Genomic DNA, 56,053 nt, shown 5'->3' with positions numbered 1-56,053 from the left:
GCTTTTGCGGCAATGTCACGTACGGTGGCTTTCTTTTCGTTAGCCATTTTTTCTCCTCTACCTATCTTGATAGGTTAACATGTTAAGTTAATAATAGCAGAGAGATTTGATGTTGACAAGAGAATTGTAACGTGATAATACTAATTTAACAGTTAAGTTAACAAGGTTAACAAAATTAAACATAATTAGACTTAATGTTTGCGGGAGGGAAAGAAATGAAAAAGAACACATTTGTAACAAAAGCTATAGCATTAACAATGACAGCTATCACAATGATCGGAGGCTTAACAGCTTGCGGAGCAGCTAAGGCGCAAGAGGCTCCAAAGGAAGAGCTCACTATCACATTTATGAACCAGGATCAGACTCTTGGAACAGCCAAGGTTGGGGTAGACGAAGTTCTTGATAAGTCAGCTTATGAAGGATTTGAGAAGGTAGAAGACGGTGAGTTTAACGGCTGGTTCGAGACACCAAGCTTTATCGAGGCCAGCAAGAAGGACCTTTCAAAGGATACATTTGAAAAAGACACAACTCTTTACGGCGACTTTAGAGTAAACACTGTTGCAGAAGATACAAGACACTGGTACATTGCAGGCACATCAACAAAGGGTTCCCTTGAGCTCAATAACTGGGCAGCAGATCTTTCAGATGAAGAGAAGGCAACTTTCGAGCTTGTGCCAACTGGTAACGCTACTAACGAGTTTGCCCTTACTATCGACCTTTACGAAGGCGACCAGTTCCAGATCATTCACGACTGGGCATGGGATGGTCAGAAGGGCTTTGGCAGATTCACAGGCCTTGACGATACTCAGATGGAGAACGCAGGCGGCCTTAGCGGTGAGGACAACACATCAAACGTTCAGGTAAAGGTTGACGGTAACTACACAATCACCCTTACAACAAACCCTGACAACCAGGCACAGGACACACTTACGATCGTTAGAAATTCAGATCCAATCGGGGAATAAAAAGGAGCAGCATACATGAATCGATTTGCATTACTTCACATAACTGATTCTGCATACTGTTTTCCAGTATCTGAACACGAGATGGTCATTAGACTACGAACTGCCAAGGGCGATATACAAAGCGTCCAGATCATCTATGAGAGCAAGTACGCAATCGCAGACAGGCAACAGAAGCTCCCTATGGTAAAAGAGCTGACGGGAGACCTTTACGATTACTACTCAGTTAAGCTCAATCTTGAAGATACGAGACTTGCCTATGTCTTTTATCTTTACGATGGCAAAGACTACTTCTACTTTTCAGAAGACGGCGTAACTGAAACTTACGATTTCACCAAGGGCTACTACAATTTCTTCCAGTACCCTTACATCAACGGTGCAGATATCCTGAAAAAAGAAGAGTGGCTCTCACAGGCTAGCTTCTACCAGATTTTCATCGACAGGTTCTGTATCGGAGATGACACAAAGGACAAGAGCTACATTAACCTTAAGTGGGGCGAAGTTCCTGACATTAGGTGCTTTGCAGGCGGAGACTTAAAGGGAATTATCTCCAAGCTTGACTACATAAATGGTCTTGGGTGCGATGCCCTGTACCTTACACCAATCTTCCAGTCTCCATCCAATCACAAGTACGACATCGTTGATTATTACGAGATCGATAGACACTTTGGTGACAAGGCAGATTTAGCTCTTTTGGTAAAAGAGCTCCATAAACGCGGTATGAAGATCGTGCTGGATGCAGTGTTTAATCACGCTAGCGAGCACAATGACAAGTTTCAGGATGTGGTCAAAAAGGGAAAAGACTCTAAGTACTACGACTGGTTCATAATAAAAGGCGACTTCCCAGAAAAAGATCCGCTAAACTACGAGGTCTTTGCTGGATGTAAGTACATGCCAAAGTGGAACACATCTAACCCAGAGGTTCAAGACTACCTCATGGATATCGCCATCCACTATATCAAAGAGTTCGACATCGACGGCTGGAGACTTGATGTATCTGACGAGATCAGCCACGACTTCTGGAGAAGATTTAGAAAGGAAGTTAAGGCAGCCAAAGAGTCCGCTGTAATTATCGGAGAGAACTGGCACGATGCTAGCAACTACCTTAGAGGCGATCAGTACGACAGCATCATGAACTACGCCTTTACCAAGGCAGCTCTTGACTACTTCGCAACTGGCTCAATGGATGCTGAGGCCACAGCCTACAAGTTAAACGACATCCTTGCCAGAAACTCAGATACAGTTAACGACATGATGCTTAACCTCTTAGACAGTCACGACACCCACAGATTTTTTAGCGAGGTAAAAGAGGATAAGGATAAGCTAAAAGCTGCTCTAGCTCTTTTGTACCTGTTCCCTGGAGCTCCATCGATTTTCTATGGCACAGAGTGTTATACTGTTGGAGGCTATGATCCAGACTGCAGAAGATGCATGGACTGGGATCTTGAGAAAAAAGATAATCTCATAAGTTTTGTAAGAACTCTTTCAGATATCAGAAAGAAGTGCCACTTCGCCTTTGCCGGTACCAAGATCTATCCTTCTGAGGATAGGAAGCTATTGTGCATGACAAGGCACGGCGCAAATGGAAACGCAGAGCTGTACATAAATGAGACAGACAGCGTAGGTGTTCACAATAATATTAAGGTTGAACCTGGCTGTTTTAGATTGTTCGTAAACGGAGGAGAAGTACTATGAAGCATTTAAATAAGGCTATAAGCCTATTATTAGTATCATCAATGGTTCTTGGTATTACTGCTTGTGGAAATACTAATGGAAAAGAATCTGCGAAAGGCTCAGAGGATGGCGTTATCACACTGCGCATTCTTGAAAACGATACAGCCAAGCAGGAAGGCTATCTTGACGAGCTCATCGCAGCATTTAACGAAGAGTACAAGGATAAGGGCATTCAGGCTGTTGACGCCAATATGGAAGAATACAGTAACCTTGCAGAAAATGGTCCTTATGGTTATGGCCCAGACGTTCTTTACCAGGCAAATGACAAGCTCATGACTTACGCTGAGGACAAGCATATCTTAGCTCTTAACAGAGATGATTTTGAATGCGCTAAGTATATTCCAGATGAAGCTTGGGACGCCTTCACTATTGCTGTTGATGGCAAAAACTATACCTGCGCAATCCCAGTTAACGTTCAGGAGCCAATGCTCTTTTACCGCAAGGATATGATCCCAGAAAATTGGGAAACAGAGTGGGACCAGGATGGAAACAAGACTCCGGATTTCTTCCAGGATTGGAGCAGTCTCTATCAGTATTCTCAGCAGGTTGTTGAAACATCAGGCGGCAAGCAGTACGGACTTGTAGCTGGCTGTACAGACCTCTATATGATGGCTGAGTTTTTCTTTTCCTATGGCGGATATGTCTTTGGCAAAGATGGAAATGGTATCGATAATCCAGAAGATATCGGCTTTGGCAAAGGTAATGCTGCAAAGGGACTTATGGGACTAAGGCAATTTGCTGGTCTTATGAGCGAAGAGTGTATTGACGATTCTATCGGACAGAACAGATATGCCAAGGTTGCAGACGGAACATACTTCTGCTCAATCTCTACACCTGATACCTACGTCCTTTTCCATGACAGACTTGCTGATGTCTATAAGGCTGAAGGTAGCAGTGATGATGAAGCGGACCAGAAAGCTACTGAGAACCTCGGTATGATCGAGCTTCCAGGAAAGATGCCTGCAGACGGTGATCTTTCAAAGAATGCAGATACAGTAGACACAGTAGTTATGGGCGGCGTAAATGGCTACGGTATCAGTGCTTACACAGAGCACAGAGATGCCTGCATCGAATTTGTAAACTTTGCAACTAGCAAAGAGATGATCAAAAGAAGAGCAGAGATCCTTGGAATAGCTCCTGTTAGATCTGACGTTGCAGAGAAAATGGGGGGTATCACTAGCATGATCTTTGATAGCCTCAGTGCTGGACACATCAGTCTCATGCCTTCAGTTAAGGCAGTTGATCAGATCTGGGATCCAATCAAGACACTCCTTAGTGATGTAGCCAAAGATGCCTTTAGAGAGAGTAAGGGCGAAGCTGTTAAATATGGAGATGAAGCATCAGTTCAGGAAGCTTTGGACAAGGCCTCCAAGAGTATCTACGATGCGATCTATACTCTTTCAAAATAAGGGAGCAACAAAATGAGATCTAAAAGCGCTAAGACAAAATGCTCCTACGTGATAATGGGGCTAGGTCAGTTTCTATATGGACAGAGGGTAAAAGGACTTCTCTATATGGGAATCCTTGGGCTTTATCTGTGGTACCTCTTTACAGCAGGTATCACGGATATGGTAGGCTTTTTTACCCTTGGAACCGTAGAAGGCGACCCATGGCTTGGAGTAGCCGGCGATGATTCCATCATAATGATGCTAAGAGGAATCCTTTCCTTTCTGATACTCATTGCCGTTGTAGTTTTCTATTTTTCAAATATAAAAGATGTAAAAAATACAGAAAAGCTTGTTGAGCAAGGTAAGCCTGTTCCTGGCTTTATAGCGTCAGTTCTGGCATTTGTAGATAGGAAGTTTTATGTTGTAGCACTTTTCCTTCCAGTAGTGGGAGTTGCAGTCTTTAACGTACTTCCCATCATCTTCATGATACTGATAGCCTTCACCAATTATGGCGGAGACATCGTGCCACCTAGGCTTGTTGACTGGATAGGCTTTGGGAACTTCAAACAGATCTTTTCATTATCAGGAATAAAAGAGACCTTTGTAAGGATCCTTGGCTGGAACCTCATCTGGGCAGTATGTGCTACAGCCATCAACTACTTTGGCGGACTGTTTTTAGCTCTTTTGCTAAATAAAAAGTGCGTAAAGGGAAAGACCTTCTGGAGAGCGTTTCCAATTCTTGCCTACGCGGTGCCAGGATTTATCACTCTCCTTGGCTTTAAGTTCATGTTCTCCTATGGCGGACCAATTAACTATTACCTGAAGGCCTTTGGATTCCAGGCTGTGGGATTTCTTGATATTGATGCAGGGTGGAAAGCTAGGATCATAGGTCTTTTGGTAAATGCATGGATATCAATTCCTACGTCGATGCTTCTGGCTACAGGTATTTTGTCAAACATGAGTAACGAGCTCTATGAGGCCGCAAGCCTTGACGGAGCAGGCAGATGGAAACAGTTCATTCACCTGACACTTCCATTTGTTGTCTTTTCGACAACGCCAACCCTTATCACAAGCTTTGTTGGAAACTTCAACAATTTTGGCGTGTTCTATTTCCTTAGAGGTGGCCTGTATCTTGATGATTACTTTCTGGCTAGTGACACGGACCTTTTGATCAACTGGCTCTATAACCTTTCAATTGACAATAACTACTACGGAATAGGCGCAGCTGTCAGCCTTATAATCTTCGTCATCACCTCGGTGATCTCATTGACAGCATATGTTAATTCATCAGCATTTAGGAAGGAGGATACATTCAGATGAGAAAAGAACGACTCTCAGAAGCAGTTATTACCTATATTGTGCTCATTTTTGTATCCTTCATATTCTTCTTTCCAGTGCTGTGGCTTGTCATGGCGTCTTTTTCAGCGTCAGGATCAATCTATGATTACGACGGATTTTTTCCGAAGAGCTTTAGCTTTGGAACTTATGTTAAACTATTTTCAGATACACAAATGTACGATTATCCGAGCTGGCTCAGGAATACACTCTTTATTTCAGTGTTCTCATGCGCTCTTTCAACAGTGCAGGTGATCCTGACTGCCTACACCATGAGTAGGTTCAGGTTCAAAATGAGAAAACCACTTATGAAGACAACTCTGGTGCTGAGCATGTTCCCAAGCTTCATGGGAATGACAGCGGTGTACCTTATCATGATCAACTTTAACCTCATTAATAACCTTTGGAGTCTTGTGCTGGTGTATTCTGCGGGCGCTCCAATGGGATATCTGGTGCAAAAGGGCTACTTTGATACTATCAGCAATTCAATTTATGAGGCGGCAAGGATTGATGGAGCTTCTAACCCAACAATATTTAGGAAGGTTACACTTCCTTTGTCCAAGCCAATCCTTGTGTATACGGCTCTTACTTCTTTTGCCTGGCCTTGGAGCGATTTCATCTTACCTAACATGCTCCTCAAAAACCGCGACCTGTGGACTGTTGCGGTAGGTCTTACACATCTTGGCGAAACTGAGTTTTCAAGATTTGCAGCAGGAGCCATCTTCATTGCGGTTCCTATCGTAATACTTTATTTTTCACTTTCCAGATTTTTGGTATCTGGTGTATCAGACGGCGCAGTCAAACAGTAAATGTGATTTAGCACAAGGGGGATAATTGTGCGGAATAATTCATTTTTTAAAGAATCAATGAAGATTGCGGTGCCTGTGGCTTTGCAGGCAATGCTTCAGTCCTCTTTTTCGCTGATCGACCAGCTTATGGTAGGTCAGCTTGGCAAAACTGCCATTGCTTCTGTAGAAGTTGGTGGTAAGCTCGGATTTGTCTTTACCTTTGTATGCGGCGCCATTGCTACGGTTACCGGCATCATGGTGTCTCAATACTTGGGAAAAGAAAATGAGGACAAAGTAAACACAAGTATATCCGTAAATATGCTTGTGATGCTTATAATAGCTCTTTTGACAACGTTCTTCGGAGTGTTTGCTCCTACGAAAGTTGCGGGTATTTTCACTAAAGACCAGGCTGTAATAGAAATGGGAGCAAGGTATGTAAGGCTCATTGCCCTAACATATCCCCTTTCTGGTATAGCCACCATCCTGGCGGTTCCAATCCGCTGCAAGGACCACTCGGAATATCCGCTGTATGTCAGCATGGCTTCAGCGGTGGTCAACACAGGCCTTAACTATCTCCTTATCTTTGGCTCTTTTGGAATGCCAAAGCTTGGAGTTGTGGGAGCAGCAATTGCCAGCGTAATCTCACAGGTTGTGAGCCTAATTCTCATGATCTATTTTTACAAAAAGACCTGTGAATTTAGGTTCAAACTGGATATGGACAGGCCAGAATTTGTGCAGTATGCAGGAATGCTCGTTCCAATAGTGTTAAATGAGTTCTTGTGGACTGTAGGTCAGAACGTCAACACCTTTATCTATGGACACATGGGAACCAGCGAACTAGCCGGAATGGCACTTACTGGACCTGTGCAGGGCCTCTTTATCGGTGCTTTGTCTGGTCTTGCTCAGGCAGCAGGAATCCTGATCGGTAAAAGACTTGGTAAGACTGAGTACGACGAAGCCTATGAGGAATCCAAGAAACTTTGCATCTATGGATTTATTGGTTCTGCGGTTTTGTCAGTTCTTTTGATACTTCTAGGAACCCTGTATACGGGGCTCTTCAATGTAGAAGCCGATGTTAAGAAAATGGGCTATCAGCTACTTGTAGCCTTTGCAATCTTAGCACCTATCAAGGTTCAGAACATGATCCTTGGCGGAGGCATCATCAGAAGTGGCGGAAGGACCAAGTACATCATGATCATAGATATACTTGGAACCTGGCTTGTGGGCGTGCCACTGGGGCTTTTTGCAGGATTATATTTGGGGCTCCCTATCGTGTGGACCTATTTTATCCTGTCCCAGGAAGAAGCGGTAAGGTTTATCATCACCATATTTATGTTTAGAAGCAGGAAATGGATGAACACCATCGACTAGAAATAGTCATGGTGTTTTTTCATTAATTTGTTCAAAAAATTACTTGAAGGGTTGACTTTAGCGTGGTAAAGTATATCCTGTTGCGCATTATAACTGACTTGTAGGCATATTCAATGCCGCATCAGACATTTCTAGGCGCAGAAGGAGAACACTATGAAAAAAGATTCAGAAAAGACCTTGGGATCAGGTCAGGAGAGACAGCTGAAATTCGTTGAATCAATCACATTTCAGAACCTCTTCGTGTATTCACTTATTTTAGTAGCATTTATCGTCTATGCATTGGTGATCAATTCATCTATGTCAGCCATCGTTTCACAGGCTGTACTTGCAAGCACCAATGTGTCAGAAGTTCAGTCACAGGAGGCAACTCTTAGACAGGACATCATCCACATCTCAGCAGAGATCAACAAAAACCTTGGACAGTTCAGCGCTGGAACAACGCTGAGTCAGAAAGATTTTGAAGATTACGACAAATATGTAGCAGATATCGAGACACGCATCAGTTACCTTGAGGGCAGTCTTGTCGTAAGTAATTCAAAAGATGGAGCAGAGAAGGTTGCAGCTCTCCGTACAGCTCTTAATGGCTATGTTGCTGGTGCACAGGAACTTGAAGGATATATTTTGTCCAAGGATCTATCAGGTGCCATGGGATATGTTTCTAAAGGCTATGGCGAAAGCCTTGATAATGTAAATGCAGCCCTGAATGATGTGGAGGCATCGATCAAGGGACTTGTTGACGGCCTTGACGCTTACCTTACAGGAGAGCAGAGAAGCGCTTCAGTTAAGGGAACTATCATTCTTTTACTTGTGATCGTTGTTATCGTTGCTTCTTACCTTCTTAGCTATTTCAGGATCAACAAGGTCATTGCTGGAATTGCCAAAGAAGTAAGAACTATCATTTCAAACATTGATGAAGGACGAGGCGACTTAACAGCTCGTATTCAGACCAAGACAAATACAGAACTTGCAACTATCACAGATTCTTTTAACCAGTTCATGGAAACACTTCAGGGCGTTATCCGTGATGTAAAGAACGGAGCAGATGTGCTCTCAACATCAAGCGGAAGCGTACTTACAAGAATCCAGAACGCTGGTGATAACGTAACAAATACAACAGCAGCAATGGAAGAGCTTTCTGCTAGCATGGAAAGCGTAGCAACATCAACAAACGAGCTTCAGGAACGCGTTCAGGTAGTTCGTGAGGCATCTGTTGATATCGACGAGCAGGCAAGAGTTGGCGAAGAAAAAGCTAACCTTATCAAGGAAGAGGCTGATGCTATCAGACAGGAAGCCGCAGCCAAGAAGGAAAACACTGGTGCTAAGATGAAGGAACTTTCTACAGTCCTTGAGGCATCTGTTGCAGAATCAGGTCAGGTAGATCACATCGGTGAACTTACAAACGAGATCCTTGAGATTGCCAACAAGACTAACCTCCTTGCCCTCAACGCTTCAATCGAAGCAGCTAGAGCTGGCGATGCAGGTAAGGGCTTTGCAGTCGTTGCCGATGAGATCAGTAAGCTTGCAGCTAATTCAAAAGAGACAGCTGGAAATATTCAGCAGATCTCAGATGTTGTAACAAGTGCAGTTAGAACTCTTGCAGACAATGCGGTTCAGGTTATAGAATTTATTAATGAGAATGTACTTGCTGACTACGATGCTTACGTAGACACAGGTGCTAAGTACGAGAACACAGCAATCATGATTGATGAAATGCTTGCAAACTTCTCAGCTAAGGCTAACAAGTTAAGCGAAGTTGTAGGCGACATGACAGAGCGTATCAACAGCATCTCTTCATCAGTTCAGGAGAGCTCCAACGCTATCAACATGTCAGCAGCTTCTTCTACAGAGATCGTTGGCGAGATCCAGGGCATCAACGAAGCCATGGAGCAGAACACAGAAGTTACCAAGCAGCTCAACATCCAGACACAGAAGTTCGAAGTAGTGTGACTTCCATTTTTGAGCCCTAGGGACGGAGGTTAGAGCTCATTTTCACACTTTTGATCCCTAGGGACGGAGGTTAGGGCTCATTTTTGGAAATTGAATAGGGGACGGGGACGCAAAATGACTAGAATAAAGGTTGACTCAAGTAACAGGATTTCTTTTAACAACAACGTTGATTACTGCGTGGGCACAGGCAGACTTGGCCTTGCGCTTACTGAGGAGTATTTAAAAGAGCTGGAGTATGTCCAGAAGCTTATCGGTTTTTCTTTTATCAGAGGCCACGGACTTTTTTCTGATGACGTGTCTATCTATCACGAGTACGAAGAGGACGGCGTCACCAAGGTAGAATACAACTACACTTACATCGACAGGATATTTGACAGCTTCCTGAAACTTGGGATCCGCCCTTATTTGGAGCTCGGCTTCATGCCAGAGCAGCTTGCAAGCGGCACCCAGACTATCTTTTACTGGAAAGGAAATACCACACCTCCAAAGGATTACAAGAAGTGGACAGACATGGTGATCGCACTCCTTGAGCATCTAAAGGGCCGCTACGGCGATGAAGTTTCCAGCTGGCCAATCGAAGTGTGGAACGAGCCAAATCTCCCAGGATTCTGGTACAAGGCAGACATGGAGGAGTATTTTAAGCTATTTAAAGAGACCTTCCTTGCCATCAAGAATTACGACAGCCGCTTTAAGGTTGGCGGCCCAGCTATCTGCGGGGTAAAAGACAAAGAGTGGATCGAAGCTTTTCTTGAATTTTGCAAAAAAGAAGGGCTTCATCCTGACATTATTACAAGACATCATTATACAGTTGAAATGCCAGAGAGGATTGGGCATTACGACTATTCCAAGCTCGAGGACTCAGAGATGCGTTTTGCTAATCTCCAGTCTACAAGGGATATCGTGGACTCTTTTGACGAGTTCAAGGGAATGCCTATTCATCTGACAGAGTTTAGCACTTCCTACACTCCTCGCGGCGTCATTCACGATACCAATCTCAACGCAGCATACCTTGCAAGGCAGCTTTCAAGACTTGGTGATGTGAACGAAGCATATTCCTACTGGACCTTTGGCGATGTCTTCGAGGAACAGGGCGTGCCAAATTCTCTCTTCCACGGAGGATTCGGCATGGTGGCAGCAGGCAATATCCCTAAGCCAACCTTCTGGACCTTCTATTTCTACAAGCAGCTGAAACTCTTTGGCGATACTTGTGTCTACAGAGACGACAATTCAGTAATTGTGAAAAGAGCTGACGAATACGCGGGAATCATCTGGAACATGGATGAAGAAGATATTTCTCGTGAATACGAGTTTGAGGTTTCTGATGGCCAGTACAAGCTTGTGACCAAGACTGTTGACGAAGACTGTTGTAACCCACTTAAGCTCTGGCACGATATCGGCGAGCCAGCATATCCTACAGCAGAGGAGACGCAGCTTATAAAGAGCGCCGCAAATCCACTTGTTGGAAGTGATGTGCTTGAGGCTACAAGCAGCAAAGCTACTGCAAAATTCGATGTTAAGAAACACGGAGTCATGTACTTTACACTGAGCAAAAGAACCTCAACACCAGATAGAGGCTACGACTACGCGAAAGTAGTTTCGTTTCATTGATTGGCTCCCGAAATGGACCTAGGGGACGGGGTTAGTGGACCATTTTTTCTTCCGAAATGAGCCCTAGGGACGGAGGTTAGGGCTCATTTTTGGATAAATTGACAGCAATTTAATTGCAACGAGACATGAATATGTTATAATCCTTTCAAACAAAAGTTATGAATTCAGAGATGATGAGGATTATATATGAGCACAAAAGAAAAACCAAACGAGATGCTTCTTGATAAATATGAAAAACTTAAAGGCTACCTGCGCTCTTTAGAGAGCGTAGCGGTAGCTTTTTCTAGTGGAGTTGATTCAACATTCTTGCTGTATGCGGCAAAAGAGGCTCTTGGCGATAAGGTTATGGCAGTTACGGCATCATCTTGTTCTTTTCCTAAGAGAGAACTTAATGAGGCGCTTGAATACTGCAAGTCACAGGGAATCAAGCACGAAGTTGTGGAGTCAGAGGAACTCAAGATTGAGGGATTCTCTCATAATCCTAAGAATAGATGCTATCTCTGCAAGCACGAGCTATTTGAAAAGATACGTAAGATTGCTGATGACAACGGAATGAAGGAAGTTGTGGAAGGCTCAAACCTTGATGACAATGGCGATTACAGACCAGGACTTCAGGCAGTTGCAGAGCTTGGGGTAAAGAGTCCACTCCGCGAGATAGGTTTTTCAAAGGAACAGATAAGGATATTATCAAACTATCTTGGTCTTCCTACCTGGGATAAACAGTCATTTGCCTGCCTTTCAAGCCGCTTCCCTTATGGTGAAGAGATCACTGAAGAAAAGCTCGCTATGGTGGATAAGTCAGAGCAGCTCTTACTAGACCTCGGTTTCCACCAGCTAAGAGTCCGCATTCACGGCAACATGGCCCGCATAGAGCTTGACCCAGCTGAGTTCGACAAATTCATGCAGGAAGATGTCAGAACTAAAGTCTATGACAAACTCAAGGAGTTCGGATTTACCTATGTTACTCTTGACCTCAAGGGCTATCGTACAGGAAGCATGAATGAGACTCTTTCTGCAGATGAGCTAAAGAGCGCAACAAGAAATTGAGCTTAATTTTGTGATAACCATTGCTTATTGCAGACAATAAATCTTAAGTATTAGCCAACTAGCGGCACTGGCGCTATCATTTATTTCAACAAAACGACTTGAACAAAAAAATGTGTGAAAAGAGTAGGAGGAAGTTGAAATGAGTGATTACAGATTTGAGACATTACAGTTACATGTAGGACAGGAACAGCCTGATCCAGCAACAGACGCTAGAGCAGTACCTATTTACCAGACAACTTCATACGTATTTAGAAATTCACAGCATGCAGCCGACAGATTCGGACTTGCTGATGCAGGAAATATTTACGGAAGACTTACAAATTCAACTCAGGACGTATTCGAAAAGAGAATCGCAGCTCTTGAAGGCGGATCAGCAGCACTTGCAGTTGCATCCGGAGCAGCAGCCATCACATATACGATCGAAGCTCTTGCAGCAAACGGTGGCCACATCGTAGCTCAGAAGACAATCTACGGTGGAAGCTACAATCTCTTGGCACATACACTTCCACAGTATGGCGTAACAACTACATTCGTAGATGCTCACAACTTACAGGAAGTTGAGGAAGCCATCCAGGACAACACAAGAGCAATCTATCTTGAAACACTTGGAAATCCTAATAGTGATATCCCAGATATCGACGCAATCGCAGAGATAGCTCACAAGCACGGACTTCCACTTGTGATCGACAACACATTCGGAACACCATATCTCATCAGACCAATCGAGCACGGCGCAGATATCGTAGTTCATTCAGCAACTAAGTTCATCGGCGGCCACGGCACAACACTTGGTGGTGTAATTGTAGAAGCAGGTAAGTTTAACTGGAAGGAAAGTGGCAACTACCCACAGATCGCAGCTCCAAACCCAAGCTATCACGGAGTTTCTTTCTACGACGTGGTTGGACCAGCAGCTTTCGTGACATGTATCAGAGCAATCCTTCTTAGAGACACCGGAGCTACAATCTCTCCATTCAATGCTTTCCTCCTACTGCAGGGAGTGGAGACATTGTCACTCCGTCTCGATAGACACGCTGAGAATACCAAGAAGGTAGTAGAATTCCTTAAGAACCATCCAAAGGTTCAGAAGGTAAACCATCCTTCACTTCCTGATCACCCAGATCACGCCCTTTATGAGAAGTACTTCCCTAACGGCGGTGCTTCAATATTTACTTTCGAGATCAAGGGAGGAAAAGAGGCTGCTTGGAAGTTTATCGATAACCTCGAGATCTTTTCACTGCTTGCTAACGTAGCAGATGTAAAGAGCCTTGTGATCCATCCAGCAACAACAACTCACTCACAGCTTAGTGATGAGGAGCTTCTTGATCAGGGCATCACACAGAGCACCATCAGACTTTCAATCGGTACAGAGCATATCGATGACATCATTGCTGACCTTGAAAAAGGATTTGCAGCAATATGATATAATAACTGAATAAGTCAAAGCGGCAGGCCAAGGCTTGCCGCTTTTTTATTTATAAAAGGGAAAAGAGTTATGGAAACAAGAAAAAGAATTACTATTGCAATCGACGTTATTTTGTGGATGATCACAGCGATTCCAGTCATCAATGTGCTTAAGGAATGCATTTATTCCGCAGTTCACGGAACCATTCCTTTTAGAGAGTCCTTTGGAAATGCTCCAGTCGAAATTGTATATGGCTTCCCAGCATTTGTGGACACCTTGCAGTTATACTGCGTTTTCTTTTTTGCATTTGTAGTTGCTTGGGGAGGACTGCTTGTCTTTACCCTTGGATTTACAGCGTATACATACATATTCTGCAAAGATGCAAAAAAACTTGAAGCACATGAATGAGCCCTAGGGACGGAGGTTGGAGCTCATTTTGGGAGAAATGAGCTCCAACCTCCGTCCCTGGGGCTCATTTTTTCAGAAAGGAAAGGTGGAGAATTATGACTTTACAAGAAAGAGCTGAAAAAGCTGTAGAAATGAAACTTTCAGGCAAATACAACTGCGCTCAGGCAGTCACTACTGCGTTGGCAGATCAGACTAGCTTATCAGAAGAGCAGTTAAAACAGATATCTGCTGGCTTCTGCGCAGGTATGGGAAATCTTGAGGCAACCTGCGGAGCACTGATTGGCGCAGGTATGATCACTGGTCTTAAGACAGAAGGACAGGGAACACTTGGACTTACAAGACAGATCCAGGAAGAGTTTGCAAGAAGATGCGGAGCCTTAAAGTGCAAGGATCTGAAGGCAATGACAGACGGTAAACCATTATGTCCATGTGAAGACTGTGTGCGAAATGCAGTACTCATATTTGGCGAAACTTTCGGATTAGAATAATTGTTTCTTTGCGAAAAAAGTTTATAATTTCTCCTTGGTGGGTATTCACAAAGGAGGAGAGAGAATGGCAAAGTTTGAAAAAGTATTCGACTTTACAAAAGAAAAAAACGTTGAAAATGTAATGAAAGCATTACAGGGTGGTCGCGGACAGGAGTATCTCAACGCTATGTGCACAGAGGCACAGGCAGCAGGTGCAATGAACCTTTCCAAAGCCCAGATCATGATCACAGCAAATTATGTTTGCTACTATGGAGATTTCAAGAGATCCATCGTGATCCTTCCTATTCAGGATATCGTTAACGTTTACAGATCTAACTGCTTCTATGGATCATACGATTACAATTTCATGGCAATCGCAGTTGAGACCAAGAACAACGAATTGTTCTACTTCTCAAAATGTTCCAAGAACCAGAATGTAGCTGATTTCACAACAGCGCTCGGAACACTTATGCAGCGCGCACAGGCCAATGCAGCAAATCTTGTAGGTTAATAGGAGGAAGGTCAGATGATAATCGTATACGGAACAAAAAAGAAAATGAAAATAGATAGAAACTACGGCACAGAGGTTTGTCCAAACTGTCATCACCAGGTACAGCGTAGTCTTGCTAGACAGAAGACTTACTTCACACTGTTCTACATCCCAGTACTTGGATGGACATCAAAGCGTCTTTTGCTTTGCCCATGCTGCGGTGATTCAGAAGTTCTATCAAGTGCTCAGTACAAAGAGCTCAAGAACGCATAACTGGTTTTTTTGAGCCCTAGGGACGGAGGTTGGAGCTCATTTTGGAAAAAATGAGCTCTAACCTCCGTCCCTAGGGCTCATTTTTTCATTCGATTCCAGCACTCGATAACTTTCCCCAAATGCTTGTGGTTTATCTTGTTGGAGCCATCGATCTTCTGGGAGAAAAGAGCTTCAATTCCCGAAACAGCAGTAGCATCCAGAGAATCGTAAACGGACGATTTGTGCTTACATAGGTAAAAACGGATACTTGTAGAAAGTTCAGAAGACTTGTGAGGAGTCTTGTCATATGTAACCGCAAGGTTGTAGGAATCCCGGACGGACTCTTCCATAGCGTCATATTCCTTGAGACAAGCAAACCACCAAGCCCTTATGATAAGAGATATGGTCTTTAACTTGTGAGTATAGCCAATAGAATCAGGAACGGCGTAGGCATCTAATATGACGATCGATGCATCCAAAAGGTCAACAGCCATCCTAAGATCCTTGGCCTTACCAGAAGAAGCAACAGCAAGAGACATATTCGTCATAAGCTGGTACTGAACTCCAAAGTTGCGCAGTAGCGCCATGGAACTATACTCAAGACATTCCTCTCTATTGTGCATATCTAAAAGAAGCTGACCAATAATAGCGTCATTGCAGCCGTTGTAGTTGATATTCTTAAGCTCGGCAAGGGCTTTGTCAGGATCTTTTTTCATATAAAGCTCAGCAATGTAAAGGCGTATAGTGAACTCCTTGACCTCGGGATCAGTGTTCTGTGAAAAGTACTCAAGACAGCGATTCATAAGGTCAATAGCCGTGTCACAGTCCTTGTCGTTCATGTCTGCGTAAGACTTGTAGTAGTATAGCTTGGCGCAGGCCAAAAGAACCTTGAAGGTGTGAGAATAGCGAGTAAGGGCGCTATTAGCCTCTAGAACCGCCTCTTCAAATTTGTGTTCGTCGCAGAGATTTTCGATAGTCTCTACCATCTTGTCTATATTTTTGGAAGATTTGTCATAGCTAAGGAGCTCATCCATAGAGATGTTATAAAGATTTGCAAGCTCCATGAGTGTCGTGATATCCGGCACGTTGTTGCCGTTTTCCCACTTGGAGACCGCACCAATGGTAACGCCCAGGGCTTCTGCTAGTCCGTCCTGGGTAAGTCCCATTTCCTTTCTATATCTCTTGATGTTTTCCGCTAGCTTAAGTTGCATCTGGCAATTCTTCCTTCAATTCGAAATTCATATGACTAAATGCTACGAGAACAAAGAGTAGTATTGCAAGTATGGCGCTTCCGCCGATAAGAGTAGCTGCGCTAAGTTTTAATGCGGCAAAAGAGATGAGAAGTGAGCCAAGTGGAGTTGCAGCAGTAGATGAAGCATTGAATACCGCAGCAGCTCTAGCTAGGTATCTCTGATCTACGCTCTTAACAAACTGAATGCTAAGAGTTCCGCCGATTATAGATGCTGAGCACATCATGATCATGAAACTAAGCGCTGTTAAAAGATATCCTGGAATAGCCGCGCCATTTGTAAATCTGCCAAGTGTAATAAGGTACATTCCCGTTCCAAGAGCAATTCCGCAGATTACCAGGATCTGCTTGGCTGACATCTTTTCAGCAAACATAGGAACAAGAGCTGAACCAATGATAGCGCCGATCGCAGCAGCCATACCCATTACGCTCAAAAGCTCTGAGCCCATCTTGAACACATCCTCTACGATAGGAGCCTGAAGTGAATTAAGTGGCACCAAGAGGAAATTAAGAACTATAGCAATAAGGCAGTAGTTCAGGATCACACGGCTCTTTTTAACGTAATCAAATCCCCCCTTCAAAAGAGAAAGATATGATTCCTTGGCAGCAGGTGCCTGCACAGCTTCTGAGGCCTCAGTGGCAGGTACTTCCGGAGTAGTAGTCTTAAGTGACCAGGTTCCAATAGCAGCCATGAAGAAGGTAGCCGCATCGATGAGCATTGCAGTATATACGCCAAACTTTGCAATGATGATACCTGCAAGACCAGTACCGATAAGTGCTACAGTGTTAGAAAGAGTTGAGTTAAGGCTCATTGCGTGAGTTAAGTGCTCCTTCCTTATAACTGTAGGGATAAAAGCTGTAGATGCAGGCAGGTTAAATGACTCGATAGTTGTGATAGCAAGTGTGAACACAGCCATCATGATAGGGTTTACCACGCCCATAAGGTACATAGCCACAAAGCCAGAGATCACGAGACCTCTCAAAATATGTGTGCCAACGATGACCTTCTTTTTGTCCAGTTTTTCAACAAGTGCTCCGGAAAAAGGCTGCACGATGATGTTTGGAAGTACGTTAAGTCCAAATATCAGCGCAGACCATGAGGCGCTGTGAGTAATCTGATACACAAGCCAGGTGAAGGCAATTGCATCCACTGAATCACCAAATCTGTTGATCAGATTAGTAAAAAGAAGCTTTCTATATTCTCTGTTCTTGATAATATCCTTGTACTTTAGTTCCTTAGCCATAGTGTCTCCTCATTTCATCTATATTCTATGACTAAGTGTACAAGCTCTTTACTTGCATTTTAACATACCATTTATCCAGTTGCGAGAGAAAAAACTTTCCAATACGGAAAGACGATGAGCCCTAGGGACGGAGGTTGGAGCTCATTTTGGGAAAAATGAGCTCCAACCTCCGTCCCTAGGGCTCATTAAAAAGCCTTGTGCCAACGGAACTCTTCACGATATAATATACATAATATTACGTGTATTGGGGAATACATAAAAAGAATACGGAAGGAGAAGGTATATGAAAGGTTTTGCAATGCTCAAAATCGGCGAGGTGGGCTGGATCGAGAAAGAACGCCCAGCTTGCGGCCCAATGGACGCTATCTGCCGTCCTCTCGCAATCGCGATCTGTACATCTGACGTACACACCGTTTGGGAAGGCGCAGTAGGCGATCGTCACAACATGATCCTTGGCCATGAAGGATGTGCTGAGGTCGTAGAAGTTGGTAGTATGGTAAAAGACTTTAAGCCAGGCGACAAGGTATTGGTACCTGCTATCACCCCAGATTGGAATTCACTTGAAGCTCAGGCAGGATATTCAATGCACTCAGGCGGAATGCTTGCGGGCTGGAAGTTCTCAAACTTCAAAGATGGTCTCGATTCAGAATTTTTCCATGTAAATGATGCAGACGGTAACCTTGCACACATGCCAGAAGGTATGAGCCTTGAAGATGCATGTATGCTTTCAGATATGGTTCCTACAGGCTTCCACGGCGTAGAGCTGGCTGACATTCAGTTTGGTGATACTGTTCTCGTGATCGGTATCGGACCTGTTGGTCTCATGAGCGTTGCAGGTGCACGTTTGCGTGGTGCTTCACGTATCATCGCAGTAGGCACACGACCTACATGTGTAGAAGCAGCCAAGTTCTACGGAGCTGACGAGTTTATCAGCTACAAAAATGGAACTATCGAAGATCAGGTTCTTGCTATGACAGACGGCAAGGGCGTTGACAGAGTAGTTGTTGCTGGCGGCGGAGTGCAGACCTTTGAGTCAGCTGTAAAATCCCTTAAGCCAGGCGGCAAGATCGGTAACGTCAACTACCTTGGAAGCGGCGACTATATCACTATCCCTCGCGTAGAGTGGGGCGTAGGAATGGGACACAAGCAGCTTCAGGGCGGCCTCATGCCAGGTGGAAGACTCCGTATGGAGAAACTCGGCGCACTTGTTTCATCAGGTAAGCTTGATGTCAGCAAGCTTTCAACTCACGTATTCCACGGATGGGAGCACATCCCAGAGGCTCTGCAGCTCATGAAAGATAAGCCAGCAGACCTCATCAAGCCAGTTGTCATCTTAGACAATCAGCCATGATAACAAAACTTAAGGGGCGGTCCAAGGGCCGCCCTATCTAATTGATAGGACCGACTACTATGCAGATATTACTCGTATCAGGCTTTTTGGGGGCAGGTAAGACCACATTCATCAAAGAGCTTATTACAAGAACCAATAAGCGCCCCGTCATCATGGAAAATGAGTACGGAGCCAACAACCTCGATGCCCTAGAGCTCCAGAAGGCCTCCGCCGGGAATGACAATGAAATAAAGATCCTGGAATTCATGGAAGGCTGCGTGTGCTGTACCATGAAAGACAGCTTTGTAAATTCAGTTCTGGCAATCTTTTCATCCCTAAGTCCTGAGTACCTCATAATAGAGCCCACAGGCGTAGGAAGGCTCAGCAGTATCATAGAGAACCTAAAGCCTATACTTGGAAGGGCAGTCTTTCTCCTAGAGCCCATCGTAGTTCTTTGTCCTGAGACCTTTAGGAGCAACATGAAGGAATACCCTGAACTTTATAGGGACCAGATTGCAAACGCATCCTGCGTAGTTTTTTCTAAATGTGAACATACAGATCCAGACCAGTTAAAAGAAGTAACGAATGAGATCTTAAAAATAAATCCAAAGGCCAAGATCACTGATCGCCACTATTCTCAGATGGATGGCAAGTGGTGGGATAGCCTCATGGAAACAGAAGTAGATGAAACGTCTTTAGAAAAGAAAGAAAAGCTTAAGGACCTAAAGGATGTCTTTTCCCAGGTAACAGTCACTAAGGCAGGACTTCAAAATCCCGGTCAGCTGGTGCAGCTTCTAGAAGACTGTCTCCACGGCGAGTTTGGGCTCATCTCAAGGGCCAAAGGCACTATCTGGGTTGGAAGCGAACTCCTTCGCTTTGACCTTGCTGACAAAATGTACGCCATAACTGATTCGCCAGATGACGGGACTCAGTGCGTTTTTATTGGCAAAGGACTCAATGAAAAGAGGATAAGGGACAGACTCATATCTACTGACCGACATTCAATTTTTTGACAAAAAAGTTCACAAATTTTTCAAATACCAATTTAATTGGAAAAAATCATAATAGTGGTATAATCTTTTTCGGAAAACGTAATAAAAGGAAGAGAAAAGATTTATGTCAACATTTATTGATTTAGCAAGGAAAAGAAGAAGCGTAAGAACCTTCGATGGCCAGATGCCAGATCCAAGGCTCATAGATGAGTTAAAAGACTACGTTTCAGAGATTACCAACCCATACGGGATCAATGTAAGATTTGAGTTCCTTGATGCAGAGGCCAATAAGTTATCAAGTCCTGTCCTTGCAGGGGAGAAGATGTACATTGTAGCTTCTGTAAAGAAACAGGAAAATGCCGAAGAGGCATATGGATATAGTTTTGAAATGCTCCAGATGAAAGCATTAGAGCTTGGTTTTGGCACAGCATGGATCGGCGGCACAATGCCAAGAGAGAAGTTCGAGGCAGCAGCTAAACTCTCAGAAGACGAGATCATGCCTTGTGTATCACCACTTGGAAGACCAGCTCAGAAGATGTCCATCAAAGAAACACTCATGCGTAAAGGTGTTAAGGCAGAATCCAGAATGAAGATGGAAGAGCTCTTTTTCGTAAGAGACTTTGCAATGCCACTTGATAGAACCTACGCTGTAGGCCACGGCCTTATGGACGACCTTGAGGCAGTTAGGATCGCTCCATCAGCAGTTAACAAGCAGCCTTGGAGAATCCTTATCGAGGACAACAAAGCTCACTTCTATGAGAAAAAAGATAAAGGCTTCGATACACCTGACTACGACATTCAGAAGATCGATCTGGGAATTGCCATGTACCACTTCGAGACTCAGCTCATCTCTGAAGGCAGGAAGCCAGTTCTTTCTACAAGAAAGCCAAACCTGATCGTTCCAGATCAGATGGAATACATCGCAACATACACATTTTAAATAAATCTAGGGGGTAGGTATGCGCGCAGTAGTGACCAGAGTGCTGTCAGCATCAGTTACAATAGATGGCAAGACAGTTTCATCCATAGACAAAGGCTTCCTTGTACTTTTGGGCGTTCATAATGACGACAAGGAAGAGCAAGCAATCAAGATTGCTGACAAGATCTGCGGCCTTAGAGTGTTTGAGGATGAGAACGGCAAGATGAATATCAACCCTATGGATGCAGGGGCCAAGCTCCTCATCGTGAGCCAGTTCACTCTTTATGCTGATTGTAGCTCCAGAAGACCTGGCTTTACAGACGCGGCTAGACCTGAGATATCAGAGCCCCTCTACGAGCTTGTGGTTTCAGAATGTAGGAAAAGAGGTTTCGAAGTCGGAACAGGACAGTTTGGAGCCGATATGAAAGTAGAATCCGTCAATGACGGACCAGTGACCATTTTATTAGATACAAAAGACTTTATGCGCTGATGCATAGATGGTGCCCGAAGTGGACCTGGGGGACGGGGGTAGTGGATCATTTATATGAAGATGCGAGGTAAGACCAAATGGATTCAATACTTATAAAAGATACAACAAGAGAAGAAAGAGAACGAATCGTAGCCGAGTCCATCGGTAATATCAGCGGCTCCTGTGACGGCTGCATGAGCGGCCTTGCTGAAATGTACCAAGACTACATCGATGGCAAAAAAGAGATCCGCGACATCAACATGGAATTCCGCGCCCACTATGAATCTGGCGTCGACGGAACAGAGAAGTCTGATTGTGGATATAAGATGTAAAAAATAGAAGCGCAGTGGTTAGTCCACTACGCTTCGTTTGTCTTATGCATCAATGCAATGAGTATCGAGGCTGTCTCAAAATACGATAAATCTATCATAGAGATATTCAGTGCTCAAATTTATGATCATATTGATACCAGTCACAAGATATTCGTTCCAGTGAAGGCTTTCCACCAGGTAGTTACCTCCAATAGTAGTCACCGGCGTAAATACCGCATAGAACAACGCTACCTTCATCATAGCTATTGGTACGTTATTAGCACTTTGAAATGTAAACTTGCGATTAAGTGTAAAATTCCATAAAACTGATAACACCAGAGCTGTCAGATAGCATGGCCAATAAGGCAAGGCTGTAAGCTCCGTAAGCAGCGAAAAGCTTGCTATTTCTATTATTCCAGCAGAGATTGAAAAGAATACAAACTTGATCACTCTAATAATCTCTTTTTTCTTTTCCTCTTTCACGACCAATCCCCCTTAAATAAACTGCACTTGCTATTTTATCACAAAGGAGCCGATGATACCTTCTGATTTTTCATCATTATAGTATAATATTTCAAAAAGGAGCATGAATCATGTGGACTATAAAGCAAATATATGATGGCGACTATGGATGTGAAGAACTTCAGCCTGGGCAGCAGCCTAGAGTGTCTGTGACACTAGTGGATGAAAATGACGAGATAAGGTATGTGTCCGTGGAAGATGCATGGCTTGTAGAAAAAATTGGATGTAGGCTCGGTGTGGCCTCTGATAGCTCATTTTGATGAAGGGTAGTAAAAGTAAGTAGCTTTGCGGAAATGTAAGGCTGCTTTTTTGTTGGCACTATATATTGCATTTTCTCTTGTCAAAAGAGCTGCAACGCCGCAATATGTAGTTGGGAACTTTATAGGATATTTCATGATGTAAATTGATCATAGGTAAAAAGAAGAAAAAGAAGAGAGGAAATACCTATGATTTTTTTACGATAGCATTTGGGATAATTGTTGTAGCAACAATACTTTTTCTGCTATGGATGATATGTACTGCTGTCAGATTGGTGGTATCTATGATAGCCATAGAAATAGAAACAGCAAAACTCAAGAAAAAAGATCCTGAACTATACCACCGTGTTATGGAAGAAAGGTCTAAGGGATTTACAAAAATCCTGCCATATATATTGTGGTTTAGATGATAAAAGGAGGTCAGCTATGTTCTTTGGTAAAAGAGATAAAGACGTAAGACTCACAGATAAAGAGTACAAGGATCTAGTAAAAGACATGAGCGCAAAAGAGCGCCGCGACTTCGACTGCAGACAGGACCAGTTAAGAAGAGAGAGGGAAGAAGATAGGCTGCTTGGGTGGCTGGAGTTTGAAGATGAGTTGGATGAAGAGTAAACAAATTGAAGTAAAAAACTGGTATTATATTTCAAGTGCAGTACAATAGAATAGTATTATAATTGCTAGATTAGAACAGACTCAAGGGGGTAGGGAATTATATGAAAAAAAGTGCGCAAATTGCCAATTTCAATGTTGTTTTTGGTGAAGATGAATTGCCGATGTTAGACTGCTTTGATACGATTGTTATTCCGGCATTAAGGGCTGGAATAGTCAAAAAAAAGGATGAAAATGAATTTTTATTTAAGGATATAGATATATATAAGAACAAAAATAATTATGTCCTTACAGGGAAAATAGTAAAAAAGACTATTTTGGAAATAAAAACTGATTTAAATGAATCTGGAGAGTTAGTTGAAAAAGATGAGAAACATTCGGCTGCTCCATATTCTTCATTTGCCATTAATCTGTTGAATCACAGAATGATTTTTTTGCCAAATCAGAAAGGTAGCCCGTCTCTAGCCAATTTTAGAACAACTATTAAGTATGTTTTTGATAGATATATAAAAAGTGTGAATAGTGATGAAAACGAAAAAAAGCTAGAATATGCAGTGGTAAATATAGTGGGGATTCCTAATCTCAAAAGTATGAAAGAAGTCTTGACAGATGTTGAAAAAGTTAATTGTTTGACATTAAGGTTTTATCCATTGAATGGTGATAAAGATTATACAGAGGCATTCGGAATCTTGTCGAATAATGCAAGAAAAGATTTAGGGTGTAAAACAGGATCTATAACATTTAATAGTCCTACTTTTTTTGACGGGATAAAGACTATACTTGCGCAAGCTGCAGGAACGATTAAGCCGATATTGAATGTGGTTACAAAAGACAAGCGAAAGGCAAAATTAACCGATGATGAGCTTTCAGTAAAGTATGCTATGGATATAGATGATGGTGAAGATATCGGATCAGAAACTCAAGAATTAGTAACGGCTACGTCACAAATTGAAGAATTGATTGTGACTAATGAGGCGCATCAAGAGATATATAATAGAAATGAGGACAAGATAAGATCTATAAGTGAATCGAGGTGATTACTATTAATTTAGATAAAGCTGAGAAAAATGCAGAAAAATTAGCAGAGAAAAAAAGTTCTATCAAGGTGCTATTCAGTTCTCTTAAGATTTTTTTATTCAAAAAAAATAATGTGGTCAGGAAAATTTTGTTCATTTCGCTAGAAGGTTTTTTTGCAGTTCATATAGCAACTCAATATGAAACTGTTATATGCACGAGAGAAATTCTAGGAGTTATAATGACTATTGTAATTGCACTTTTAGCTGTTGTTTTTACAGGCTATGCGCTTTTTCAAGCACTAATGAATGATAAGCTATTGGTTGCTTTGTTGAGTGTTGAAAAAGAAGAAAATGGCTTGATAGGTACTAATGATTCTTTTGTTGAATTAATGATTTTTCAAATGACGTGTGTAGTAATAGATTTGTTTGTAATCATATTTACGCACGTGATTCCTAGTGATTGGTGTATGTTTGTTAGTAACAAATTAAATATAGGTATTTCTGGTTTTTTAGTGTTTTTACTTTTACATAGCAATATTGAGGGTATTTGGGAAGTTACAAGTTTTATATTTAATATTTTTCAAATATTTAATCTCCATGCTTATTCTCGAATAAAAGAGATAGTAGAGAATAATAAGACGACTGAAACCAAAGAATGAAAAGCAGCCTTTTGGCTGCTTTTTTGATTATATTATAGATCTTGAAAAGACTTGATTAGTATGATCTAATTAATTGTCAGGACAAATGATCTAGGGGGCAAAAATGCAAGACAATTGGGAAAAAATATCACCTAAAGTAAACGAATCAGCTGAATTTTTGGAAATTGCCAGTGATTTTGGAGATCCAATGGAATTATTTAGGGAGGCACTCCATAATGCTTATGATTGGGGGGCTACAGAATTTAAGATACTAATAAATGTAAAAGAAATATCCGGTCAGGACAAACTGGTAATTGAGCTAATTGATAATGGTATTGGAATGGATAAGGATACCATAATAAATAACTTTTGGAATCTAGGAGATTCAAAATCTAGAGAAAATAATAAATCTATAGGTGAAAAAGGACATGGAACAAAGATATATTTGCGTTCAGATAAAGTTGTAGTACATACTTCAGATGGAAAGAATTCATATGAGTCAGAGTGCGAGGGAGCTTTTACACAATTAAATGCAGGTAAAGTGCATTGTCCACTTGTTAGAGAAAGTGCAGAAAAGTTTCCTAGAGGAACCAGCATAACAATAGAAGGATACAATAATAACCAGAGAGCTAAGCTTAAACAAGACATAATAAAAGACTATCTATACTGGTTTACAGTACTTGGCACAATTGAAAGTCAGTTTGAGAAGAAGGATATCCGTGATTTTAAAGTTTATTTGAAAGCGTTGGATGTGGATGAGCCAGAGGAGTTGACTATGGGGCATAGATTTGCTCCTGAAAACAATGATATAAATGCGCTTTTTGAGGAGCATGGAGAAAATGCTGCTGACTATTATGTAAAAAAATTTGTTTATGCTAATCAAACATTAGAGTCAATGCCAGAAGTAAAATATGATGTTGTTATATATTTTGAGGGCGATGAGGCAAAAAGAAATTATAACAATATGATTAGAATGAAAAAAAATAAAATGACTGGCGCATATAAAGTATCTGATAGATATGGAATATGGCTTTGCAAGGATTATGTACCTATTCAAAGGGTAAATGAATGGATTACATCGTTTGGAACAGGTTCAAATTCATATGGCCTATTACATGGTTTTGTAAATTGCCAAAAATTAAGACTGACAGCTAACAGGGGAACGATCGCTAATACTAATCAGCAAATTATTGATGAATTAAAAAAGGCTGTACAAAACATAATTAATGAAATAGATATTGACCTATATAGTAATGATGTTGTTACACTAAAAAAGTGGAAGGAAGAGGCGAAAACCATAGAATTTGAGAAAGCAGCGTTCAAAAAAAGAAAGGAATTGGTTACTCAAAAAAAATATTTTACGTTAAATAATAGAGTATTTTTAACTCCCAGAAACGAAGCAGAATTATATGGCTTGTTCATTTCGTTATACACTTTGAATCCAGAGAATTTTGATTTTGAACCATTGGATTATGATGAGTCTGCAGGAATAGATTTATTAGCAAGGAATAAAACTGAAAACAAGATATCTGATTGTGAATTTTGGTATGTGGAATTGAAATATCAGTTAGGTGCGACAGAATTTAATCATTCATTCACAAATATTCGATATATTGTATGCTGGGAGCTTTCTTCTAAAATAAAAGATGGAAGTATACTAAAAACTTCGGTGGAGGATGCAACACGTATTTTGAGAATAATACCTAAAGAAGGCGATAAACCAAGAAGGTATTATTTAGATACTGATGATGCAGCTTTAAAAATCCGAGTAATATGCTTAAAAGAGTATATAGAAGAAGAGTTAAAAATAATGCTTTTGGATCAAGAGTGATAGGAATAAGACCTGCCTATTCATTTGATTATCTGACTCCAAAACAGTATAAGGGGTATTACGCCTAAAGGAATATAAAAAAGTAGTAACTAGTGCCTAATTTTAGTGATTAGACAAAAGGGAGCAATGTTGCTCCCTTTTTTTATTGCCCCTGAAACCTGATTCTAAAGTAACAATTGAAGATACAAAATATTAAAATTGACTAAAAAACAATTTAAATATCCACTTTTTATTTTAAGCTACATATTGTATTTTGATTTTCTTAAAAGAACTGTGATAACGGAAAGGGGAAAGGAAAGGGTAATTTTTTAACTGGTATTTTTATTGGACTTAAAAAAAGACAATAATAGAGTGTGAGGAGTTATGTTGACCATATCGGTTCAATGTTTAAATGAATCATGAATTATGTTAAAATCAAAAGTAGTTTTTGGTGGATATTAAGGGAAGAGAAGTGGTAAATATGTGCACGACTATTGAGTTATTTGCTGGTGCTGGCGGATTAGCGCTTGGTGTGGAAAAAGCTGGATTTGATACTTTGGGGCTGATTGAGTTTGATGCTGATGCATGTGAAACATTGAAATTGAATCGGCCTAAATGGAATGTTATTCATGATGATATTGCGAATATTTCATGCTTGGATTTGGAAGAGTATTTTGGCATAGCTAAGGGTGAATTAGATCTGTTATCTGGAGGAGCTCCTTGCCAAGCTTTTTCTTATGCAGGAAAGCGGTTGGGCTTTGAAGACACTCGTGGAACTTTATTCTATCACTACGCGGTGTTCCTTCAGAAGCTTCAGCCCAAAATGTTTTTATTTGAGAATGTAAGAGGCCTTCTTACTCATGATGGCGGCAAAACATACCAGACAATGCTAAATGTTTTCGAAGATGCTGGATATGAAATACAAAAGCAGGTTCTTAATGCGTGGGACTACGGTGTTGCACAGAAAAGAGAACGACTTATTACTATTGGAATAAGAAAAGATCTTGCTAATGTATTACATTTTGATTTTCCTAAACCACATGATTATAAGCCGGTTTTGAGAGATATCTTAAAAGATGTACCGGATTCGCCTTACACTCCATATGGAGAAAAGAAGAGAAAGATATTTGAAATGGTTCCTCCTGGTGGGTATTGGCGTGATATTGATCCAGATGTGGCAAAGGATTATATGAAGAGTTGCTGGTTTATGGAAGGAGGAAGGACTGGTATATTGCGAAGATTGAGCTTGGATGAGCCGGCTCTTACAGTTTTGACATCACCTTCTCAGAAGCAGACGGAAAGGTGCCACCCCTTGGAGGCTAGACCTTTTACCATAAGAGAGAATGCCAGATGCCAGAGTTTTCCAGATGATTGGGAGTTTTGTGGTAGCATAATGTCACAGTACAAGCAGGTTGGAAATGCTGTACCAGTGAATTTGGCATATGAAGTAGCTGCAGAGATAAAGAAGACATTGGAGGCTAATGTAATTGCGCTGGGAGCTTGATTTTATAAAAGAAGACGATTTTGTTAAGCATGTTGAAGCTACTATTGCTAAGTATGGAGATAAACTAGAGCCTTATAACATAAAGAAATTCAATTCAAATATCATTGATCCAGTAAAAATGATTTTTGATAAAACTGTTTACCATGCTTCATGGGATGAAATTGTCAGTAATGAAATATTTAGGCAAAGGGACAAGTCTAACAACAACGATATAGGATATTTTCATCAAAGGATTTTCCAGTATATGGATAAGTGCCATGTTCCGGACAATGGAACTGAAGGTGGCTGGGATGTGATATTTAAGGATGAAAATGGGATTGCCCTTCCTGATGGCGATGTGGTTCATACTGTGTATGTTGAAATGAAAAATAAACACAACACTATGAATTCAGCATCTGCAGGTAAAACCTATATTAAAATGCAAGCGCAGTTGTTAAAAGATGATGATTGTGCGTGTTTTCTGGTTGAGGCGATAGCGAAAAAGTCTCAGAACATCAAGTGGGAAACTACTGTAAATAATGAAAAGGTATCGCATAAGCGAATTCGTAGAGTGAGTATGGATCAATTCTATGCATTGGTTACCGGAGATGAGAGGGCTTTTTATAAAACGTGCATGGCACTTCCTGAAGTGATACAAAAAGTAGTTTCTGAAAGTAAAACAGTTAGAGCTCCTAAGGATAGAGTTGCAGATGAGCTAAGAGCAATAGCAGAATCAACTAAGATAGAACCCAACGAATTAGCTATGGCCATGGCAATTTATATGTTGGGATTTAGCACATATAATGGCTTTAATGAAACAATTGATGGAGAACATGAGGGCAGAATCTTAGATCGTCTATATGCGTATGCAGATAAACTGAATAAGCAATGAGATAACCATTGCTATATCTGAATAGATATTGGATGAAGGGAGACTGAACAAGGTGATGTTGAAGTCTCCCTTTTTATACTAATGGGGATTAGTTACGGAGGAATAAAATGAAAACGCTGGATCTAAAGCCAAATAATAGAAATTTGATGAAGACTTTTTTGAGGACTCAATTGGAAGAACTACAGATGTTTGTTCTTTTGTTAAGATGATTCAAAGCATAGAAGGATCATGCTCTATAGGAATAGATGGAAAATGGGGCACAGGAAAGACTTTTTTTGTTAAACAGAGCAAGCTTGTCATTGATTCTTTAAACCCTAATGTTCCCTTTTTTGAATCTGATGAGGCAGTTAGAGTAAGAAACATATGGGATGGCTTTCAAAAAAATAATGACGAACTTTTGCGGGTTCCTATGGTAACTGCATATTATGATACATGGCAACATGATGACGAGAAAGAACCGTTACTTTCTTTGCTGTATGAGATAATGAAGGATAATTATAATGGCTGTGCTGAAGAAAAGAGAAAATCCTGGGGCGGTATACTTGCGTCAGTAGCAGGAATAATATGTGATAGAGATATTCATACTTTCTTAGAAGAAATAAAGGGGCATGATATCTTTGCTGATCAAAAACAAAATGAAGATTTGGATTTGCTAGTAGAAAAATTTTTGCAATCATTTCTTCCGGAAAGAGGAGAAAAATTAGTCATTTTTGTGGATGAGCTTGATCGCTGTTCGCCAGCTTTTGCTGTAAAGCTCCTTGAAAGGATTAAACATTATTTTTTGTGCGAGAACATTGTATTTGTGTTTTCGATAAATTTTGGAGAACTACAAAACACGGTAAAAAATTATTATGGTGGAGATTTCGATTCTTGTAGATATATGGATCGATTCTTTGACATTAGAATGGAACTGCCTCCTATAGATATGGAAAAGTACGTTCAGAGCATTGAGAGATATGGTAGTAAGGATCTAAGGCAAACTGTTTGTTTAGAAATCATAAGACAGATGAACATGGGAATGCGAGAGGTGTCACGTTATTTACAAATGTCAAAGGTTTGTGCATATAAGTATACAAATGCAAGTGATAGCGGATTTGAAAGAAGAAGATTTCTTTCACATGATGGAGGTAATGCTGATCTTATCGCATATTTTGTAATAGTTCCCATTATTATGGGACTAAAGATTACTGATACAAAGCAATATGATGAGTTCATTTATGGAAAAAACCATATGTGGCTTGAAAGAATTTTGATGTCAGATGCTTTAGGTGATTGGGTTACAAGCCTTTTATTGGATACTAATGAATCTTATCAAGAGATAGAAGGAAAACTACAAGTTAGAGAGAATCAAAAAATAAAGGATGTATACGAAGCTATATTCATCAAGACATATGATCATGGCGAATATGAAACAAAGGTTGGAAAAGCAATATTTGAAAAGGGGCTCAAACATAAAATATTGAAAGCCGTTAGTTTTGTCTCGCCTTATGCAGATTATACGATTTAAAAATGTGATGTATTTATATGCTTAAAGGTGCTTGCGCAATTGCAGGTGCCTTTTTGAATATAATGCTAATTCTTGCGCTAGGAAACATAAAAGGGATATAATACACATGAAACTATATAGCGAGGCGTGATACTTTTAAATCTTTAGTTCTATTTGTATGTATTTATTACCGCATATGCAAGTGTGCCTTAGTAAATTCTCGGAAATAGAAAAGAATATTTAAACTTACATGTCTAACCGGAATGATTACCATGATATGTGAGTAGTCTATTTTGTGTTAGATGATTGCGCCTTTTGTCAGAAACGAAAGGAGCTTTTTTTATGGAAAAAAGAGAAGGGTTATTTGAAAGAATGGTGCCACACCAGATAGGAGGGTATAAGTTTAAGAATCCAAAACTTCTGCGACAGGCTTTTGTAAGGCGCTCTTATACTCAGGAAAATGGTGGCGAAAACAACGAAGTATTAGAGTTTATTGGGGATAAAGCTCTGGATATCGCGATGGTTCGGTATCTTTCAGAAAAATATGGGACAGATTTACATATTCAGGATAAGATTCCAGAGGCATTCCGTGTTCCGCAGGAGCCACAGGAGTTTTCGTGTTCGCTCTCAGAAGGAGAGTTGACCAAGCTGAAGCAGAAACTTGTCGAGAAAAAGACTTTGGCAGCACGTATTGATGAATTGGATCTGGCGCAGTTCCTGATTGTTGGAAAGGGCGATGAACAAAAAAATATTGCTGAAGTGGATTCTGTAAAAGAGGATCTTTTTGAGGCTATTCTTGGTGCGGTGGCATTAGATAGTAACTGGGACTTTGATAAGATTCAAAATGTTGCTGAGGTTATGCTTCGCCCAGATTCTATTTTGGACAATGGTGAAGAAGCTGATTATGTTGGCTTGATTTATGAATGGGAAGCCAAGAAAAATGGATGCCTTCCGTACTTTATGTATTTTGATGGAACACCATCACGAGCATGGTACAAACTTGAAGAACATGTGATTTATGATATGAACCAGAGTACCTACGCTCATAATAACTATAACCACGTTTGCAGGGTTAAGCTTCTAAATGATAAGGATGCTTTTGAGAGCTATGGAGCATCAAGAAATCAGGCAAGAAGAGCGGCATGTAAGCTTGCTTATAAATATCTGGAAAAAGAAGGAATGCTCTTCTCTATACGAGACGAGATTGATGATCCCAATATTGAAGACGGCATTAATCAGTTAGAGATTCTGGCCCGAAGAGGATATTTCGCCATTCCAGAATTCAAATATGAAGAAACGTATGATTCTGATGGGAATCCTATATGGAATGTGGAATGCCACATTGAAGAAAAGGAGAAATTCTTTGCGGCGACAGCATCTTCAAAGAAGGCAGCTAAGAAACAAGCGGCGTATAAGATGCTTGAGTACGTACTTGGTGAAGACGAGGAGGTGTGATCATGGCAAAGTGGGTATTTAACTACGATTCAGGTGACTATGAGTATATCGAGAACGACGGCTTTCAAATTGATCATGGCGATTATGCCTATAACTGGGATGACAGCGAGTACAGGCGAGCGGAAGAACGTCGTAGAGAAGAAGATAGGATGTGGCGTGGTAATAATGACCAGTACTGAAGCTTAATAATCATTAACAAAAATGAAGGGGCTTGACGAAAGGCGAGCCTCTTTTTGTGTGCGTAAATACTGCAACAGTAGGCTGCCAGTGCTGACAATTCGAATGATTTAGCGGGTTAGTTATATTTAGTTATATATAGTTATAATGGGGTATTTATTGTACACCTGATATTGTAATCTATATTTGCATTGGTCATAAGTTTGCTTTTTTTCATTTTTTCTCGCTGTGGGCAGGGCATCGAAAAGGTGCTCTGCTCCTTGGCTTGTGATTGGGTAAATGGGATAAAGCTGTAGTATAATATGCCAAAGAGGAGTATGGATTATGATCAAACAGATAGTTAGAGATCAGTTCTTTTTACAACAAAAGTCTGAACCTGCGACTGAGGCGGACAAACAGGTTGTTGAGGACCTGTTGGATACGCTTAGAGCAAATCAGGTTAGATGCGTTGGAATGGCTGCCAACATGATCGGAGTAAAGAAGAGAATAATCGTGGTGGCTATGGGACCATTTCTTTTCCCAATGATCAATCCAGTGATCACCAAGAAGAGTGGAGCCTATGAGACGCAGGAGAGCTGTTTGTCACTGGATGGTGTGAGGTCTTGCACTAGATACAAGGAAATTGAGGTGGATTATTTAGACCAGAATTTCAAGCCGCAGCATGGCAAGTACAAGGATTTTACAGCGCAGATAATCCAGCATGAGATAGATCATTTTGAGGGGATTTTGATTTGAAAAAAGATAATTCTGATGCGCCAAAAAAGGAAATAAAGATAAACAAAAATTCTAAGGCAGAGATACTTAAAAGAGCTCCGGAGGAAGTTATAGCAAAGGCTATACATGAAGCTCTTTTGAAAGAGCATGATAAAAAGTAAAGGTTTAATAAACAAATACATTAGTAAAGGGGAAGAAATTGAGTACAGAATGGAAGTAAAATCTGTTCGTAACATCATGCAGAATGCGGAACGACAGCTTGGGGATTACATGGTAGTAGAAGGATGGCTTTCTGTAGAAAATACAAAAGTAGAACCATAGCGGTAAATAAAGTAAAAAGGTTGATTAAAGGGCATAGCAATAAGCTACGCCCTTTTTGCTTTCGCGTAGAAAACATTTTCTATGTTGAAGGGAGGAATGACCTGCAATTAAATACAGGAAATCATTCTCGGCATACCGGAATAATAACGCCGAGATTGTGATACAATTTTATATGACGTATAAAATACGCGTGTGGAGGTTGATTATGAAGTGTAAGTCTTGTGGAGCAACAGTAAATAGTGGGGCAATGTTCTGTGCCAAGTGTGGGGCTAAGATTGATGAACCACAGAAAACAGGGTTAAAGATCAATTCAGAACAGATCAAGGAGTTTTCTTCCGTTCTAACCCAAAAGGGTGGAGAGGTTATCAAGAAGTCAGGTGCAGTGATTTCTGAGAAGGCTGTAGAAGTAAAAGATAAGGCTTTAGAGACCAAAGAGGATATTACTAATAAGCTAACGGAACTAGATAGGATGCTAGAAAGTTCTATTACAGAATATAACGATGCATACACACTTATGAATGATAAGGGAATGCAGTTATATGTCGAGCGTTGTCGCTCAGTAGATTCCATTAATAATATTGAGATTTTGATAAATAGTATAGCAAATCATCCAAAGAGCTTTGATACAGACTTTGAGGAGATTAACACTAATAGAAAAGAGTTTACTGATGCATGTGAGTTTGCAGAAAAGGAAATTAGCGCTGCTAGAAATGCAGCTGGTGGTGCTGGAGCTGGTTTGGCAGCAGGTGCTAGTGTTGCATTCATGGCTCCGACTGCCGCAATGTGGATTGCAACCACTTTTGGTACTGCGTCTACAGGAACAGCTATTTCAACGTTGTCTGGTGCAGCTGCAACTAATGCTGCTTTGGCATGGCTTGGTGGAGGCACTTTGGCAGAGGGAGCCGCGGGGATAGCTGGTGGTCAAGCGCTTTTAGCGTTAGCTGGCCCTGTGGGCTGGACAATTGCCGGAGCAACTTTACTCACTTCAATACTTCTTTTTACTAAGAACAAAGCAAAGCTTAATAAGGAGAAGAATGAGGAAATTGAGGCAGTTAAGCGAAATACAGAAGCAGTCAAAGAAATGGATGGAGAAATCTATGAGATTTTAACTCAGACAAACGAAATCAGAAAGAGTCTTAATACAAGTTTTCAGGAGTGCTTGAGTTTGTTTAATTGTGATTACACAACAGTTAGCGATGATGACAAGAACAGACTGGGAGCATTGGTAAATCTAACAAAGTCATTGTCAGCATTGTATGGAAAGCAGGTTACTACAGAAGGTAGCAAGACATGATTGAAGAAATAATAAAGGAAACTACTATTCGGTACTTCAAAGAATCTGAAATAGGTCAAAACTTAGAGAAAGCTTTAAATGGAATAGAGAAAGCACAAGAAACAGTGGCTGCCTATTGCAATGATGATAGTCCTGAAGGAATTAAGATACTAAAGATAGGAACTACAGCAATAATAGGGATTCTGTATAAGGTCTTTAATGGAAAGAACATAAAAGAATTTACCACAGAGGATTGGAAAGAAATTGCTAGTGTTGTTGTTGATAGAGCTATCATCGATGATGGCCAGCAGTATAGCGTTATCGTATTCGATGTATACGCTAAGTATGTGGATTTCTCAGTGAAGATTCTTAAAGGTAGTGGAGTATCTGATGAAAAATGTAAAGACATTAGTAGATTATCTGAAAAGGTTAAGAAGCTAGGTGATGATTTAGAAAAAGGTAAGATTAAAGAAGTTGATTATACGGAGCAGTGTTTATGGCTGCTCCTAGAATCTATGATCAAGTTACTTGCTTCTTCAAGTAAAATTGTCATTGGGGAGGAGCGAGCAAATTACGTGCAGAATGTTGCTATGCTCACTTTTGAATATGGTCGTTATTCACTGTACAAGCAAGAACAGGAAATACTCACTCAGTACCTCGAACATCAGGGTGAAGTAGATGCTGAGCTAGAAGAGAGGTTTTCAGTATTCCGAGATGAACTATTAAAACGCTGTGAAGAATTTGAAGAACTTATCGAAGGTGCTTTTGATCCAGATATGCCTAAACGATTGGAGGCATCAACTCAAATAGCTAGAAATGCTGGCGTTGCAGAGAACGAGATATTGGATAGTGTCGAGAAAGTTGATGAGTTTTTTATGTGAGGAGTAGAAATCCATGGGGGATTATAACCACATCAGCAAGATGGAAAAGATTTTTGACGAAGCCAAGCGCAGACAAACTGCGCTTGAAATCGCCATTGCTGATTACAAGAATTTCCAACCATCAATTAAAGAACTAGAGAAGTATTATTCTAGCAAACAGTGGAAGGATGATTTTGCTGCGGATGAGAGGGGAGAGATTCCTTCTTATATTAAGCGTGGAGTTCTTTCTGAAGATGGTATCTATGATTTGCTAGAGCGTAATAAAGAAATCATGGATATGCTTGATAGCCTTGATAAAGAGGAAGAAAAAGGCACGTGAGAGTGGGATTCACAGTTCTTTTACCCAAACTTAATCTCAAGTTTATCAGCTCTTTACCTATGCATGCTAGCAGACAGTAAACGTAGGAAAATTCTGACCACCTTCTTGGTTATAATTGGTGTATGGATTGTGGTAGGGAATTGATTGCGACTAATTTAAAGTCAGACTTTAAATTAGTCGCAGTTTTTGTTTGACGAAGCGAAAAAATCCGTCTAAAATAAAATTAGACTTTAAATTAGTCGGAGGTGCATATGGCTTATATTGAAAGAGCAATAACAGATATAGTTAAGAAACGAGCAGAGTCCAGTAAATGTCTATTAGTAGCAGGTGCTAGACAGGTAGGAAAGTCTACATTAATAAGGCATCAATTTTCAGATTATAATAGAGTCTCATTTGATGATAAAATGACTCGTTTGCAGGCCAAAGAAGAGCCTAAGTTATTCTTTTTAAATAATCCATGCCCTCTTTTTATAGATGAGGTTCAGAAAGAAAAAAGTATTCTAGAAGACGTTAAATTGATATTGGATGATTCTGAGAAACGTGGACAATTTATCTTTTCAGGTTCACAGAAGCTTGAATTGATGAAAGGTATGAGTGAGTCTCTTGCAGGACGAGTGTCAATATTAGAATTAACAGGGCTTTCATTACGTGAAATAAATGGTGTTAAATTTAATGATCACTTTATTCCTACAGATGAGTATTTAAAAGAACGCGAAGGAAAATTGGTCGATTATAACAATATCTGGGAAATCATACATAAGGGATCATATCCTGAATTATATGATGTTGATAGGGAATGGCAAGATTTTTACTCTTCATATGTAGATACATATCTAGAAAGAGATATTAACGAGTTAATTACTGCGGATAGTATCACATTTTTAAAGTTTTTGACAGCTGTAGCTGCTAGGACAGGAGAATTGCTGAATTACGCGAATATAGCGGATGATGTTGGAGTAAGTGTGCCAACAGTCAAAAACTGGGTTTCTATTCTGGAAAGAACAGGAATTATTTTCCTTTTACAACCATATTCTTCAAATGCTCTTACACGTGCGATAAAAACACCTAAAATATATTTTAGAGATACTGGCTTGGCTTGCTATTTGACTCGTTGGTTGACGGCAGATGCTTTAAAAAATAGTGCTGTAGCTGGAAATATGTTTGAGACTTTTATTGTGTCAGAGATACTTAAATCGTACTCTAACCAAGGTTTGGATTATAGATTTAGCATTTTTTATTATAGAGGCAAGGATAAATCCAACTCAAAAGAAAATGAAATAGATTTGATAATTGAAGAAAATGGAATGCTATATCCGGTGGAAATTAAAATGACTGGTAATCCTAAGGCAATAATGGGAGCTACCAATGTAGTACTGGATAAGATTCCTGACAAAAAACGAGGATTGGGAGTAATACTTTGTTTGATTGATAAGAAAACGTATCTGAGGGAAAATCTTGTTGCGCTCCCGATCAGTTATATTTAGTTATAATGAGGCAATACCTTTGCGGTATTGCCTCATTTTCTTATGGTAGTTCGATTTCAACAATCTCTGCGTTATCATAGTCACTTGTTCTTATAAAAAGTGATCTTACTTCTGATACATCAATGATTCTCTGGAAGCAGGCTGAACTAATAGCTTTTTCCATTGAATCATCCGTATAGTATGATGATCCGCCATTTTGAATGTATTTGTAGTCTGTGCCATCTTTTAACCCAACACCCATAAATTCTGGGATGCCATTACAATCCTCATACTGCTCAAGCTTACCGTCTACAGTGTAATTTACAGCAATTGAAATAGGAGTTATTTCTATGGTATCTATAGTAAAGTTTGCTCCTGGAACTTGCTTGTTAACGGTGATTACCTGCGCGTTGCTTACTTTTGGAAGTTCAAGATCAAAGATCCATTTTCCCTGAACAGTACCTGTGAACTCGCACTTTCCTGTATATATGCCAAGCTCGTTAAATTCTACATGGAGTTTTTTGCCCAAAAGACTATCTGACATATCCGGAGTAGATAACATCATGATATATTGCAGATCACCATTTTCATCTACGTAGTGAGTGATCAGTTCTCCGTTCTCTGTGGTCTGAAATGGAGTGCCATCTTCATACTCGCCCATGCCGTTTTCATCCGGAACAATTCCATCAAAGAAACTTAATGAACCATTTAACCATGAATTCACGTCATCTGGATCATCGCCAAGATAGTATGTGACATCGGCGCCGGGCTCTTCAAGACCCTTTACTTCAAGACCAGATACCTTAAAAGATACATAGGCATAGTGTGCATCAGCGATAATAGTCTCAGGAACTATAGTTACACCCTGGTCTGTTACTTTATAGGCTGAATAATCCGGCTCTTCGGAGTAAACAATTGCCTGCCCCTGCTCTGTGAGTGCCTGCTGCTGAACATCAGTGGATTTTACAATTCCATTCATTCCTCTTCCCCAGAAGTGGTGGATAGCTGCGGCAGCAGTAACAGTAACTGTTGCAAAAAGAGCTATGCCTATGCAGGCAGCAAGTGGCAGATTTTTACCTGCCTTGACCACTTTGATCCTGGTAGAATATTTGTATGTATCTGCAATGATCTTATCATCAATGCCATTCATGGCCTTTAATAATTCTTCACTTCTCATGATGCCAAATAACCCTCCTTTACCAATCTGCCCTGGAGCTTCTTGCGGAGCCTTCCAAGGACAACTGTAACATTGTGTCTTGTCATGCCAAACTTAGTGGCGATGTTTGCTATTTCTTCTGCGTAAAAATATCTGCTGGTAAAAATATAAGCATCCCTTGGATCAAGACTGTTTACAAAATCTTTGACCACACTCTCTAGCTCTTTTTCAAGGACCGAGTGCTCAACATCGTTGCTATCTGGAATACACTCAGCGAGCTCATCCAAAACCTCGTTTACAACGCCGTTTCCACGTTTTGAGCTCTTGCTGGCGTTAAACATATTTAATGCCAGATCTCTTGTTATCTTAGCGATAAATGCTCTAAAAATCCTGGGTTTTGTAGGTGGAATGCGGTTCCACACCTTTACGTAGGTATCATCAAGGCATTCCTCGATGTCCTGTTCACTCCACAGAATGTTTTTGGCTATAGTCTTGCAATATTTTCCATATTTTAAATCTGTCTCTTCGATGGCTCTTTCATCACGCCTGAAATACAGATTTATTATTTCTTCGTCTTTCATAGATGCTCCCTTCTTGGTATTTGTAAGCGCCTTACACTTATATAGCCAAGAAATCTTTTTAAAAGTCACAACTTTTTTATTTAACTACTTTTTAAATGTTCTATCCACATAAATGTGAGCTGCACTCAAACTGTGAATGGTAAAAGAGATAATTTCAGCAAGTTGAAAAAAATATGCTGGGGTATTTATTGTACACTTGATATTGTAATTTATATTTGCATTGGTCATTATTTTCATACTTTTTTTCATGATTCTCGCTGGGGCAGGGCATCGAAAAGGTGCTCTGCCTCTAGCTTTGTGATTATAAAAAGTAAAGCCAATATTTCCATCAACATTTTAGAATGGAAAAAGTGACTCTGAATCAACATTTTAGAATACTAAAATGTGCTTCTCATCAACATTTTAGAAAAAATACCATCATTTTGGTTACAAAAATGGAATAACCTCTAAGAGTTTTACAGCTAAGCTGTAGTATAATATTCCGAAGAGGAGCATGAATCATGTGGACGATTAAGCAGATATATGACGGTGACTATGGGTGTGAGGAACTTCAGCCGGGACAGAAGCCGAAGGTGTCGGTGACACTTGTGAATGAAGATGGAGATGAAAAGTATGTGTCCGTTGAGGATGCATGGCTTCTGGATAATAAATTGGATGTAGGCTCGGTGTGGACGGAGGGAGTGTGAGTTATGTTTTTGATCTGGGGAATTTCAACTGGTAGGAAGGATTTTTCATTTAATCAGTTGGTGACCTGTGCAATATGCGGGAAATATGGACGCTTTAACGTGTTCATGACATATACGGTTTTATCACTTTTCTTTATACCTACTATCAAGTGGAGCAAGCGCTACTACGTGCAGACTAGCTGCTGTGGTGCGGTGTATGAGCTGGATAAAGAGGTGGGAAAAGCTATCGCAAGAGGCGAAGCTGTGGAAATTCAGCAGGAGCATCTTACAAGGGTGACGAGCGGAAGAGGATTTGTCAGCGGATACAAAAAGTGCAGACAGTGCGGATATGAGACTGCAGAGGACTTTGAGTTTTGTCCAAAGTGCGGCGTGAGATTTTAAGGGGATTTTGATTTGAAAAAAGATAATTCTGATGCGCCAAAAAAGGAAATAAAGATAAACAAAAATTCTAAGGCAGAGATATTAAAGAAAGCTCCGGAGGAAGTAATAGCTAAGGCTATTCACGAGGCTCTTTTGAAAGAGCATGAAAAAAAGTAAAGGCAATACCTAGGCGGTATTGCCTTGTTGTCATTCTTGGATTCCGTTGTCTTTGAGGAGTTTCTCTAGCTTAGCTACTCTTTCGTTGAGAGCAAGGTTTTCATTTTCTAGAGATTTCATCTTCTCGGCCTGTAACTTTTCATGAACTATATTATCCTCACGAATGCGGCACTGTTCAAGGATGTCCTGATTTGCTGTAGACATGAAGATTGCTTCTGCTGTGGAATTCAGTGATGGATTGTTATCAGTTATCATCTTGATTTCCTCCCAGGTTGTTGCTTTAAAGAGACTTGCCCATGTATCGACACCATAGAGCTTGTCTTCATCTGTTGCCATATCTGTACGATTCAAGTCTACCACAAACAGATTAAATTTGTCAGTATAAAGGTGGTTGTCTTTGGAGTTACGCATTTGATACTTAGCGAAGAATTCCGGATGATTTTCAAAGAGAGTGAAGTCTAGGAAACCAATTTGGAAGACGGTGTGGGCTGTGTTGTAGTCGGTGCCCTTGAGGATAGAGTCGAACTTTCTGCACAGGTATGCGAGAGACCTCATGGTCCAGTTATTGTAGTTGATCACTTGCATTTCAAGATTGATGATTACATCTCCGTTTAGCTTAACTACGATATCCAACTGGTATTCTTTATTGACGATTGTTGCTCCAGGTTCAATCGGGTTGTCGATATACACGTCTATAACCTGGTCTCTGGATAGATGTAACAAAGAGCAGATCAGTAAGATCAGGGTTTCCTTATCTCTCTGAAGGACCATACGAAATAGATAATCGTTGGTCAGTGTGTACTTTAAAGCTCCTGTAGCTTTAAGGAATTGGTACGTTTTCTTGTTACTTACTTTTTTCAATTTAATCCTCTTTCTTGTTATTTTTTATTTTTCAAAGTCTACATAGATGTGGAACTTTTGGGGCGATGGCCCGTGAAATAATAGAATGATTTTTGCCAGAAGAATTCCGACAGCAAAAAGAAATATATCACAATGATTTTCGAACATACAATAGAACAAGAGATTAATTTTTGAATGAGTTTTCTTAAGAAAGATACGCAAAAAAGAATATGTTTGAAGGGGCGAAGAATTGCAAATAATAGCGATATAGACTATCATAGTCTTAAATATTGGGAGGAGTTACGCATGAAAAAGATGAATAAGAAAGTGGTTATTGCAACCAGTGTTAGTGTGGCAAGCATGTTACTTAACGCAGCTTGTGGTTATGGACCGCCAGTAGAAGTAGAGGAAGAATACTCTAATAGCAATTATGAGATATCCGTTGAGCAGGATACTACTCAGGATGGCATAAATAACCAAGGTAACACTAATGAACAATAACGATATTAAAATATCCCATCTTGATCAGCAGTATGATGTGAGGAACGAGTTTTTTGAGAAGCCAATTTTAAAGCAGCTTTTCTTTGAACTTACACTCAATTGTAATGAACACTGTTGGCATTGCGGTTCAAGGTGTGGTGATGTGAGAGCTACTGAGATGGCTCCACAGGAATGGAAAGATATTTTAGATCAGATAAAAGAGGATTTTAATGGCTCTCTTCCACAGATTAATGTTACAGGAGGAGAGCCCCTTTTATATCCTGGGTTTGAAGAAGTTATGAGCTATGCTCACTCATTAGGCTTCAAATGGGGGATGACCTCTAATGCTATCCTTATAACTCCCGAGATTGCAAGAATGCTGCAAAGATGCGGGATGAACACTATCTCGGTCAGTATTGACGGCCTTCCTGAGACCCATGACAGGATAAGTGGACTTCAAGGCGGATATAAGAGAGCAATGAAGGGAATTCAGAACCTTATTGATCTTAAGTGCTTTGGAAGTATCATGGTTACGACCGTTGTTAATCACGAGACTGTAAGAGAATTGGATTCGCTCTACGAGGTGATGTGCGATGTTGATATCGACAGCTGGCGTATCATGGGAATTGAGCCAATTGGAAGAGCACTTGATCATCCTGAACTTTTACTTACTGATGATGACCATCGATATATAATGGACTTTATTAGTAGCAAAAGAGCTAACAACGACCCAGTTACTTATGGCTGTTGCCATTACCTAGGACTTGACTACGAAAAAGAAGTCAGAGATTGGTACTTCTTTTGCATGGCAGGAGTTACAGTTGCAAGTATCACAGTAACAGGCGATGTATATGGTTGCCTTGATATCGACAGGACTCAGCCCGGCGTTATTCAGGGAAATATCCATGACCGAAGATTCTCAGATATCTGGAAGAATGAGTTTAAGGCTTTTAGGCGCGATAGAGCTGAAGACAACGAGAAATGTGCAAACTGTAAAAGTCGTAAGTACTGCATGGGCGGAGCATTTCATACTTGGGATTTGGTAAATAAAACTCAGCGTTTGTGTCTGATTGATGCACTTGACAGGGAAAAACATGAACAATAAATCATTCGATTCAAAGAGAATAGCCCTTGGATATGCCAAAAGACCATGGCTGCACAAATCAGTGATAGAGCAGCTAAAGAGAGATTGTGAGCTGGATGAAAACTATAGATTCCGTAATGGTCTTGATGTGGGCTGTGGAGCGGGACTTTCAACAAAAGCGTTAAAGCTAATATGCGATAATGTGACAGGAACTGATATTGCAGATTCAATGGTTGAAGTCTGCAGGGAATTATATGGCGAGGATGAAGGACTTTCTTTTTATGTTGCCAAGGCAGAAGAGACCAAGGTTCCTGATGAGAAGTATGACATTGTAACGGCTGCGGGATGCATCAACTGGGTAGATGAAAAGAAGTTTATGGCTAACATGGCACAGGTTATGGCAGATAACGGGCTTATAGTCATATACGATTTTGGAATCACAGACAAGATGATGGGAAATGCTGAATATACCAAATGGTATCAGGAAGAGTATCTGAGGAGATTCCCCAAGCCGCCGAGAAAAGAAAATAAGTGGACTCAGGAAGATCTGATAAAAGGCTTCACCATGAAGAAGCAGACAGACTACGAAATGGAGTATGCTTTTGACCTTGAGAAATTCGTCGATTTTATGATGATCCAGTCAAATGTTAATGCTCAGATTGAGAGCGGGAACATTACGGCTGACGAGGCTAGAAGTTGGATGCTTGAGTCGCTTACACCTATTTTTGGAACTGAAGAAAAGACGCTGATCTTTTATGGCTACAGCTGGTATATAACTTTTAGGAGATGACTATGACAGACAACAACGTGGAATACTACAACATAAATGCGGATTCATTTTTTGCTGGTTCCGTAGCTGCGGACATGAAAGAGGAGCAGGATAGCTTCCTTGCCTATGTGCCAGAGGGCGGCAGGATCTTGGATGCTGGCTGCGGAAGTGGTAGAGACAGCAAGGCTTTTCTGGATGCCGGATTTGATGTGATCTCTTTTGACGCATCAAAAGAGATGAGAAAAAGAGCTTCTGAGTACATTGGACGGGAAGTTCTAGATATGAGATTTGACGAGATCTCTTTTGACAATGCATTTGATGGAATATGGGCTAGTGCTTCACTCCTGCATGTGCCAATGGAGGAGCTTCCAGAGACCTTTGGTAAGCTCAATAAGGCGCTTAAGACAGGCGGCGCGCTATACGCTTCATTTAAATATGGCGATGGCACCAAGATGCGCGGCGAGCGTAAGTTTAGCGACTTTAACGAAAAGAGCGTTGTGCCGCTATTTGAAAACGCAGGCTTTGAGATTGTAAGGAACTCTGTAGGAAACGACAACAGACCTGGCAGAGGAGAAGAGATGTGGGTCTGCGTGGTCGGCATCAAGAAGTGATCTGGAGGATGGGTTGAATTATTAGAAATATAGTTGTATAATCCTCTAGCGCAACAAACGACAGTTCATTTGTACCTTCCTGTCGCTAAACAAAACCAGGACTGCATAGGAATATTTTGTCTTTTATGTAGCTCTGCTTTTGTGCAGAGCTATTTTTTATGCAGAAAGATTATTTTGGAGATTAGGATGAAGAAGATCATTATCGACTGCGACCCTGGGATCGACGATTCTCTAGCTATCATGCTGGCCCTTCAGAGCCCGGAGCTTGAGGTTATCGGCATCACCATCGTTGCAGGCAATTCACCAGCAGAGCTTGGATTTCAAAATGCAAAAAGAGTCTTGAACTTCCTTGGAAGACTTGATGTGCCAGTTTACGTGGGCGCAGACAGGCCAAGAGTTAGGGAGTATGTGAACGCACTTGATACTCATGGTTCTGACGGCCTTGGGGAGAGTTTTTTACCAGAGGTTCCAGGTCAGGAGATTCCGGAAAAGAGTGCTGTGGAGTTCATGAGAGAAGCCTTGAAAGGCGGCGACGTATCAGTTATCGCTTTGGGGCCACTTACGAACCTGGCAGACCTTATCGATGCGGATATTTCAGCTTTTTTGTCTATTGAAAGACTAGTATCCATGGGCGGTAACTTTAGAAGCCATGGGAACTGTTCACCGGTAGCGGAGTACAACTACTGGGAGGATCCAGACAGCGCCAAGGTTGTGTTCGACACTCTTTATGAACATCACAAGATGATCGAGATGGTGGGACTTGATGTGACCAGAGAGATTGTGCTGACACCTGAAAAGCTTGAAGATATCAAGGCTAGAAATGCGGTTGTTGGGGATTTCATCGAGAAGATCACGAAGTTTTATTTTAAGTTCCACTGGGAATGGGAGCACATCAGAGGCTGTGTCATAAATGATCCTCTTGCTGTGGCTCAGTTTATTTGTCCTAATATCCTTGATGGAATCGAGGCTTTCACGGAAGTTGAGACTGGCGGCATCAGTATGGGCCAGACCGTTGTTGATTCCATGGGATTCTACCGAAAGGAAAGTAACGCCTTAGTCTTCACAAATGTAGATGTGGAGGCATTTTGGGAGTTGTTTTTGACGCGAATTTTAGAAATTGGAGAAAAGAAATGAAGAACAACACAAAGAAATTGACATTTATCGCACTTGCAGTTGCCATCAATATTGCGGGAAGTAAGCTGGCTCTTTTGCTGCATCTTCCAATCTTCCTTGACAGCATCGGAACAATGTTCGCAGCTGTTGTATTAGGACCACTTGGGGGCGCCGCTGCAGCTCTTGTTGGGGGACTTATAAACGGAGTTCTTGGAGACGTTTACGCTATCTATTTTTCACTTAGCGGAGTTTTGATGGGACTTATTGCAGGAGCTCTTTTCCATGGCAAAGAAGAATGCCCTACCCGCGCGCTTTTCTGGAAGACTCTTATTGTGACTTTGCCAGCATCTGCCCTTTCAGCCTGCATCGAGACATTCCTTTTTGGCGGCATCACATCAGCTGCTACAACAACATTTATTATTCAGGTTCTTTCTCAGACAGCACTCAGGCTCTTTGGAAGTGCCTTCATAATCCAGGCTATAACTGATTATGCGGACAAGTTCATAGCTCTTTTCCTGGTAATGCTGTGTATGGGAAATCTTCCTTACGAGTTCACGCATATTGAGGATGACCACAAAAAGAGCAGTGAAACTGATAGCTTTACCATATAAAGTTGGATTTGAGCTGCTCGCCGTTATCAACGAGAATATCCTGACCAGTCATGCTCTTATTAACATTGGTCAAAAAATATGAGAATTCAGCGATCTCTTCTGCTGACGCCCATCTGTGAAGCAAGGTCTCATCAAGGCACTGCTCCATGAGATTTGGATCATCCATGATGTGGGCGTTAAGAGGCGTGTACACACCGCCTGCAGAGATACTGTTAGAAGTTGCACCGTATTTCGCCAGTCGAAGTGCGGTGTTTTTCATATATGTAACTACGCCGCCTTTACTTGCTGCGTACTCTGGGAACTCTGCACCATTTGAAGCGCTAGATGACGCCATGAAAAGAACTGAGCAGATAGCATCCTGAAACGCATACTTCTCAGTAACCTTGATGGTTGCCTTTAAGTTGATGTCTATAACATCAGGCCCTTCCTGGATTCCGGCGTTGTTGATGATGACGTTTACGCCTTCGATGTCCGGGAGCTCTTTTGCTATATCAACGATCATGTGAGTGTAGTTCGGATCAGCAAACTCGCTTTCTGTCACATCAAATCCAATGACTTCGTGTCCCATCTCTATGTATTTTTTTGCGCATGCAAGCCCGATTCCGCGGCTTGTTCCGGTTATTAGAATTTTCATGGTTATAGTATAGCATAAATGAGCCCTAGGGACGGAGGTTAGGGCTCATTATTTGGTAGATGAGCCCTAACCTCCGTCCCTAGGGCTCATTTTTGGTGGCTGGTATCAAGCGTGCAACTCATTGCAAATGTATTGAGATAGCAGTATAATGTATTACATAATAAGGAGGTATAATTATGTCTAGTACAATTCAGATACGTGTAGATAATGACCTTAAAAATAAAGCAGATGCACTTTTCAAGGAACTTGGCACAGATACTACTACAGCTATTAGAATGTTTCTTGCACAGGCAATTGCTAATGAAGGATTTCCGTTTGAAATAAAGAGAAAGACAGCAAATCCATATGCAGCTATGTCTGAGGAAGAAATTTTACAGAAATTAGAGTCATCACGTGCACATGCAGAGCAGGGAATGGTTAGAGAAGCAAATGATGTGATCTCAGATATGAGGTCAAAGTATGGAATATAAAGTAATAATTACATCCGATGCAGAAAATGACTTAGATGGATTTATCAAATACTTATTGTTTGAAAAGAAGAATGAACAAGCAGCAAGTAGCGTACTTAATGATTTTCAAGCAGCAGTTAAAAGTTTATCCCAAGTGGCAGAAAGTCTTAAGTTTTGTGATAATCCAAAATTAAAATCACTTGGATATAGGAGAATCAATTTTTTGTCTCACAGGTATTTTATGCTCTACAGAATTGATGAAGACAAAGTTATTGTTGACAGTATCTTCCATGAATTGCAAGATTATGAAAACAAGATGAATTAAGCAGGAGGATTTCAAAATGGCTAAAGTATTGTTACTAAACGGCAGTCCAAGGGCAAATGGCTGCACTGCTACAGCACTTGATGAGATGGTAAAAGTGTTTAACGAGGAAGGAATTGAAACTGAGATCATTCAGGTTGGAAATAAAAATATTCGCGGATGCGTCGCTTGTGGATATTGTGGCAAGAATGGTAAGTGCGTTGTGGATGATCTTGTAAATGAGGTTGCTACAAAGTTTGAAGAAGCAGATGGTCTTGTGGTTGGAAGCCCTGTTTACTACGCTTCTCCAAATGGAACTATTCTCTCATTTATGGATAGACTTTTCTATAGCACCTCTTTTTCCAAACATTTCAAAGTTGGCGCCGCTGTTGTCAGTGCTAGAAGAGGCGGAAACACTGCATCTTTTGACGTATTGAACAAGTACTTCACTATTAGCGGAATGCCTGTGGCCTCCAGCACATACTGGAATCAAGTTCACGGCTTTAGTTCTGAAGATGTCAAAAAAGACCTTGAAGGCCTTCAGACCATGAGAAATCTGGCTAGGAACATGTCATTTATGATCAAAGCATTTGCTGACGCCAAGGAAAAATACGGACTTCCTGAAGTTGAAAGAGGTTCATTTACAAGCTTTGGCGATGGCAAATAAATCCTGAAAGGAGCTCTGAATGATAGATAATATCGAGGTTTTCACACATAGTAGCATTAGGATAAAAAGTGACGCTGGGGTGATCTATGCAGATCCATTCCAGATAAAGGAAGACTATCATGACGCTGACTACGTTCTCATAACTCATCATCACTACGATCATTTCTCTATTGAGGATATCCGCAAGGTCATAAAGCCAGAGACAATCCTCATTGTTCCAGCCAAAATGGAGGATGATGCAAGGGAGCTTTCTCGCGAAGTTAAAGAAATCGTAACTCTCCGTCCAAATGAGAAAAGAAATGTTGCCGGTCTTGAGCTGGAGGCAGTTCCTGCCTACAACACGCTTAAGCCATTTCATCCAAAGCGCGCAGAGTGGCTTGGATATATCGTGATCACTAATGGTAAGCGCATTTACATTGCCGGAGATACAGGTGCCAACAAGGATATCAGCAAGGTTAAGTGCGACATAGCTCTTTTACCAATTGGCGGTACATACACTATGGATGCCAAAAGAGCTGCTGACCTCATCAACACCATCAGACCAGAGTACGCGATTCCTACCCATTACGGAAATATCATTGGCAAAAAGACAGATGGCAAAGCATTCGCAGCTATGGTGCAGAGCCCTATCAAGGTAGTTGAGAAGATACAGTATTTTAAAGGATGACAAAAATGAGCCCTAGGGACGGAGGTTGTGGCTCATCTACCCAAAAATGAGCCCTAACCTCCGTCCCTAGGGCTCATTTTTTTGCGTCCAAATCTGGTATTATAAAAAACTTTGATTCTGTATATTTATATATCATCAGATATAAAGTAAAGTATCCATTAAATAGTTTAGATGTTGGGAGATGTAGATATCATGAGGGTTGCAGCAATCAATGATTTGTCAGGCTTTGGAAAATGTTCGCTTATGGCGGACATAGGTGTGTTATCAGCCATGGGGATTGAGGTTTGTCCGGTGCCAACAGCTGTTTTGTCGGCTCAGACAGGTTTTCCGGATTTTCATTTATTTGATACCTCTACTCTAATAGAGAGGAGCAAAGAGGACTGGCTCAAGATGGGAGCTAGGTTCGACAGCATCATCACAGGGTATATTCCACAGGAAAGAGACGCGGACGACATAATCTCTTTTGTTAAGGCATTCAAAGTAGATGGCACCAGCCTTTTGGTGGATCCAGTTATGGGAGATGGCGGAAGATTCTACTCAAACTATTCAGATGGGATGCTTGGAAAAATTAAGTTCTTGGCCGCTACGGCAGATATTATTACGCCAAATCTTACGGAACTTTGCATCCTTGCAGGCTTAACTGCAGGTAAGGCAAAAGAGCTGGAGGCTATTGAAGATCAGGATCAGATGATCCAGGAAATTATAGCGATTGCTGAAAAGGTCAGAACGAGCAAGGCTCAGAACATTGTAGTAACAGGCATTCACAAAGGTGACCACGAGCTGTGCAACCTTGTTGTGAGCCCAGATGGTAACGAAGTCATAGAGTGCAAGACCAATGGCAGGAGCTACTCGGGGACAGGAGATCTTTTTGCGGCAACGCTCCTAGGCTATATATTAAAGGGCAAAAACACTATAGATGCAGTTAGATTTACCACAGAGTTCATTAGTAGCGCGATCGAGGCTACAGGTGATAAAGACAGAAACTACGGAGTTGATTTTGAAAAGGTTTTAGGCAAACTATGCGGAGGAGACTGACATGAACAAGACATTCAAAGACTCAAAAGTAAGGCTCATAACCATGACTGGTCTCATGGCGGCAATGACAACTATCTTTACAGCCTACATTTTCCACATTCCAGTTGGAACAAATGGCGGCTACATCCACTTTGGCGACTCTATCATTTACCTTGCAGCGGCTATGCTCCCAATGCCATACGCAATGCTGGTTGGAGCCCTTGGCGGCGGAATAGCAGATCTTTTGACTGCTCCCATGTGGATGATTCCTACAGTCATCATTAAGATGCTGATAGTGATCCCATTCTCAAGCCGCAGAAATACTATTATGAGCAAAAGAAATCTGATAGCGTCTATCATTTCTTTTTTCATCTCAGCAACTGGCTACTATATCGCGGAGGCAATCCTCTTTGGAACCAAAACAGCTATAATTTCAGCCTTTTCAGGAAGCTTTATTCAGTCTGGTGGAAGTGCACTTTTCTTTTACCTTGCTGCAGCTGCATTTGACAGGGCGGGAGTTAAAAGAAATCTATTCCAATTTGAAGGTTAAGGAGACGGGAACATGGCAGACATCTTGTATACATACAAAAATTCAGTTTACGCAAACATAACAAATAAGTGCAATTGCAGTTGTACCTTCTGCATCCGTTCTTTAAAAGACGGCGTTGGAAGTGCAGATACTCTGTGGCATCAGCAAAATCCCACAACTGATGAGGTTCTTAATGCTATCAGAAATTATGATTTTGAGGGCTTTGACGAACTTGTCTTTTGCGGCTATGGTGAACCTACCTGCGCATTGGAGACTCTTTTAGCAGCGGCCAAGGTTGCCAAGGAGGAAAAGAACTTAAGAACAAGGCTCAACACTAACGGACTTGGCAATGAAGAGAACGGCAAGAATATCGTTCCGGAAATAGCCAAGGTCATTGATGCAGTGTCCATCAGCCTTAACGCTCCTAATAGTCAGAAATATTCAGAGGTTACCCGCCCAAAGTATGATGGAGCTTTTGATAAAATGGTGGATTTTGCCACAAAGTGCAAGGAAGAAATCAAAGACGTAAAGTGGTCTATAGTAGATGTGCTTCCAGAAGAGGACATCGCAAAATGCAAGGCCCTTTCTGAAAGCACAGGGATTGAACTCCGTATTCGTCATTTCACCTGAAATGAGCCCTAGGGACGGAGGTTAGGGCTCATTTTATTAATATTCATCAAGGAAATTGATTCGTTTACCTTTTTTCTTGTAGGTGATTACCGTATCAATATTTACGTTCTCCATACTCTTGAAAATGTTCGCCTCCACGAATGGATTGGTCTTCTTAAGCTCAGCAATGAGCTTTTTGGTCTCAAGTCGTTTTGAAGCTGTAGTGCCATCCTCGTGGCAGGTTGAACATGTTTCTGTGAAGTGGCATGCGCACTGGAGGAAATGCAGGTTGTTGTAATCTCTCCAAGCGCAGATATCGCTTTCTCTAACTAGATAAAGAGGTCTGATAAGCTCCATGCCTTCGAAGTTTGTGCTGTGAAGCTTTGGCATCATAGTCTGAATCTGGCCTCCGTAGAGCATTCCCATAAGTACAGTCTCGATAACATCGTCAAAATGGTGGCCAAGAGCGATCTTGTTGCATCCCAGCTCTTTTGCCTTGCTATAAAGATAGCCGCGGCGCATTCTAGCGCAGAGGTAGCAAGGGCTCTTTTCAATAGTATCTACAGTATCAAAGATAGTGCTCTCAAAAATAGTAGCAGGGATGCCAAGGGCCTTGCAGTTAGCCTCGATGAGCTCTCTGTTCTCCTTGTTGTAGCCTGGATCCATAACGAGGAAGGTAATCTTGAAGCTGACCTGTCTGTGCTTCTGGATCTCCTGAAAGAGCTTAGCCATGAGCATAGAGTCTTTGCCGCCTGAGATGCACACTGCGATGTGGTCGCCCTCATTTATTAGCTTGTAGGCCTTGCATGCTTTTGCAAATGGGGTAAAGAGCTGCTTATGGAATTTCTTCTGGATGCTCTCCTCAGCTTTTTTCTGCTTGTCTTCAGTATCCATCTTATTAAGCTCAGCCTGAAGGTATGCCATATATCCGCCAGCAAGACTGTAGCAGTCTCTATCCTTGACGCTTGCGTATGTATCAAGCTCAAGGTCCTGAGTTTTTTTGCCAATCTGACAGAACATGATGATCTTCTTGTCAGCTGGAATCTCGGCTATCTGAGAGTTGTTTTCTTCATTTAACTCTTCAGGGCTTATGACCTTGGCGCCTGGAATTGTGCCGTAGTTTGTGAGATCCTCGCTGCGGACATCTATCAGCGCATAGGATTTCTTTGGGAGCTTTTGAAGTTCTTCAAGGGTTATCTCTTTCATTTCTTTCCTCTAAATAAATACAAAAAATCATTAACAAATAGAAATAGCTTAACTGTATAAGTGCGACATGTCAACATGGTGGCGAGTGAGCCCTAGGGACGGAGGTTGTGGCTCATTTTTGTGAAAATGAGCCATAACCTCCGTCCCTAGGGCTCATTTTGTGGTATAGTATTAAAAACTAGCGACATTGAAAGAAGAAACCGTATGGAATTTGTAGATATATTTGATAAAGAGGGGCGCCTGATCAGGGAGAACGTCCCAAAGCATGATGAAAAAAGACCTGGCGAATTTAGAAAACACGTCCTCATAATAATGAAGACAAGCGATAGCCCAGCACCAGGGCAGGGCGAAGGAATGTATGTAGTACAGCAGAGATCTCTCAAGGCCAAGTACTACGCTGGTAAGTGGGACATGACTGGCGGCGGAGTAAGGAGCGGAGAGACGCCTCTAGAAGCTGCCTGCAGAGAGGTTCAGGAAGAGCTGTCCATAGCTCTTTTACCAGAGCAGCTGAAGCTGGCGTTTGAAAGTAGCGTAGAGTGGGACGACGGAACAGGGCTCTTCGTATACACATTTATGTGCAGAGTGGATGTGCCGGCGGATGGCTTTAAATTCGACACTTTCGAAGTTAATGATGTGAAGGTTATGCCATTTCACGAGTTTTACGACCATGTCATGGACCACAACGACGAGGATTTTGGCCAGGGACTTGTGAGAATTGAGAATACACTTTAATACATAAGGAGGCGACTATGGAAATTACTGAAATGTTGGAACAACTGATAGAGAAGGCAAAGACAAACAGCGACTTAAAAGAAAAGCTACTAAACACCAGAAATTCTGCCAATCCTATTGCTGATTTTTGCGATATCGCGACCAAAGAGGGCTTTCCTATGAGTGTGATGGACATAGTCAACCAGGGAGAGGAATTTTACGCAGAGATCAAGCGCAGCACCAATGGCGGCGGCGAGAACTCACCAGACCTGGACTTCCAGAATGATGAGTATTCTATTTTTATGATGAGGTTAAAAGACCTGTAATATTAGGCAGCAGGAGGAAAAGACGTGAAGATCAAAGAGCAGCAGTATACATTACCTACAGGCGAGATCGTAACTATAAAGAGCGCTGGCCCTGAGGATGCAGAAAAGGTCAAGCTCCTCAGAGAGACAACAGCTAGGGAGACGCACTTTATGGCAAGAGAGCCTGAAGATGGACAGATGAATATTGATAGGTTAACTGAAGGCCTTAAGATGTTCGAAGAAAGTGACAAGAGCTTCATGGTCAACGCTTATTTTGGGGATGAACTTGTTGGTGATCTGGGAGTAGCTCTTTTAAGACCACATATCAAGTACCTGCACCGCGCATACCTTGGCATGAGTATCCTTCAGAAGTACACTGGAATGGGACTTGGAAGTGCTATGATGAAGATTGCTCTTGAGCAGGCTAGAGCAAACGGCTTTGAGCAGGTAGAACTTGGCGTATTTAGTGACAACGAGAGAGCACAGGCTCTTTACAAGAAGTTTGGATTCAAGGAATACGGCAAACAGCCTAGAGCCTTCAAGCTTCAGGACGGAACCTACAGAGACGAGATCATTATGGTCAACATATTTGAGTAATACATAAGAAAAGGAGTTTATAAAAGGAAATGAAAAAGAAGATTATTGGGATCATTCTTGCGGGAATGATGATAATGACGGCGTGTGGTAATGCGGGAAAGGCAGAGCCACAGGGGGTGTCAGAAGGAAGAACTGAAAGTAGCGAAGAGGCTAGTAGTGTGGAGGAAAGCACAGAGGAAAGTTCTGTGGTGGAAGAAGATTCCGCAAACAACAAGTTTGCTCAGAAAGCAGTAGAAAAATCCGGAAAGACAATTGAAGATGTCCGCGACATTATCTCAAAGGATTTTAATGGTGACGGAAAAGAGGAAGCCTTCGTTTTTATAGGTAATGAGCCTGACGAAGAATTTGGCGAATGTACAGGAACACTTTGGTTTGTTTCAGATGACAAGTGCGAAGAAGCTTTGCCTGAAGAATATGTTGTTTACCATGATGGCAAGGTTCTTAATGAGATTACAACAGAAGATAAGATCTTTGTTGAAATAAACAAGAACTATACAACTAGCGCAGTTTCATATCTATTTTACGTTGATGGCGGTGAGTGCCAGGAATCCATAGTGTCTGGCCTTGGTTCATTCTATGAGCCTGATTATGTGGATGATTACTGTATTTCAATGAGTGCCTATGACGTTTATTTTGAATATGAAGAGGGCAAGGAAGATGAGGCCATGATCACAGGCCACTCCTGGAAGAACTACTACTTCTACTATGACAAGGCAGCAGGCGACTTTGCAGAGTTCGCGGCTACTGAGATTACAGAACAAGAGCTTAACGAGGCTGTTGGAACAGACCTTGCTTCAGAGATCAGAGCAGAAGGCTACGATATCGATAATATCATCAAAAGAGATAACGGCATCATCAACGTCAACTATTCAAAGACAACAAAGAACGATGATGGAACTATTTTAAAAGAATGTAAGAACATTACATACCTTACTAAGGAAGGCAGATATTTTGATGTCTGGGGCACAGGCGAAGAGACCTGGCAGAATTCAGACTTCGGCGGTATCTACGACGTAATGCTCACGAAGTGAAAAGTGAGCCCTAGGGACGGAGGTTGTGGCTCATTTTTGCAAAAATGAGCCCTAACCTCCGTCCCTAGGGCTCATATATTTTTTTTCGATAACTGCAGATTATCGCAGGCAATAAAATCTAGGTATTAGCGCAAGTTCGCAGATTCGAGTATCATTCATTTCAACAACAAGATTACAAGAAAGGTTGGTGTGAGAAATGGAGATTAACGGATTGGAATTTGGTGCACTTGCCACCGCATTAGTATTATTTGGAATTTTATATTTCTTAAAAAGAAAACATGTCAATTTTGGAATCAGGACGCTTATAGCTACAGCCTTTGGTGTCATCATAGGACTGATCTTCAAGGAGAACTACAAATACGTAGCAGCCTTCGGAACAGTATATGTCAACGCACTTCAGGCATTTGTGATCCCACTTCTTTTGTTCAGCGTAATATCAAGTATTACGAACCTGGGCAATCAGGTGAAGCTTCACAAGGTAGGACTTAAGTCAGTCCTGTTTCTTTTGCTTAACACCTTCACAGCAGCAGTCATAACGCTTATCGCAGCTCTTTCTCTTGGACTTGGTAAGGGCTTTGAGTACACTGTTGAGGCGGCTGAGGCAAAAGAGGTACCAACAGCAGTTGAGGCTATCGTAGCTCTTTTCCCAAAGAACATCGTAAACGAGTGGGGAAGCAACACTGTTGTTCCAATTCTCATATTCGGCCTTGTTATCGCACTTGCATACAATAAGGCAGCAAGAAAAGACGAGTCAGTTCAGCCATTCAAGGCATTTGTAGATGCAGCAAACAAAGTCCTTGGCAGAGCTGTAAGCTACATCGTATCATTTACACCTTATGCAGTTACGGCACTTATCGCCAGGGCAGTTGGACGTAGCAAACTAGAAGATTTGGCCCCTCTCCTTTCGGTTCTTGTAGTGGCATACGTGCTTGCAGCTATCCAGCTGTTCGGCGTTGAGAGCTTACTTATTGCAACTATCGGTAAGCTCAACCCTATAACATTCCTTAAGAAGATCGCACCAGCAGGCATCGTTGCTTTCACATCCCAGAGCAGTGTTGGTACACTTCCAGTTACAGTCAGCAAGTTAAAAGAGGACATTGGCGTTGATGGAGACGTGGCAGCATTTACAGCAGGACTTGGTGCAAACCTTGGAATGCCTGGATGCGCAGGAATCTGGCCAGTACTTCTTGCAGTATTTACAATAAATCAGCAGGGTATAAGCTATTCAGCAGGTCAGTACGTGCTCCTTATCGCACTTACACTCCTTGTTTCAATCGGAACAGTAGGCGTTCCAGGAACAGCTACAATTACAGCCACAGCTCTTTTCACAGCAGCTGGACTTCCAGTTGAACTCATCGTGCTCTTCTCTCCTATATCTGCGATCGTGGATATGGCTAGAACAGCCACAAATGTAGTGGGCGCAGCAACCGCAACAGTTCTCACAGCTGAGACAGAGGGACTTCTCGACCACGAGGTCTACAACGGAAAGGCTGTAGAAAAAGAGCAGGAAGAAAAAGAAGTTACTGCAGCGTAAAAAAGTGAGCCCCAGGGACGGAGGTTAGGGCTCATTTACTATCGCCATGCCGTCAAAATAAATGCTATAATATGTATATATTTTGAGGGGATGGTGTAATGCAGGAACATAAAGCAAACGCTAAGATGGTCACTTCACTGATGATGCGACTTCTTCCAATACAGATCCTGTTCGCAGCAGTGGGTACAGTCAACGGAATAGTTTCCAGTTACTTTGCAGCCAACTATGTAGGCGTAGATGCCATGGGTGCTGTAGGCTTGTACGGCCCTTTGAATCTTATAATATCAGCATGCAGTACCATC

Annotated in this window: 67 protein-coding genes (2 of these 67 only partly in view); 58 read left to right on the top strand and 9 right to left on the bottom strand. The window is 41.4% G+C overall.

What is annotated here, in order from left to right; translation table 11 throughout:
* Positions 1-47: the 5' portion of a LacI family DNA-binding transcriptional regulator gene (locus BLS24_RS08670; RefSeq protein WP_091758147.1), read on the bottom strand. The gene continues 844 nt to the left of window position 1, outside the view; only the first 47 of its 891 coding nucleotides appear in the window; the start codon lies at positions 45-47; its stop codon lies off the left edge, out of view.
* 168 nt (positions 48-215) lie between these two features.
* Between BLS24_RS08670 and BLS24_RS08665 the strand changes: the two genes are divergently transcribed.
* The 14 genes from BLS24_RS08665 to BLS24_RS08600 all read left to right on the top strand — a co-directional run bounded on the left by BLS24_RS08665 (position 216) and on the right by BLS24_RS08600 (position 15,220).
* Positions 216-965 carry a hypothetical protein gene (locus BLS24_RS08665; RefSeq protein WP_091758146.1) on the top strand — a complete coding sequence of 250 codons (750 nt, stop codon included), beginning with the start codon at positions 216-218 and terminating at the stop codon, positions 963-965.
* A 15-nt stretch (positions 966-980) separates the two neighbouring features.
* Positions 981-2,657, top strand: coding sequence for a glycoside hydrolase family 13 protein (locus tag BLS24_RS08660; protein WP_091758145.1), 1,677 nt, complete (start codon positions 981-983; stop codon positions 2,655-2,657).
* Complete coding sequence (locus BLS24_RS08655) at positions 2,654-4,105, top strand: sugar ABC transporter substrate-binding protein (RefSeq protein ID WP_091758144.1); 1,452 nt, start codon at positions 2,654-2,656, stop codon at positions 4,103-4,105. The genes BLS24_RS08660 and BLS24_RS08655 overlap by 4 nt, the downstream gene beginning before the upstream one ends.
* A gap of 12 nt (positions 4,106-4,117) precedes the next feature.
* Positions 4,118-5,404: a carbohydrate ABC transporter permease gene (locus BLS24_RS08650; protein ID WP_091758143.1), complete on the top strand. Its 1,287-nt coding sequence runs from the start codon at positions 4,118-4,120 to the stop codon at positions 5,402-5,404.
* Entirely contained in the window at positions 5,401-6,228 is an 828-nt protein-coding gene (locus tag BLS24_RS08645) for a sugar ABC transporter permease (protein ID WP_091758142.1), read from the top strand. The genes BLS24_RS08650 and BLS24_RS08645 overlap by 4 nt, the downstream gene beginning before the upstream one ends.
* Positions 6,229-6,255: 27 nt before the next feature.
* A complete protein-coding gene (locus BLS24_RS08640; protein WP_242872261.1) occupies positions 6,256-7,578 on the top strand; it encodes an MATE family efflux transporter in 1,323 nt (440 codons plus the stop codon).
* Between the two features lie 153 nt (positions 7,579-7,731).
* A complete protein-coding gene (locus tag BLS24_RS08635) occupies positions 7,732-9,525 on the top strand; it encodes a methyl-accepting chemotaxis protein (RefSeq protein ID WP_091758141.1) in 1,794 nt (597 codons plus the stop codon).
* 114 nt (positions 9,526-9,639) lie between these two features.
* Positions 9,640-11,133 carry a GH39 family glycosyl hydrolase gene (locus BLS24_RS08630; RefSeq protein WP_091758139.1) on the top strand — a complete coding sequence of 498 codons (1,494 nt, stop codon included), beginning with the start codon at positions 9,640-9,642 and terminating at the stop codon, positions 11,131-11,133.
* Positions 11,134-11,319: 186 nt separating this feature from the next.
* Positions 11,320-12,180, top strand: coding sequence for an ATP-dependent sacrificial sulfur transferase LarE (gene larE / locus BLS24_RS08625; RefSeq protein WP_091758137.1), 861 nt, complete (start codon positions 11,320-11,322; stop codon positions 12,178-12,180).
* A gap of 139 nt (positions 12,181-12,319) precedes the next feature.
* Positions 12,320-13,600, top strand: coding sequence for an O-acetylhomoserine aminocarboxypropyltransferase/cysteine synthase family protein (locus tag BLS24_RS08620; RefSeq protein ID WP_091758135.1), 1,281 nt, complete (start codon positions 12,320-12,322; stop codon positions 13,598-13,600).
* Positions 13,601-13,672: 72 nt separating this feature from the next.
* A complete protein-coding gene (locus BLS24_RS08615) occupies positions 13,673-13,990 on the top strand; it encodes a hypothetical protein (protein ID WP_091758132.1) in 318 nt (105 codons plus the stop codon).
* A 95-nt stretch (positions 13,991-14,085) separates the two neighbouring features.
* Positions 14,086-14,478, top strand: coding sequence for a C-GCAxxG-C-C family protein (locus tag BLS24_RS08610; RefSeq protein ID WP_091758130.1), 393 nt, complete (start codon positions 14,086-14,088; stop codon positions 14,476-14,478).
* A 64-nt stretch (positions 14,479-14,542) separates the two neighbouring features.
* Complete coding sequence (locus tag BLS24_RS08605; protein WP_091758128.1) at positions 14,543-14,968, top strand: PH domain-containing protein; 426 nt, start codon at positions 14,543-14,545, stop codon at positions 14,966-14,968.
* A 15-nt stretch (positions 14,969-14,983) separates the two neighbouring features.
* Positions 14,984-15,220 carry a zinc-ribbon domain-containing protein gene (locus tag BLS24_RS08600; protein WP_091758126.1) on the top strand — a complete coding sequence of 79 codons (237 nt, stop codon included), beginning with the start codon at positions 14,984-14,986 and terminating at the stop codon, positions 15,218-15,220.
* A gap of 77 nt (positions 15,221-15,297) precedes the next feature.
* On the opposite strand, the gene BLS24_RS08595 is transcribed toward BLS24_RS08600, so the two are convergent.
* Together BLS24_RS08595 and BLS24_RS08590 are read right to left on the bottom strand one after the other, a co-directional pair.
* Positions 15,298-16,410: a helix-turn-helix domain-containing protein gene (locus BLS24_RS08595; protein ID WP_091758123.1), complete on the bottom strand. Its 1,113-nt coding sequence runs from the start codon at positions 16,408-16,410 to the stop codon at positions 15,298-15,300.
* Positions 16,400-17,692, bottom strand: a complete 1,293-nt coding sequence (locus BLS24_RS08590; RefSeq protein WP_091758121.1) for an MFS transporter — start codon at positions 17,690-17,692, stop codon at positions 16,400-16,402. The genes BLS24_RS08595 and BLS24_RS08590 overlap by 11 nt, the downstream gene beginning before the upstream one ends.
* 283 nt (positions 17,693-17,975) lie before the next feature.
* Between BLS24_RS08590 and BLS24_RS08585 the strand changes: the two genes are divergently transcribed.
* The 5 genes from BLS24_RS08585 (at position 17,976) to BLS24_RS08565 (ending at position 21,734) form a co-directional block, all read left to right on the top strand.
* Entirely contained in the window at positions 17,976-19,043 is a 1,068-nt protein-coding gene (locus BLS24_RS08585) for an NAD(P)-dependent alcohol dehydrogenase (RefSeq protein ID WP_091758119.1), read from the top strand.
* Positions 19,044-19,102: 59 nt separating this feature from the next.
* Positions 19,103-20,035 (top strand): CobW family GTP-binding protein, encoded by a 933-nt coding sequence (locus tag BLS24_RS08580; protein WP_091758117.1) that lies wholly within the window; start codon positions 19,103-19,105, stop codon positions 20,033-20,035.
* A gap of 103 nt (positions 20,036-20,138) precedes the next feature.
* A complete protein-coding gene (locus BLS24_RS08575) occupies positions 20,139-20,954 on the top strand; it encodes a nitroreductase family protein (RefSeq protein ID WP_091758115.1) in 816 nt (271 codons plus the stop codon).
* 19 nt (positions 20,955-20,973) lie between these two features.
* Complete coding sequence (dtd, locus tag BLS24_RS08570; protein WP_091758112.1) at positions 20,974-21,423, top strand: D-aminoacyl-tRNA deacylase; 450 nt, start codon at positions 20,974-20,976, stop codon at positions 21,421-21,423.
* 77 nt (positions 21,424-21,500) lie between these two features.
* A complete protein-coding gene (locus tag BLS24_RS08565) occupies positions 21,501-21,734 on the top strand; it encodes a purine biosynthesis protein PurH (RefSeq protein ID WP_091758109.1) in 234 nt (77 codons plus the stop codon).
* A 75-nt stretch (positions 21,735-21,809) separates the two neighbouring features.
* On the opposite strand, the gene BLS24_RS08560 is transcribed toward BLS24_RS08565, so the two are convergent.
* Positions 21,810-22,196, bottom strand: coding sequence for a GtrA family protein (locus BLS24_RS08560; protein WP_207647970.1), 387 nt, complete (start codon positions 22,194-22,196; stop codon positions 21,810-21,812).
* Positions 22,197-22,306: 110 nt separating this feature from the next.
* Here BLS24_RS08560 and BLS24_RS08555 point away from each other — a divergent pair, with 110 nt between their 5' ends.
* From BLS24_RS08555 to BLS24_RS08485, 17 genes are all read left to right on the top strand, one after another.
* Positions 22,307-22,495: a hypothetical protein gene (locus BLS24_RS08555; RefSeq protein ID WP_242872260.1), complete on the top strand. Its 189-nt coding sequence runs from the start codon at positions 22,307-22,309 to the stop codon at positions 22,493-22,495.
* 143 nt (positions 22,496-22,638) lie between these two features.
* Positions 22,639-22,902 carry a hypothetical protein gene (locus tag BLS24_RS08550; RefSeq protein WP_091758105.1) on the top strand — a complete coding sequence of 88 codons (264 nt, stop codon included), beginning with the start codon at positions 22,639-22,641 and terminating at the stop codon, positions 22,900-22,902.
* Positions 22,903-22,918: 16 nt separating this feature from the next.
* A complete protein-coding gene (locus BLS24_RS08545) occupies positions 22,919-23,104 on the top strand; it encodes a hypothetical protein (RefSeq protein WP_091758103.1) in 186 nt (61 codons plus the stop codon).
* A gap of 101 nt (positions 23,105-23,205) precedes the next feature.
* Positions 23,206-24,138 (top strand): hypothetical protein, encoded by a 933-nt coding sequence (locus BLS24_RS08540; RefSeq protein WP_091758101.1) that lies wholly within the window; start codon positions 23,206-23,208, stop codon positions 24,136-24,138.
* Positions 24,135-24,776, top strand: a complete 642-nt coding sequence (locus tag BLS24_RS08535; RefSeq protein WP_091758099.1) for a hypothetical protein — start codon at positions 24,135-24,137, stop codon at positions 24,774-24,776. The genes BLS24_RS08540 and BLS24_RS08535 overlap by 4 nt, the downstream gene beginning before the upstream one ends.
* A gap of 103 nt (positions 24,777-24,879) precedes the next feature.
* Complete coding sequence (locus tag BLS24_RS08530; protein ID WP_091758096.1) at positions 24,880-26,586, top strand: ATP-binding protein; 1,707 nt, start codon at positions 24,880-24,882, stop codon at positions 26,584-26,586.
* 460 nt (positions 26,587-27,046) lie between these two features.
* Positions 27,047-28,069 carry a DNA cytosine methyltransferase gene (locus BLS24_RS08525; RefSeq protein WP_091758094.1) on the top strand — a complete coding sequence of 341 codons (1,023 nt, stop codon included), beginning with the start codon at positions 27,047-27,049 and terminating at the stop codon, positions 28,067-28,069.
* Complete coding sequence (locus tag BLS24_RS08520) at positions 28,053-28,940, top strand: Eco47II family restriction endonuclease (protein WP_091758092.1); 888 nt, start codon at positions 28,053-28,055, stop codon at positions 28,938-28,940. The genes BLS24_RS08525 and BLS24_RS08520 overlap by 17 nt, the downstream gene beginning before the upstream one ends.
* 205 nt (positions 28,941-29,145) lie before the next feature.
* Positions 29,146-30,447: a KAP family P-loop NTPase fold protein gene (locus BLS24_RS08515; protein ID WP_091758090.1), complete on the top strand. Its 1,302-nt coding sequence runs from the start codon at positions 29,146-29,148 to the stop codon at positions 30,445-30,447.
* 321 nt (positions 30,448-30,768) lie between these two features.
* The gene (locus tag BLS24_RS08510) at positions 30,769-31,881 is read left to right on the top strand and encodes a ribonuclease III family protein (RefSeq protein ID WP_091758088.1); all 1,113 of its coding nucleotides are present in this window, start codon (positions 30,769-30,771) and stop codon (positions 31,879-31,881) included.
* A 2-nt stretch (positions 31,882-31,883) separates the two neighbouring features.
* Positions 31,884-32,060 (top strand): hypothetical protein, encoded by a 177-nt coding sequence (locus BLS24_RS15260; protein WP_176764383.1) that lies wholly within the window; start codon positions 31,884-31,886, stop codon positions 32,058-32,060.
* 322 nt (positions 32,061-32,382) lie between these two features.
* Positions 32,383-32,793: a peptide deformylase gene (locus BLS24_RS08505; RefSeq protein WP_091758086.1), complete on the top strand. Its 411-nt coding sequence runs from the start codon at positions 32,383-32,385 to the stop codon at positions 32,791-32,793.
* Positions 32,790-32,933 carry a hypothetical protein gene (locus tag BLS24_RS15255; protein WP_176764382.1) on the top strand — a complete coding sequence of 48 codons (144 nt, stop codon included), beginning with the start codon at positions 32,790-32,792 and terminating at the stop codon, positions 32,931-32,933. Before BLS24_RS08505 ends, BLS24_RS15255 begins: the two co-directional genes overlap by 4 nt.
* A 365-nt stretch (positions 32,934-33,298) precedes the next feature.
* Positions 33,299-34,387 (top strand): zinc ribbon domain-containing protein, encoded by a 1,089-nt coding sequence (locus BLS24_RS08500; protein WP_176764381.1) that lies wholly within the window; start codon positions 33,299-33,301, stop codon positions 34,385-34,387.
* Positions 34,384-35,247 (top strand): hypothetical protein, encoded by an 864-nt coding sequence (locus BLS24_RS08495; protein ID WP_091758083.1) that lies wholly within the window; start codon positions 34,384-34,386, stop codon positions 35,245-35,247. The genes BLS24_RS08500 and BLS24_RS08495 overlap by 4 nt, the downstream gene beginning before the upstream one ends.
* A 13-nt stretch (positions 35,248-35,260) precedes the next feature.
* Positions 35,261-35,566: a DUF4298 domain-containing protein gene (locus BLS24_RS08490; protein WP_091758081.1), complete on the top strand. Its 306-nt coding sequence runs from the start codon at positions 35,261-35,263 to the stop codon at positions 35,564-35,566.
* Between the two features lie 251 nt (positions 35,567-35,817).
* Positions 35,818-37,050, top strand: coding sequence for an ATP-binding protein (locus BLS24_RS08485; protein WP_091758079.1), 1,233 nt, complete (start codon positions 35,818-35,820; stop codon positions 37,048-37,050).
* 40 nt (positions 37,051-37,090) lie between these two features.
* Here the strand turns inward: BLS24_RS08485 and BLS24_RS08480 are convergent, their stop codons facing one another.
* Both BLS24_RS08480 and BLS24_RS08475 read right to left on the bottom strand, forming a co-directional pair.
* Positions 37,091-38,206 carry a DUF4179 domain-containing protein gene (locus BLS24_RS08480; RefSeq protein WP_091758077.1) on the bottom strand — a complete coding sequence of 372 codons (1,116 nt, stop codon included), beginning with the start codon at positions 38,204-38,206 and terminating at the stop codon, positions 37,091-37,093.
* Positions 38,203-38,766: an RNA polymerase sigma factor gene (locus tag BLS24_RS08475; protein ID WP_091758075.1), complete on the bottom strand. Its 564-nt coding sequence runs from the start codon at positions 38,764-38,766 to the stop codon at positions 38,203-38,205. Before BLS24_RS08475 ends, BLS24_RS08480 begins: the two co-directional genes overlap by 4 nt.
* Before the next feature lie 500 nt (positions 38,767-39,266).
* Here BLS24_RS08475 and BLS24_RS08470 point away from each other — a divergent pair, with 500 nt between their 5' ends.
* Genes BLS24_RS08470 through BLS24_RS15250 form a run of 3 tightly spaced genes read left to right on the top strand, consistent with a single transcriptional unit; the run spans position 39,267 to position 39,989 of the window.
* Entirely contained in the window at positions 39,267-39,452 is a 186-nt protein-coding gene (locus BLS24_RS08470) for a hypothetical protein (protein WP_091758073.1), read from the top strand.
* A 3-nt stretch (positions 39,453-39,455) separates the two neighbouring features.
* Positions 39,456-39,833, top strand: coding sequence for a zinc ribbon domain-containing protein (locus BLS24_RS08465; protein WP_091758071.1), 378 nt, complete (start codon positions 39,456-39,458; stop codon positions 39,831-39,833).
* Between the two features lie 12 nt (positions 39,834-39,845).
* Positions 39,846-39,989 carry a hypothetical protein gene (locus BLS24_RS15250; protein WP_176764380.1) on the top strand — a complete coding sequence of 48 codons (144 nt, stop codon included), beginning with the start codon at positions 39,846-39,848 and terminating at the stop codon, positions 39,987-39,989.
* Positions 39,990-40,019: 30 nt separating this feature from the next.
* Here the strand turns inward: BLS24_RS15250 and BLS24_RS08460 are convergent, their stop codons facing one another.
* Positions 40,020-40,850 carry a PD-(D/E)XK nuclease family transposase gene (locus BLS24_RS08460; RefSeq protein ID WP_091758069.1) on the bottom strand — a complete coding sequence of 277 codons (831 nt, stop codon included), beginning with the start codon at positions 40,848-40,850 and terminating at the stop codon, positions 40,020-40,022.
* A gap of 285 nt (positions 40,851-41,135) precedes the next feature.
* Here BLS24_RS08460 and BLS24_RS15135 point away from each other — a divergent pair, with 285 nt between their 5' ends.
* The 6 genes from BLS24_RS15135 (at position 41,136) to BLS24_RS08430 (ending at position 45,497) form a co-directional block, all read left to right on the top strand.
* Entirely contained in the window at positions 41,136-41,330 is a 195-nt protein-coding gene (locus BLS24_RS15135; RefSeq protein WP_071175148.1) for a hypothetical protein, read from the top strand.
* The gene (locus BLS24_RS08450) at positions 41,320-42,414 is read left to right on the top strand and encodes a radical SAM/SPASM domain-containing protein (protein WP_091758065.1); all 1,095 of its coding nucleotides are present in this window, start codon (positions 41,320-41,322) and stop codon (positions 42,412-42,414) included. The genes BLS24_RS15135 and BLS24_RS08450 overlap by 11 nt, the downstream gene beginning before the upstream one ends.
* Positions 42,404-43,183, top strand: coding sequence for a class I SAM-dependent methyltransferase (locus tag BLS24_RS08445; RefSeq protein WP_176764379.1), 780 nt, complete (start codon positions 42,404-42,406; stop codon positions 43,181-43,183). Before BLS24_RS08450 ends, BLS24_RS08445 begins: the two co-directional genes overlap by 11 nt.
* A gap of 2 nt (positions 43,184-43,185) precedes the next feature.
* Positions 43,186-43,773, top strand: a complete 588-nt coding sequence (locus BLS24_RS08440; protein ID WP_091758061.1) for a class I SAM-dependent methyltransferase — start codon at positions 43,186-43,188, stop codon at positions 43,771-43,773.
* A gap of 186 nt (positions 43,774-43,959) precedes the next feature.
* Positions 43,960-44,907, top strand: a complete 948-nt coding sequence (locus tag BLS24_RS08435; protein ID WP_091758058.1) for a nucleoside hydrolase — start codon at positions 43,960-43,962, stop codon at positions 44,905-44,907.
* The gene (locus tag BLS24_RS08430) at positions 44,904-45,497 is read left to right on the top strand and encodes a hypothetical protein (RefSeq protein WP_091758056.1); all 594 of its coding nucleotides are present in this window, start codon (positions 44,904-44,906) and stop codon (positions 45,495-45,497) included. The genes BLS24_RS08435 and BLS24_RS08430 overlap by 4 nt, the downstream gene beginning before the upstream one ends.
* Here the strand turns inward: BLS24_RS08430 and BLS24_RS08425 are convergent.
* Positions 45,487-46,131, bottom strand: coding sequence for an SDR family NAD(P)-dependent oxidoreductase (locus BLS24_RS08425; RefSeq protein ID WP_091758054.1), 645 nt, complete (start codon positions 46,129-46,131; stop codon positions 45,487-45,489). The genes BLS24_RS08430 and BLS24_RS08425 overlap by 11 nt on opposite strands.
* Positions 46,132-46,307: 176 nt before the next feature.
* Between BLS24_RS08425 and BLS24_RS08420 the strand changes: the two genes are divergently transcribed.
* From BLS24_RS08420 to BLS24_RS08390, 7 genes are all read left to right on the top strand, one after another.
* Positions 46,308-46,601: a type II toxin-antitoxin system RelB/DinJ family antitoxin gene (locus BLS24_RS08420; protein WP_091758052.1), complete on the top strand. Its 294-nt coding sequence runs from the start codon at positions 46,308-46,310 to the stop codon at positions 46,599-46,601.
* Entirely contained in the window at positions 46,591-46,905 is a 315-nt protein-coding gene (locus tag BLS24_RS08415; protein WP_091758050.1) for a type II toxin-antitoxin system RelE/ParE family toxin, read from the top strand. The genes BLS24_RS08420 and BLS24_RS08415 overlap by 11 nt, the downstream gene beginning before the upstream one ends.
* Before the next feature lie 16 nt (positions 46,906-46,921).
* Positions 46,922-47,548: a flavodoxin family protein gene (locus tag BLS24_RS08410; protein WP_091758048.1), complete on the top strand. Its 627-nt coding sequence runs from the start codon at positions 46,922-46,924 to the stop codon at positions 47,546-47,548.
* Positions 47,549-47,567: 19 nt separating this feature from the next.
* On the top strand, positions 47,568-48,215 hold the full coding sequence (locus BLS24_RS08405; RefSeq protein WP_091758046.1) for an MBL fold metallo-hydrolase: 648 nt from the start codon (positions 47,568-47,570) through the stop codon (positions 48,213-48,215).
* 192 nt (positions 48,216-48,407) lie between these two features.
* Entirely contained in the window at positions 48,408-49,250 is an 843-nt protein-coding gene (locus BLS24_RS08400; protein ID WP_176764378.1) for a PfkB family carbohydrate kinase, read from the top strand.
* A gap of 1 nt (position 49,251) precedes the next feature.
* Positions 49,252-49,779 carry a TIGR04002 family protein gene (locus BLS24_RS08395; protein ID WP_091758042.1) on the top strand — a complete coding sequence of 176 codons (528 nt, stop codon included), beginning with the start codon at positions 49,252-49,254 and terminating at the stop codon, positions 49,777-49,779.
* Between the two features lie 12 nt (positions 49,780-49,791).
* Positions 49,792-50,388, top strand: a complete 597-nt coding sequence (locus tag BLS24_RS08390) for a TIGR04100 family radical SAM protein (protein ID WP_091758040.1) — start codon at positions 49,792-49,794, stop codon at positions 50,386-50,388.
* Positions 50,389-50,424: 36 nt separating this feature from the next.
* Here the strand turns inward: BLS24_RS08390 and BLS24_RS08385 are convergent, their stop codons facing one another.
* Positions 50,425-51,573: a PP-loop family protein gene (locus BLS24_RS08385; protein ID WP_091758038.1), complete on the bottom strand. Its 1,149-nt coding sequence runs from the start codon at positions 51,571-51,573 to the stop codon at positions 50,425-50,427.
* A gap of 204 nt (positions 51,574-51,777) precedes the next feature.
* Here BLS24_RS08385 and BLS24_RS08380 point away from each other — a divergent pair, with 204 nt between their 5' ends.
* The 6 genes from BLS24_RS08380 to BLS24_RS08355 form a co-directional block, all read left to right on the top strand.
* A complete protein-coding gene (locus BLS24_RS08380; RefSeq protein WP_091758036.1) occupies positions 51,778-52,305 on the top strand; it encodes an NUDIX domain-containing protein in 528 nt (175 codons plus the stop codon).
* Between the two features lie 17 nt (positions 52,306-52,322).
* On the top strand, positions 52,323-52,610 hold the full coding sequence (locus tag BLS24_RS08375; protein ID WP_072702735.1) for a Nif11-like leader peptide family natural product precursor: 288 nt from the start codon (positions 52,323-52,325) through the stop codon (positions 52,608-52,610).
* A gap of 24 nt (positions 52,611-52,634) precedes the next feature.
* Positions 52,635-53,186 carry a GNAT family N-acetyltransferase gene (locus BLS24_RS08370; protein ID WP_091758034.1) on the top strand — a complete coding sequence of 184 codons (552 nt, stop codon included), beginning with the start codon at positions 52,635-52,637 and terminating at the stop codon, positions 53,184-53,186.
* A 29-nt stretch (positions 53,187-53,215) separates the two neighbouring features.
* Positions 53,216-54,217 (top strand): hypothetical protein, encoded by a 1,002-nt coding sequence (locus tag BLS24_RS08365; protein ID WP_091758032.1) that lies wholly within the window; start codon positions 53,216-53,218, stop codon positions 54,215-54,217.
* Positions 54,218-54,413: 196 nt separating this feature from the next.
* Positions 54,414-55,751, top strand: a complete 1,338-nt coding sequence (locus BLS24_RS08360; RefSeq protein ID WP_091758030.1) for a dicarboxylate/amino acid:cation symporter — start codon at positions 54,414-54,416, stop codon at positions 55,749-55,751.
* Positions 55,752-55,849: 98 nt separating this feature from the next.
* Positions 55,850-56,053, top strand: the 5' end (the start) of a protein-coding gene (locus tag BLS24_RS08355; RefSeq protein ID WP_091758028.1) for an MATE family efflux transporter. Its footprint extends 1,569 nt past the window's final position; only the first 204 of its 1,773 coding nucleotides appear in the window; it begins with the start codon at positions 55,850-55,852; its stop codon lies beyond the right edge, outside the window.

Origin of the sequence: Butyrivibrio sp. INlla18 (assembly GCF_900103635.1) — a bacterium.
Classification (GTDB): domain Bacteria; phylum Bacillota; class Clostridia; order Lachnospirales; family Lachnospiraceae; genus Butyrivibrio.
This window is presented reverse-complemented; position numbering and strand designations above follow the sequence as displayed.

Bases quoted from the DNA above. Each gene is read 5' to 3' on its own strand.
- BLS24_RS08665 (WP_091758146.1), top strand. From the start codon at position 216: ATGAAAAAGAACACATTTGTAACAAAAGCTATAGCATTAACAATGACA.
- BLS24_RS08660 (WP_091758145.1), top strand. From the start codon at position 981: ATGAATCGATTTGCATTACTTCACATAACTGATTCTGCATACTGTTTT.
- BLS24_RS08655 (WP_091758144.1), top strand. From the start codon at position 2,654: ATGAAGCATTTAAATAAGGCTATAAGCCTATTATTAGTATCATCAATG.
- BLS24_RS08650 (WP_091758143.1), top strand. From the start codon at position 4,118: ATGAGATCTAAAAGCGCTAAGACAAAATGCTCCTACGTGATAATGGGG.
- BLS24_RS08645 (WP_091758142.1), top strand. From the start codon at position 5,401: ATGAGAAAAGAACGACTCTCAGAAGCAGTTATTACCTATATTGTGCTC.
- BLS24_RS08635 (WP_091758141.1), top strand. From the start codon at position 7,732: ATGAAAAAAGATTCAGAAAAGACCTTGGGATCAGGTCAGGAGAGACAG.
- BLS24_RS08630 (WP_091758139.1), top strand. From the start codon at position 9,640: ATGACTAGAATAAAGGTTGACTCAAGTAACAGGATTTCTTTTAACAAC.
- larE (WP_091758137.1), top strand. From the start codon at position 11,320: ATGAGCACAAAAGAAAAACCAAACGAGATGCTTCTTGATAAATATGAA.
- BLS24_RS08620 (WP_091758135.1), top strand. From the start codon at position 12,320: ATGAGTGATTACAGATTTGAGACATTACAGTTACATGTAGGACAGGAA.
- BLS24_RS08615 (WP_091758132.1), top strand. From the start codon at position 13,673: ATGGAAACAAGAAAAAGAATTACTATTGCAATCGACGTTATTTTGTGG.
- BLS24_RS08610 (WP_091758130.1), top strand. From the start codon at position 14,086: ATGACTTTACAAGAAAGAGCTGAAAAAGCTGTAGAAATGAAACTTTCA.
- BLS24_RS08605 (WP_091758128.1), top strand. From the start codon at position 14,543: ATGGCAAAGTTTGAAAAAGTATTCGACTTTACAAAAGAAAAAAACGTT.
- BLS24_RS08600 (WP_091758126.1), top strand. From the start codon at position 14,984: ATGATAATCGTATACGGAACAAAAAAGAAAATGAAAATAGATAGAAAC.
- BLS24_RS08595 (WP_091758123.1), bottom strand. From the start codon at position 16,410: ATGCAACTTAAGCTAGCGGAAAACATCAAGAGATATAGAAAGGAAATG.
- BLS24_RS08590 (WP_091758121.1), bottom strand. From the start codon at position 17,692: ATGGCTAAGGAACTAAAGTACAAGGATATTATCAAGAACAGAGAATAT.
- BLS24_RS08585 (WP_091758119.1), top strand. From the start codon at position 17,976: ATGAAAGGTTTTGCAATGCTCAAAATCGGCGAGGTGGGCTGGATCGAG.
- BLS24_RS08580 (WP_091758117.1), top strand. From the start codon at position 19,103: ATGCAGATATTACTCGTATCAGGCTTTTTGGGGGCAGGTAAGACCACA.
- BLS24_RS08575 (WP_091758115.1), top strand. From the start codon at position 20,139: ATGTCAACATTTATTGATTTAGCAAGGAAAAGAAGAAGCGTAAGAACC.
- dtd (WP_091758112.1), top strand. From the start codon at position 20,974: ATGCGCGCAGTAGTGACCAGAGTGCTGTCAGCATCAGTTACAATAGAT.
- BLS24_RS08565 (WP_091758109.1), top strand. From the start codon at position 21,501: ATGGATTCAATACTTATAAAAGATACAACAAGAGAAGAAAGAGAACGA.
- BLS24_RS08555 (WP_242872260.1), top strand. From the start codon at position 22,307: ATGTGGACTATAAAGCAAATATATGATGGCGACTATGGATGTGAAGAA.
- BLS24_RS08545 (WP_091758103.1), top strand. From the start codon at position 22,919: ATGTTCTTTGGTAAAAGAGATAAAGACGTAAGACTCACAGATAAAGAG.
- BLS24_RS08540 (WP_091758101.1), top strand. From the start codon at position 23,206: ATGAAAAAAAGTGCGCAAATTGCCAATTTCAATGTTGTTTTTGGTGAA.
- BLS24_RS08530 (WP_091758096.1), top strand. From the start codon at position 24,880: ATGCAAGACAATTGGGAAAAAATATCACCTAAAGTAAACGAATCAGCT.
- BLS24_RS08525 (WP_091758094.1), top strand. From the start codon at position 27,047: ATGTGCACGACTATTGAGTTATTTGCTGGTGCTGGCGGATTAGCGCTT.
- BLS24_RS08515 (WP_091758090.1), top strand. From the start codon at position 29,146: ATGATTCAAAGCATAGAAGGATCATGCTCTATAGGAATAGATGGAAAA.
- BLS24_RS08510 (WP_091758088.1), top strand. From the start codon at position 30,769: ATGGAAAAAAGAGAAGGGTTATTTGAAAGAATGGTGCCACACCAGATA.
- BLS24_RS15260 (WP_176764383.1), top strand. From the start codon at position 31,884: ATGGCAAAGTGGGTATTTAACTACGATTCAGGTGACTATGAGTATATC.
- BLS24_RS08505 (WP_091758086.1), top strand. From the start codon at position 32,383: ATGATCAAACAGATAGTTAGAGATCAGTTCTTTTTACAACAAAAGTCT.
- BLS24_RS08500 (WP_176764381.1), top strand. From the start codon at position 33,299: ATGAAGTGTAAGTCTTGTGGAGCAACAGTAAATAGTGGGGCAATGTTC.
- BLS24_RS08495 (WP_091758083.1), top strand. From the start codon at position 34,384: ATGATTGAAGAAATAATAAAGGAAACTACTATTCGGTACTTCAAAGAA.
- BLS24_RS08490 (WP_091758081.1), top strand. From the start codon at position 35,261: ATGGGGGATTATAACCACATCAGCAAGATGGAAAAGATTTTTGACGAA.
- BLS24_RS08485 (WP_091758079.1), top strand. From the start codon at position 35,818: ATGGCTTATATTGAAAGAGCAATAACAGATATAGTTAAGAAACGAGCA.
- BLS24_RS08480 (WP_091758077.1), bottom strand. From the start codon at position 38,206: ATGAGAAGTGAAGAATTATTAAAGGCCATGAATGGCATTGATGATAAG.
- BLS24_RS08475 (WP_091758075.1), bottom strand. From the start codon at position 38,766: ATGAAAGACGAAGAAATAATAAATCTGTATTTCAGGCGTGATGAAAGA.
- BLS24_RS08470 (WP_091758073.1), top strand. From the start codon at position 39,267: ATGTGGACGATTAAGCAGATATATGACGGTGACTATGGGTGTGAGGAA.
- BLS24_RS08465 (WP_091758071.1), top strand. From the start codon at position 39,456: ATGTTTTTGATCTGGGGAATTTCAACTGGTAGGAAGGATTTTTCATTT.
- BLS24_RS15135 (WP_071175148.1), top strand. From the start codon at position 41,136: ATGAAAAAGATGAATAAGAAAGTGGTTATTGCAACCAGTGTTAGTGTG.
- BLS24_RS08450 (WP_091758065.1), top strand. From the start codon at position 41,320: ATGAACAATAACGATATTAAAATATCCCATCTTGATCAGCAGTATGAT.
- BLS24_RS08445 (WP_176764379.1), top strand. From the start codon at position 42,404: ATGAACAATAAATCATTCGATTCAAAGAGAATAGCCCTTGGATATGCC.
- BLS24_RS08440 (WP_091758061.1), top strand. From the start codon at position 43,186: ATGACAGACAACAACGTGGAATACTACAACATAAATGCGGATTCATTT.
- BLS24_RS08435 (WP_091758058.1), top strand. From the start codon at position 43,960: ATGAAGAAGATCATTATCGACTGCGACCCTGGGATCGACGATTCTCTA.
- BLS24_RS08430 (WP_091758056.1), top strand. From the start codon at position 44,904: ATGAAGAACAACACAAAGAAATTGACATTTATCGCACTTGCAGTTGCC.
- BLS24_RS08425 (WP_091758054.1), bottom strand. From the start codon at position 46,131: ATGAAAATTCTAATAACCGGAACAAGCCGCGGAATCGGGCTTGCATGC.
- BLS24_RS08420 (WP_091758052.1), top strand. From the start codon at position 46,308: ATGTCTAGTACAATTCAGATACGTGTAGATAATGACCTTAAAAATAAA.
- BLS24_RS08415 (WP_091758050.1), top strand. From the start codon at position 46,591: ATGGAATATAAAGTAATAATTACATCCGATGCAGAAAATGACTTAGAT.
- BLS24_RS08410 (WP_091758048.1), top strand. From the start codon at position 46,922: ATGGCTAAAGTATTGTTACTAAACGGCAGTCCAAGGGCAAATGGCTGC.
- BLS24_RS08405 (WP_091758046.1), top strand. From the start codon at position 47,568: ATGATAGATAATATCGAGGTTTTCACACATAGTAGCATTAGGATAAAA.
- BLS24_RS08400 (WP_176764378.1), top strand. From the start codon at position 48,408: ATGAGGGTTGCAGCAATCAATGATTTGTCAGGCTTTGGAAAATGTTCG.
- BLS24_RS08395 (WP_091758042.1), top strand. From the start codon at position 49,252: ATGAACAAGACATTCAAAGACTCAAAAGTAAGGCTCATAACCATGACT.
- BLS24_RS08390 (WP_091758040.1), top strand. From the start codon at position 49,792: ATGGCAGACATCTTGTATACATACAAAAATTCAGTTTACGCAAACATA.
- BLS24_RS08385 (WP_091758038.1), bottom strand. From the start codon at position 51,573: ATGAAAGAGATAACCCTTGAAGAACTTCAAAAGCTCCCAAAGAAATCC.
- BLS24_RS08380 (WP_091758036.1), top strand. From the start codon at position 51,778: ATGGAATTTGTAGATATATTTGATAAAGAGGGGCGCCTGATCAGGGAG.
- BLS24_RS08375 (WP_072702735.1), top strand. From the start codon at position 52,323: ATGGAAATTACTGAAATGTTGGAACAACTGATAGAGAAGGCAAAGACA.
- BLS24_RS08365 (WP_091758032.1), top strand. From the start codon at position 53,216: ATGAAAAAGAAGATTATTGGGATCATTCTTGCGGGAATGATGATAATG.
- BLS24_RS08360 (WP_091758030.1), top strand. From the start codon at position 54,414: ATGGAGATTAACGGATTGGAATTTGGTGCACTTGCCACCGCATTAGTA.